This window comes from Providencia sp. PROV252 (assembly GCF_033676005.1).
In the GTDB taxonomy this organism is placed as follows: Bacteria; Pseudomonadota; Gammaproteobacteria; order Enterobacterales; family Enterobacteriaceae; genus Providencia; species Providencia vermicola.
Genome location: NZ_CP096294.1, coordinates 1,268,770 through 1,326,440 on the forward strand (window position 1 = coordinate 1,268,770; position 57,671 = coordinate 1,326,440).

Consider the following 57,671-nt stretch of genomic DNA (forward strand, 5'->3'; position numbering starts at 1 on the left):
ACCCACTTATGGCCATCTGAAATATAGGTGCTTGTTTCATTATTGCTTATCAATTCTATATCATCATTGACATGTATTTTGCTTTGCCAAAGTGCTAATGAACTGATTTTTATAACAGCACCATTATTTTCTTGACTGGCAGCTGGAATATAAAGGTTAGGGCTATGATAGCCATTTCCGCTATTGATATGAATATATTTATGTTTGTTTATCAATTTATTAAATTTTTCGATAGTGAATGTTTCACCATTATGTACTTGGTAATTAAAGAAATAAAAGGCGGAAAGGTCTAAGGGAACATCCTCCATTTTTTGAGTAATAGGGTTCCATTTTTGATATCCTGTTTTGGATTTAGCAGAGAAAACATAACTATTTTCAAGCCGTTTTTGGATAGCTACCAGTGAATTTGGTGTGTACATGGTGTATGAGTTATATCTATCATCATAAGGGGTTCCTCCTGACATCGCATCGGTGTTTAATTTGCCTTCTTTTGTCTGATTGGGAATGAAATAGTTATAATCAGCATCCCATAACCATGAAGAGTTTTTTTTGTCTGCTGGGGCATGTGTTCCCCCCTCAGTTCCCCCATAATAGTCGCCTAACCCAAAATTATGTCCTAGCTCATGACTAAGTTCGTTACCTCTTGAATTATACAGTGTAACTTTCCCTGCACCTCCTGACCAGCCATGCACTTGCTCACCATTTTCATATACCCCTATAGAATTATGTACAGTGACTTGGAAAGATGGAATAAACGAAAATTCTGCGGCAGTGCTATTAATACCATAGTTGGCTAAATTAATACCGTCAGAGATAAGGTCTTTTCCTATTTGATGGCGCATATTTCCACTGTGCCCACCACCATTTCCTGTCGCTTTTTCGGTGAAAACATCGCCATTAGGCATGACGACCTCAGTTAAGTGAACAGGCTCATACTGAGCAACAATCAGCTTTTCTGCAGGGATAGTTTGAAAATATTGGCGATGTAACTCTGGGTGAGATTGGAAATCAAACTCATTTCTTGGTGGTGTTAGCATACCGATATCAATTGTATTAATTAAAATTTTATTGGGAGCACCAATGGGAATATTGGATAAGACCCCTTTAGTATTTGAGGTATTAAAAATAAACTGAATACCTGGTTTTATGTGCTCTTGTGAAATACTCGCGGACCATGTGTTCTTCGTATAACTTAAGTTTGCAACGGGCTCAGGTGAAGCTTGTTCCGTAATCGGGAGCCATTTTTTGTTCGGGTCATAGACAAAGGTAATACTTTCCCCTTTGGTTAATTTGTACTGTTTATTACCATAGCGAATATAGCTATCAAGAGTTGCTTTCGAGTTAAACGTCATTTTTTTTTTATAAAAATGGTTGTTGGCTCTCAAAGTGAAAAATCTTGCCCAGTTTCCATCACTTGTTTCAATTTTTATTGAGTTATTTTCTTTAATTAACTTGCTTAAGTATCCATTTTCTTTTGCTATTTTAGATATTTCATCATTTTTATTGATGGTCAGGTCGTACCGCATAGGAGCACTAAGAGTGGATGTAAGCACAGAGTTTTTTTGTTTCATGAATAACTCTGACTTTTTAGGTTTTAAGGAATAATACTTGGCAATTAAAGCGTCACTTTTAGTTACCCAATGGCCATTTTCATCACAAATTAGTTTAATACTACTACCCTTATTTAATGTTATAGAATTTTTGCTATAGTATATTTTTATGTCTCTATTCATTCTGTTTTTGACTTTAATGTGCATATTTGCCAATTTTTTATTACTGGCTAATATCAAGGGAGTTATATTTGATTCATTATTAAATTCTAACTGTATATAATTTTTATTATTAAATTTTTTTTCTAGCGGGTTAAACATATTCACAAATTGAGCTGTTTCATTTTTAATCTTTAAATTTAAATTCCATGGGCTAGAAAAGTCTTTAGGTCGTATATTGGTCTTTTGAATAGCATCATTGGCGAGTTGGGGAAGCTCGGAAGGTGGGTGCATTTCCTGAGTGACTAACAGATTTTTGTCCTTATCATAAATACTGAATGTCATTTTTGAATCATAGTCCAAGTACATTTGGGGTTTGAACATGAGTAATGTTTTTCGTCCCGAAACTAGCCTTGGTTGGGTATCACCTTCAATTCGGTTAATTGCGGGGAACAGTGAGCTTTGAGCTAAATAAACAGTGCCTTTTAAGTCTCCTGTTGTATCACTTAACTCTTGGTTAGTTGTGGCATCAAAATATTTATTTTTATTATAAATATTCATATCAGGAATATCTTCATAGATGGCCTGAGGTGATGAGGACTCATTAGATAATGTCTCATTCATTATGATAGAGGAATACCTGATCTCATTAAGTTGGTGATGTTGAGTTTTAAAATCATTAAAATATTCAATGGAATAATTTTCTATTATGTTAGGTAAGTTAGTGAGGTTTTTAATCAACGATAAGGGGGAATAATCCATTAACATAATTTTCCTTTTTGTTCTCTTTACTAGTTTCATTATTTTAATTTAATTCATTTTCTTTTAAATTATAAGATTTGAAATTAGAAGTTTTTCTTAAAAATCAATGTGATTATGTTTATAATTAAATTATTAATTTTCAATTAAATGAAAATTAAATTATTCTATTTTTGATTAAAGTGATATTATTAAAGTTATTGGCTAAGACAGTACTATAGTGATTGATATGAGAAACCCATTATTAAATCAGCCTAGAGTGGCTAAAGGTGATGTATTTTGAGCGCGAATACATCACCATAGAAAGCGTTCTATGGTAATCATAAACAAATAAAATAGGTTTATTACCATGAATAAGAAACATTGGTCAAAATACCAATTACTTCACGAAGTTGTGCAAAATCCCAATATTCATATCAAAGGAAAACACAGTTATTACAGTGATTGCTACGATAATGGCTTTGAAGACTCCGTTGTGCGTTATTTACAAGGGGATGCGCAAAGTCGAGATTGGCAACTGGCATGGGATGTTGACCAACTGTATATCGGCGATTATGTCTGCATTGGCAGTGAAGCGGTGATTTTGATGGGGGGAAATCATACGCATCGAATGGACTGGTTTTGCTTGTACCCTTTCCTTGAATTTATTGAGGAAGCCTATGTTGGCAAAGGGGATACCATCATTGGTGACGGTGTGTGGATTGGCATGCGGGCGTTTATTATGCCTGGCGTCAAAATCGGTGAGGGGGCCGTCATTGCAACTAACAGTGTGGTGGTTAAGGATGTTGAACCTTATTGTATTGTGGGGGGAAACCCTGCGAAGCCTGTTAAATACCGGTTTTCACCTGAAGTGATTGCCGAGCTATTGGCGCTGAAAATCTATGATTGGCCAGAAGCAAAATTCACCGCATTAAAGCGTGTGATTTGTGGTTCTGATTTTCAGGTGCTAAAACAAGCCAGTATCGAATACGACCAACAACGTTATTCGTAATTGTTATAAGGGGGTTCTGCGGAATCCCCTTTTTACTATTAGACAGTTAGCTTTCTTCCGTGCGAATAAATTCAACCAATGTAGGCTGTGCAATGCGTTGGTAATCTTGAGTATTTAAAATAATTGATCGCTCTAACGTCCCTGCATTGAATGCCAGTTCATCAAAACGTGCAAACAATAACGGATCGGCAATAAGCCGTAAATTGGGGTGAAAGCTAAACGGGGGGATCGCACCAAATACACACTGAGTCAGCTCATCCACTTCTTTTGGGCTTGCCAGTGATGCACGAGTTCCACCAATGGCGATGGCTATTTTGCTTAAATCGGCTTGCTTGTCCGCAGGTAAAATGGCTAGAACATGTTGCTTCACCCCATTTCCTTTTACATGACAGACTAAACCCTTAGCACCTTGCCCTAATTGCGTTCCACGAATTTTTGCCACTTCCTCGGATTTCCCCGCGGTGGAGTGTTCCATCACACGGTATTTGGCATGATTGTCATCTAATAGCTGAGTTAATTGCCTAAAAATTACGTTCTCTGACACCGTTTTTTCCCTTTAAAACCCGATCAATATCAGGGAATGATAACAAGTTCATTGGGAGATACAACCGCAAAACGTAAGAGCCAATAACGGGGTAAATTTGGGAAATAGTATAAATTGCATATCAGATGCGGTTTTTACCTGTTTTGTCCATCCGTTCACGGATTTTATTATGGTATGTTCTGAAGTGTTTTTATTATCTAATAAATTCAATTAATTATAAATCACGATTACATGTTAGTAATGAGAATGTTTATTGTTAAGAGTTGAGCTTGATCATTTACGCTCTGTTTTATTCTCGGTAATATAATTTTTTATATAACGAAAATAGATAACATGAAACGTAAAACCCACTTATATGTCATCACGTCATTGATCGCAGGGATCGCGCCATCCATCGTTGCTGCTCAAGTTTCCGAACAAATCAGCAAACCGAAACAAGATAAAATGCTCGTCACGGCAGCACCGACAGATGTCACCGCTGAAGCCCAAGCTGGCGCAGGTTTCTTTACTTCTCAAATTGACCTTGGGCCATTAGGCGATGTGGAATGGATTGATACCCCTTATTCCACCACCACAATCAGTCGTGAAATGATAGATAACCAGCAAGCGAAAAGTGTCAGCGAGCTGCTGAAATACGCCCCAAGCGCACAGATGCAAGCACGCGGTGGGATGGATGTCGGCCGTCCTCAAAGCCGTGGTATGCAAGGTAGTGTTGTTGCCAATAGCCGTTTGGATGGACTCTATATGGTGTCGACAACGGCATTCCCTGTGGAAATGCTCGACCGCTTAGATGTCATTAACAGTTTAACAGGAGCACTGTATGGCCCAGCAAGCCCAGCAGGGCAGTTTAACTTCACCGCCAAACGCCCTGAAGATATTCAACGTTTATCATTAGGTTACCAAAGCCGTAATACTTACAGCGGGCACGTTGACCTTGGAGGGTATTTCGATACCGATAAACGCTTTGGTTACCGTTTGAATTTAATGGATGAAGAAGGGACGGGTAACTTAAAAGATAGCACCTTACGCCGCAAGCTGGCATCGGTTGCTTTTGATTGGAATATTCAACCAGGCACACAATTGCAACTGAACGCCAGTCACTACAATTTTGTGCAAAAAGGCTATGTTGGCAGTTTTAGTTATGGTCCTGACATTAAATTACCCAAAGCACCAAACCCACAAGATAAAAACTTAGCTCTGCATACTGCGGGAAATGATTTAACCACCGATACCGTTAGTACACGTTTAATTCATGATTTCAATGAAGACTGGAAATTGACAGCGGGTGTTGGCTTCCAACAAGCGGACAGGGCGATGCGCACAGTTTCAAGTCAAATTGTTGATAACCAAGGTGGGATAAAACGCTCATTGTCAGACTCCCCCGCATCAGGGCGTTTTCGCGTCCTGAGTAACTCAGCGGTACTTAATGGCCATGTGGACACGGGCTCAATTGGCCATGATTTATCATTCGCCACTAACGGCTATGTTTGGTCAATTTACAGTGCAAAAGATGGCAGCATTAAACGAGATTTAGGCTCAACCAATATGTTCAACCCTTCACCGATGGAAGAGCCATCTGATGGACGAATTCATACGGGGGGCTCTCGTTATAAAGCTAGCGAAAACCGCCAACAAAGTATCACGGTAGGTGACACCATTACCTTTGACTCGCAGTGGGCAGTGATGTTTTATTTGAGCCAAAGTTGGATTGAAAGCCAAAGCTTTGACAAACAACATCATAAAACTAGCCAAACTAATGATAACGGGCTAAGTCCACAGGCGGCGGTGATGTATAAAATTACCCCGCAAGTGATGACTTACGTGAGCTATGCGGATTCTCTGGAAGAGGGGGATACCGCGCCATTGAATCAAAACATTAAAAATGAAGGGCAAACGCTTGATGCCTATCGCAGTAAGCAATATGAAATTGGGATTAAAGCGGATGTGGCTGATTTAAACCTCGGCGCGGCACTGTTTCAGTTAGAGCGCCCATTTGCTTATGTCGATAATAATGATGTATTTCGCAAACAAGGGGAACAAGTCAACAGGGGGCTTGAACTCACGGCTACAGGCCATGTTTGGCAAGGGTTGAATGTTTATAGTGGTATTACTTTCTTAGACCCGAAATTGAAAGACACGAAAAAAATCGAAGCGCGTGATAAACGTGTTGTGGGGGTGCCTAAAGTTCAAGCGAATATGTTAGTGGAATATGCTCTGCCATCTATGCCTGAATTGGTGTATAGCGCCAATGTGCATTACACCGGTAAACGTGCCGCTAATGACACCAATACCAGTTGGGCGGGAAGTTACACGACATTGGATCTTGGCACTCGCTACAGCACAAAAATCAATCAAACCCCAACAACGGTTCGTTTATCGGTGAATAACGTCACTGACGAGCGTTACTGGGCATCCATTTTCCCATCAGGGATCAATGGTGAAGGCCGTGGTGGGAGTGCCTTCTTAGGTGCAGGCCGTGAAGTTCGTGCAACGGTTACGTTTGATTTCTAATGATAAAAGTTTAGGAGCTCGCCGTTTTATATCAAGGTAAAGCGGCGTGATAAATATGAGAAAAACTATTTTTCTGCAATCGGTCATTTTACTGTTTGGGCTGCTAATGGGCAGTGCAATACAGGCGAAGACAGATAACCCGCAATTACGCATCGCAACACCTTGGCCTGCACAAAATACCATTATTATGATGCTCGGTTATGGCGAGCAAATTGTCGGCACTTCGGTGATTGCGAAAAAAATTCCGTTGTTTCGCCAAATGCTGCCAAATATTGATGATGTCCCAGTGATCAGTATTAGCAACCAACTGAGCCCAGAACAGATCATTTCATTACGTACGGAATTACTGTTTGTCGCCAAAGGAATGGAGGTTCCACAGCGTGATTTATTAGAAAATGCAGGGGTAAAAGTGGTTGAATACCCCGCTAATTCTTTAAAATCGTTACAAGAAAGGGTACAGGCAACCGCAAAAGAGCTGGGCCCAGATGCACAAAGTAAAGCGATTGAATACCAACGTTATTTCGACCGTAATGTGGCATTGGTTAATGCACGGCTGGCGGACTTAACGGAAGCGGAAAAACGCACGGTTTACCACAGTATGGGGAGCACATTGTTTACCTCGGGGCGACCATCGTTAAATCAAGATTGGATGGATTTAGCTGGGGCAAAAAATGTGGCAGAAACATGGTTTGCAGATAAAAAAAATAACTCAGGTGAGGTATTACTGGAAACCATCATCGCAGCGAATCCAGATGTGATTGTGGCGATGAATAAGGAAGATGCCAAGATCATCAAATCATCTTCCCAATGGCAAGAGATGGACGCAGTTAAAAACCAGCAAGTGTATGTGAATCCAAAAGGCATGTTTTGGTGGTGTCGTGAAACGTCTGAAGAAGCGTTGCAGTTTTTATGGTTAGCTAAAACACTGTACCCAGAGCGTTTTGCGGATATCAATATGCAGCAAGAAACGGCGGATTTTTACCTGAAATTCTTTGGCATTTCACTGAGTGAGGTGCAAATCGATAATATTTTGCACCCATAAAATAACTCTGCCTGCTAAACAGGCAGTTTATCAACTACTGATGACGCTCTTTTAAGCGTTTGATAATCGTGCTTAAATCGAGGTCTTGGTCTTGCAGTAACACCATTAAATGGTACATCAAATCCGCAGCTTCATTTGTCAATTCAGCACGGTCATTAACAGTTGCGGCCAGTGCGGTTTCAACGCCTTCCTCACCCACTTTTTGTGCGATACGTTTTGTGCCGCTGGCATACAGGCGGGCGGTATAAGAGCTCTCTGGCGATGCCGTTTTACGCTCTTTTAATAGCGTTTCCAACTCAAACAAAAAGCCCCAGTCACTTTGTGCGGGTGCAAAACAGCTTTGTGTGCCGTTATGACATGTTGGGCCATCTGGCAGGGCGAGGGCTAATAAGGTGTCGCTATCGCAATCAGGGTAAATATCTAATAAATTCAAAAAATTATTGGAAGTTTCCCCTTTTGTCCACAAACGCTGTTTGGTTCTTGAATAAAAGGTCACTTTGCGGCTCTCTAAGGTGACTTGCAGTGCTTCAGGGTTCATGTACCCCAGCATCAACACATCCCCTGAAACCGCGTGTTGTACGATAACTGGCATCAGATTATCGACTTTTTGCCATGCTAGTTGGCTACATTGTTCTGTGGTTAACATACTCTAATTTGAACTCCATTTTCGGCTAGGTATTGTTTTAATTCACCGATATTAATAATTTGTTTGTGAAAGACGGAAGCGGCTAAGGCACCATCAACACCAGCATCAGCAAAGGCATCAAGGAAGTGAGCTTTTTCACCTGCGCCCCCTGAAGCAATTAACGGCACTTGGCAAACCTCACGCACTTTTTTCAGTTGTACCAAATCATACCCTTGGCGTACACCATCTTGGTTCATCATATTTAAGACGATTTCGCCCGCGCCGCGTTGCTGGGCTTCTTTGACCCAATCCAAGGTTTTCCAGCGGGTTTGTGTGGTACGTTTTTCATCCCCTGTAAATTGGTAAACTTGATATTCATTGGTACTGTCATCAAACCAAGTATCAATGCCCACCACGATACACTGAACACCAAAGCGGTCGGCTAAACGGGTGATTAACGTTGGGTCAGACAGTGCGGGGGAGTTAATCGAAATTTTGTCTGCGCCAAAAGATAAAATCTGCGCTGCATCTTCCACACTCTTAATACCGCCTGCCACACAGAACGGAATATCAATCACTTCTGCAACTTTAGCAACCCAGCTTTTATCGACAACGCGGCCATCAGATGATGCAGTAATATCATAAAAAACCAGCTCATCGGCACCTTCTTGTGCATAGCGCTGCGCTAATGGCACGATGTCGCCGATAATTTCGTGGTTACGAAATTGCACACCTTTAACGACTTGCCCGTCGCGAACATCCAAACACGGAATTATGCGTTTTGCCAACATTCGATTGCCTCCGCAACGGTAAATTTACCTTCGAGTAATGCTCTGCCCACAATAACCCCAGCAGCACCAGACGCTGGAATAGCCGCGATATCCGCTAAATTGCCAATGCCACCAGAGGCTTGAAAGGCAATATCAGGGAATTTCTGGCTGATTTCTTGGTACAGATTGACGTTTGAGCCAGCCAACGTGCCATCTTTTGAAATATCGGTACAAAGGACGTGTTTTAAGCCATAAGGGCGATAAATTTCAATAGCTTGCTCTAAGGTTAAATTAGAGTTTTCTTGCCAGCCGCTAATGGCGATTTCTTTCACACCTTCGGCATTGATCCGCACATCTAACGCCAACACAATTGCTTCACCGCCGTAGGTTTCAAACCAGGTTTTCACCAGTTCAGGCTTGGTGACAGCCGTTGAACCAATCACCACGCGAGTTGCACCCGCATCTAATAACGCTTTGACATCGTCTTCGGTACGAATACCGCCGCCTACTTGTACTGGGACACTCACACCCGCTAACAGTTTTTTCAGTAGCGGAATTTGGCGTTTTTGTGGGTCTTTTGCCCCCGTTAAATCCACAAGATGTAGGAGCTTCGCGCCTTCTTTTTCATATTGTTGTAAACGCGGGAGTGGGTCAGTGCCGTAATCCGTTTGCTTGGCGTAATCCCCCTGATGTAACCGCACCACGGTGCCATCAATTAAATCTAATGCAGGAATGATCATGGTTCTTACATCTCCAAAAAGTTTTGAATCAAGCGAGCGCCAGCGGCACCTGAACGTTCAGGGTGAAATTGCACACCGAAAAAGTTGTCGCGATTTACTGCACTGCTAAATGGGTTGCCATATTGGGTTTGCGCGATGGTATTTTCTGAAATTGGCATCGAATAGCTGTGCACAAAATAGAAATAAGCATCATCAGCAATCCCTTTGAATAACGGGTTCCCCGCGAGGGCTTTCACTTGGTTCCAGCCGCTGTGGGGAACGGGTAAGCCATTGGCATCCATTTTGCGCACAGGACTATCAATCAGACCAAGTAACGGAATTTCCGTTTGACCTTCTTCGCTGATGCTGCCGAGTAATTGCATGCCCAAACAAATCCCTAAAACAGGTTGAGTTAATGCTCTGATTAAGGGCACTAATTCACGCTCTACGAGTTTTTCCATCGCTGCGCTTGCAGTACCTACACCGGGTAAAAACACCTTATCGGCTTGTAAGATAGTGTTGGTATCACGGCTAACCACAGGGTGATAACCTAGGCGTTGCACCGCATAGGTTACCGACGCTAAATTTGCACAGCCAGTATCTAGGATGACAACGTTCATCAAAGAACCCCTTTTGAGCTTGGTAAAGTATCCCCTTCAACACGGATAGCTTGGCGCAATGTACGACCAAACACTTTAAATAAGCTTTCAGCTTTGTGGTGATCGTTTTTCCCTTTAGTTTTCAAGTGCAACGTACAACCCATCGCGTAAGATAACGAACTAAAGAAGTGCTCAATCATTTCGGTGCTTAAATCGCCCACGCGTTGGTATTTAAATTCAGCTTTATATTCAAGGTGAGGGCGCCCTGAAATATCTAGCGCACAGCGTGCTTGGCACTCATCCATCGGTAGTACAAAGCCAAAGCGTGCGATGCCGCGTTTGTCACCCAGCGCCACTTTCAATGCCTCGCCTAAAGCAAGGCCCGTGTCTTCGACGGTGTGGTGGTCATCGATAAATAAATCCCCTTTGACTTCAACATTTAAGCGGAAACCACCGTGGGTTGCGATTTGGTCTAGCATGTGGTCAAAGAAGCCAACACCAGTGTTAATTTTGCTGCCACCTTCTTGGTCTAACCAAACCTCCACCAGAATATTAGTTTCTTTGGTGACGCGCTCAACACGTGCATGGCGGTCGCGTTTGGTTAATTGGGCAGTGATGGTTTCCCAATCGAGGTCGGTCGCACTATAGCGTAACCCTTTGATCCCCATGTTTTTAGCTAGTTGAAGATCAGTTTCACGGTCGCCGATGACATAGCTATTGTCGCTGTCGAGCACATTGCTGTCTAAATAACGCTCAACTAATTGAAGTTTAGGTTTGCGACAAGCGCAGTTATCTTCAGGTTTGTGCGGGCAAATCAGGACTTCATCAAATTTTACACCTTGCGATTCAAAAACTTGCATCATCAAGTTGTGTGGTGGCTCAAAGTCTGCGGTTGGGAAGCTATCGGTACCTAAGCCATCTTGGTTGGTTATCATCACTAAACGGTAATTGGCTTTTTGCAGAGCAAGTAAACTTGGAATGACGGCCTTTTCAAAGGCAAGTTTACTTAAGCTATCCACTTGGAAATCAGTCGGTGGCTCGGTAATTAATGTTCCATCACGGTCGATAAATAAAATTTTCTGGCTCATGAGTCATTCCTAATTAGCAAAGTGCTTCAATAGCTTCAATAACACGGACATTTTCAATTTCTGTCCCGATAGTAATACGCAGGCAATTTTCCAGTCCTGGCTGCTTGCTTTGGTCACGTAGGATAATGCCTTGATCCCACAGGGCTTTAAACACTTTATTGCCGTCAGTAAAGCGCACCAAAATATAATTGGTTTCGCTTGGATAGACTTTCTCGACAACTGATAAATCACGCAGAGCTTCAGACAGGGCAATACGGTTTTCAGTTACGGTTGCTACACGGCTTTTCATGGTGGCGATGCCTTGTGCATCAAGTGCTTGCGCTGCAATCATCGCAACTGGGGTTGATAACGGATAAGGGGCGATAACTTTTAATAATATCTCAATCACTTCAGCTGATGCTAACGTGAAACCACAGCGCAATCCTGCTAATGCAAAGGCTTTTGATAACGTTCTTAAAATAACCAAATTAGGGTATTTTGCTAACCAGCTTGCGACGCTGTACTGCGGACAAAACTCAATATAGGCTTCATCAACCACTACCAGTGCACGGCCTGCCGCCATCTCTAACACTTCCTGCAAATCTTTATTATCGATGATATTGCCAGTTGGGTTATTTGGGCTACAAATATAAATAAGTTTAGTATTTGTGAGGTTTTCGCGAATAGAAGCCACATTTAATGACCAATCTGGCAGAGCCATAATTCTTTTCTGCTCGACGCCAAAGGTTTCTGCACTGACGCTGTACATGCCGTATGTCGGAGGACAGAACATCACAGCATCTTTGCCGGGTTCGCAAAATGCGCGGATCAGCAATTCAATGGATTCATCCGCACCACGGCACACTAAAACTTGCTCAGGGGTAATGCCTGCGTAGGCCGCATAGTTATTGATTACAGCCCCAGGTTGGCATTCAGGGTAACGGTTTAGGTTGCGCTCACTAAATTGGTAATCTGGTGCGATAGGATATTCGTTAGCGTTGAGCCAAACGTCCCCATTTCCCCCTAAACGGCGCGCAGACATATACGGGGTCATGGTTTTGACATTTTCACGCGCAAGGCTGGCAGCATTAAATTTTTGGCTCATGACTTACTCCTGATTTTGTTTTTTTAGTTCTGTGACACGTAAAGTCACCGCATTTTTGTGGGCAGTCAGTTGTTCCGCCTGCGCTAACGTTTCAATGGTGTTGGCTAAGCCTAATAAACCCTGTTTAGACAGTTTTTGCACGGTCATGCGCTTCATAAAATCTGCAAGGCCGAGGCTTGAATAGGTTGTTGTGTAACCATAGGTCGGTAAAACGTGGTTGGTGCCTGAAGCGTAATCCCCAGCAGACTCTGGTGACCAATCACCAACAAAAACAGACCCTGCACTGGTGATGTTCGCCACTAAATCATCGGCATCACGAGTTTGTAAAATCAAGTGTTCTGGCCCGTAACGGTTACTGATTTCCACACATTGTTTGATAGAGTCAGCAATAATGACGCGGCTGGCGTTCAGGGCTTCTCGCGCAATCGCAGCACGTGAAAGCTGGGCGAGCTGTTTTTCTGTTTCCGCTATCACGCGCTGGGCGAAGTTTTCATCATCGGTTAATAAAATGACTTGAGAATCTGGGCCATGCTCCGCTTGGGATAACAAATCAGAGGCGGTAAACGCTGGGTTTGCTTGGCTATCAGCAATCACTAACACTTCAGATGGGCCCGCTGGCATATCAATCGCTGCACCTTCGTGGCTTTGGCTGACTTGGCGTTTTGCTTCAGTCACATAAGCATTGCCTGGGCCAAAAATTTTATCGACTGCAGGGATGCTCTGTGTCCCAAAGGCCATCGCAGCAATCGCTTGCGCACCACCGACTTGGAAAATCTCTGTAATGCCACACAGTTTTGCCGCATACAGAATTTCATCGGCAATAGGGGGTGGGGAACATAAAATAATTTTGCGGCAACCCGCGATATTAGCGGGTGTGCCTAACATCATGACCGTTGATAATAACGGCGCTGAGCCACCTGGAATATACAAACCAACTGCATCAATCGGGCGTGTGACTTGCTGGCAAACAACACCCGCTTGGGTTTCTACCGTTATGGGGGTGGGGATCTGCGCTTCGTGAAAACGGCGAATATTACTAATGGCCGTTTTCATTGCTGTTTTAATCTCATCACCGAGGCGTGCTTCAGCTTCATCAACTGCATTTGGTGCAACACGTACGGTATCAATTTCGGTTTTATCAAAACGGCGGCTTAAGGCTTGGAGGGCGCTATCGCCCTCTCGACGAACTTGATTGATAATCTCACTGACTGCGGTGCTAATGCTACCAGAGGCAGCAATAGCAGGGCGCATCAGTAATGCACTTTGTTGTTGTTCGTTGCAATCTGCCCAGCGAATTGGCTGGTTGAATCCCATTTCCATGATGACTTACTCCATCATTTTTTCGATTGGCAGAACAAGAATTGAACTTGCACCTAATGCTTTTAGTTTTTCCATGGTTTCCCAGAATAAGGTTTCTGAGCTGACCATGTGCATAGCAACGCGGCTGTGGTCACCTGCTAGCGGCAGAATAGTTGGACGCTCAGCCCCTGGCAGTAGCGCGATGATATCATCCAGCGTTTCACTTGGTGCGTGCAGCATGATGTATTTAGATTCGCGAGCTTGGATAACGCCTTGAATACGGGTCATCATACGGTCAATAAGTTGTTGTTTGTCCGCAGACATTTCGCCATCACGTTGAATTAAACACGCTTTAGAGCGATAAATCACTTCCACTTCTTTCAGGCCATTGGCTTCTAAGGTTGCACCCGTAGAAACGAGGTCACAGATGGCATCGGCTAAGCCAGCACGAGGAGCAACTTCGACAGAACCGTTCAGTAAGCAAGATTTAAACTGAATGCCTTTTTGGTCGAAATAGCGTTTTAGCAAGTGTGGGTAAGAGGTGGCAACGCGTGAGCCATTTAAGCATTCTGCCCCTGTATAGTTAAAATCTAATGGTGCAGCTAAAGAGAGGCGGCACCCACCGAAATCCAAGCGGCGCAATGTTTTGTACTGAGGGTCTTCCCCTTGTGCGCGGCGATTTAATAACTCTTCTTCAAGGACGTTTTCACCGATAATGCCTAAGTCCACTACACCGTCCATAACCAGCCCTGGAATATCGTCATCACGCACACGAAGTAAATCAATAGGCATATTTTCTGCATAAGCAATCAAACGTTGTTGTTGTAAATTGATTTTGATCCCGCAGCGAGCCAATAACTCTCTTGATTCTTCGCTTAAACGACCTGACTTTTGAATAGCAATACGTAAACGTGATTTATCCAACATAACCTTACCCCATATTCCTTTAGTAACTTTTTGTTTTAATATAAAAAAACCCTCGGAAGATTATCTTCCGAGGGTTCTCTCATTTGCATTTCAGCCACCGGAAGATTCGTTGATCGTCTTCCAGCACACATCGCCCGAAAGACTAATCAGGATGATGGTGATGATGATGGTTGCGTGAAATACGATTCATGATGTCTTCCGTTCTCTTATTTAACTGAATGACTAAACATTCACTGTGCTAACTAAATACTCATTGGTATCCAACCTATCCGATTTCCCCCTATGAATGCAACCTTTTTTTAAAAAATAACCAATAATAATTCGTTGGGCAGGTTTTATAGTGATTAATCCCCCCGAAAATCCATTCGGAAGTTTTATGGTTTTCAGCTAATCTAAGAAAAAACTCAGTGCCTTAGCAGATTTGGAGTCGAAGCATGAAAAAAGTCACAATTATTGGATTGGGTTGGCTGGGGTTACCATTAGCACAGGCTTTACTTTCCAAAGGTATCCAAGTGGTGGGAACCAAAACAACGCCAGATGGTATTGAGGCCGCTCGAAGCGTGGGGATTGAGTGTTACTCATTAAAACTGACGCCTGGGCTAGAATGTGACGCTGATGATTTAACGCAATTGATGGAAGGTAGTGATGCGCTAGCCATTTTGTTGCCACCCTCTAAAGTGAATGTGGAACATTATGTGTCAGCGATTGAAACGCTGGTAAATAGTGCGATTACCTTTAAGGTGCCCAAAGTGATTTTTACCTCTTCGACGGCGGTGTATGGTGAGCAAAATGGTGAAATGACGGAAGGTTCTCCGTTAGAAGGCGTAACGGCTTCCGCACAGGCGTTGATTGATACCGAAAACTGGTTACATCAATTGCCAAATATCTCGGTGGATATACTGCGTTTAGCGGGGTTAGTGGGGGAAAAACGTCATGCAGGGCGTTTTTTAGCCGGCAAAACAGGGGTTAAAGGTGCCATGCAGCCTGTGAATATGGTGCATCAAGATGATGTTATTGAAGCGATTCTTGCATTACTTAACCAATTAGAGGGCGGACATCTTTATAATTTGTGCGCACCTATTCACCCAACGCGACGAGCGTTTTATACCCAAGCGGCGAAATCATTGGGGCTCGTTCCTCCTGAATTTATTGACTCAGTGAATGAAGCGGAAGGAAAGTGGATTAACGGCAATCGAATTTGCCAAGAAATCGGGTTCGAATACCAATATCCAAACCCGAATAGCATGTTGATGACTATTTAATTGGGATCATCACAATTTTTTGGAACGCAGGGCGTGTGGTGAGCTGTTGGTACCAGCGCTCTAAGTTTTTAAACTCAGGGCGTTCGGTGACAATTTCGTGCCATGGGTAAAATAATGGTGCAATGGAAATATCGGCAATACCGAATTTATCACCGCTAAAATACGCCTGATGGGCTAAGGCATCATCAGCAATTTGCAGTAATTTGTTGATATTGGCATAAATGATTTTTGCTTGTTCTGGGTCTCTATCGGCTTCTGGGACACGGACGATTTTGTTCATCATCTGTTTAATGTGATCAAACAAATTCGCGTTGCTCCAATCCATCCATTTATCGGCTGCTGCTCTTTCTTGTACATCCTTAGCCAGTAATAAGTGAGAGTGATCAAACTTTTCCGTAAGGTAACGTAAAATTGCATTTGATTCCCACAGAGCAAAGTCATCATCCTGTAGAGTTGGGATTGTGCTGTTTGGATTCATTTTTTTGTATTCAGGTGTATCAAGCCCACCAAATGGGCCACCCACATCTTTTTGATTATAAGCCACATTTAATTCTTCTAAGCACCAAAGTACTTTTTTGACATTGGAAGAATTGGCACGTCCCCAGACAGTTAACATTGCAGTCTCCTAATTGATTTTTGTCATTAGCCATATCATTAACCATAGTTAAGATAGATTAAATTCGCTTTCAGGCAAATCTTTATTTCCTATAGGTGGTCTTAGTGGAAATAAAGCCTTATATTATGATGAGTTAGCAATTTTTATCACGGCGAAGGGTTCATCGTTTAGTGATGGTGAGTAAGAAGATAGTCATTTTAAATATTTAGCATTAAGTGAAGGAATAACCGATGAGTAAAAAAATGTTGTCCCTAAAAACCCGCCGCGCTGGTATTGGGTTGAGTCTTTTGATGGCCGTTAGCACCAGTGGTTATGCGGCCGAGACACCGGTTGCTCCTCAAATCGATGCCAAAGCATATGTCCTGATGGACTACAACAGCGGGAAGATTTTAGCATCAGGAAACCCTGATGAGCGTTTAGACCCAGCCAGTTTAACCAAGATCATGACAAGTTATGTGGTGGGGCAGGCAGTGAAGGCGGGGAAAATAACCACGCAAGATATGGTAACAGTCGGGGAGGATGCATGGGCGACAGGGAATCCTGTTCTGAAAGGCTCTTCGTTGATGTTTTTGAAGCCAAAAGACCGTGTTTCGGTATTGGATTTGAACAAAGGGATTGTTATTCAATCAGGTAATGATGCCAGTATTGCTCTTGCGGACTACGTTGCAGGGAGCCAAGATTCGTTTGTGAGTTTGATGAACCAATATGTTCAACAAATTGGTTTGAAGAACACACATTTTAAAACCGTCCATGGGCTCGATTCTGAAGGGCAATTTAGTACGGCTCGCGACATGGCGTTATTAACACAAGCGATGATCCGCGATGTGCCTGATGAATATGCGCTGCATAAAGAAAAAGAATTTACCTTCAACAAAATTCGCCAGCCTAACCGTAACCGTTTGTTATGGAATCAAAATTTAAAAGTGGATGGTGTGAAAACGGGGCACACGAGCGGTGCTGGCCATAATTTAGTGGCGTCAGCAACAGAAGGGGATATGCGTTTGATTTCGGTTGTGCTTGGCGCGCCAAGTGACCGTGTACGTTTTACCGAAAGTGAAAAGTTACTGACTTGGGGTTTCCGTTTTTTCGAAACAGTCACACCAATTAAAGCAGATGCGACATTGAAAAAGCAGCGTGTCTGGTTTGGAGATAGCTCTGAAGTGGCATTAGGCGTGGCGGATGATGTGTCTGTGACTATCCCTAAAGGTCAGTTGAAAAATCTGAAAGTCGATATTCAGATGACCAATGATTCGTTAGAAGCGCCATTAGCGAAAAATCAAGCCGTTGGGACGATTAACTTTATTCTTAATGATGAAGTGATTGAGCAGCACCCACTTGTGGCAAAATCAGCGGTTGAAGAAGCGGGATTCTTTGGGCGTATTTGGGATTATATTATGAAAACCATTAGTGGCTGGTGGAGTGCAATTTTTGGTTAATTAATCCGCCATGTTTGAATTACGAAAACGCCTGCAACTGCAGGCGTGAGGTTGTTGACACAGCAGGATAAAAGCGTGGTTTTTCCTGCTTTGTGTTATCAGCCGAAAATCAATAAATTGATTTTCCTAATTTATTTTCAAAACCTATCCAACCTGCCGTCAAACCTTATCGGTTTGTCTGCAGTCTGACGCCTGCAACTGCAGGCGTTTTTTATCAGTTAGTGAATAAATTATTCACAGTGCGCGAGTTTAATTGCTAAACCGCCTTGGGAGGTTTCGCGATATTTAGCGTTAATGTCTTTACCCGTTTCATACATCGTCTCAATGACTTTATCGAGACAAACACGTGGATCACTGACGCGGCGTAATGCCATACGTGCGGCGTTAACGGCTTTAACAGAGGCAATTGCGTTACGTTCAATACAAGGCACTTGAACTTGGCCGCCAACAGGGTCGCAAGTAAGGCCGAGGTTATGCTCCATCGCAATCTCCGCGGCGATGCACACTTGCTCAGGGCTACCGCCCATTAATTCAGCAAGCCCAGCGGCCGCCATTGAACAGGCAACGCCCACTTCACCTTGACAACCGACTTCCGCCCCTGAAATGGAGGCATTCATTTTGTATAATGCACCAATCACACCAGAAACTAGGAAATAGCGGGTATAGGAGTTCTCATTCACAGGGCGAATGAATTTATCATAATAGGCGAGTACCGCAGGAACGATACCACAAGCCCCATTTGTTGGTGCTGTCACTACACGTCCACCCGCAGCGTTCTCTTCATTGACCGCAAGGGCGTACATATTGATCCAATCAATAACTGCCATTGGATCCATGTTGGTGCTATCCGTGGTGACAAGTTGGCGGCGTAACGCGGCTGCACGACGCGGAACACGTAGTGGACCAGGTAATAGGCCTTCCGTAGTGACCCCACGTTCAATGCCTGCTTTCATCACATCCCAAACGGAGGAAAGATATTGTTGGATTTCATCTTTGCTGCGTAATGCTAATTCATTTTGCATGACGAGCGCAGAAAGTGATAACCCCGTTTCTTTGCAATGCTTTTGTAAATCAGCTGCATATTTAAAAGGATAAGGGACTTGAACGGCATTTTCGTCGATTTTACCGAAATGTTCTTCATCAACAATAAATCCGCCGCCAATTGAGTAATAATTTTTGGTATACAGAACGTTATCACCCGCAAATGCGGTGATTGTCATGCCATTTTCATGGAGTGGTAAATTTGTGCTGTGAAAATTCATGCCGCCATCGACAGGGAAATCGACTTCATGTTGCCCTTGAGCAAGTAAAAGTTTACCTGTTTGTTCGACGTTGCGCATAAATGCAGGAATAGCGTCAATATCAATGGTATCGGGTAAGTTACCCGCAAGACCCATGATGATAGCCATATCGGTAGCATGGCCTTTACCTGTCAGGGACAGCGAGCCGTAAACGTCAACGGCTATGCGCGTTGTGTTAGCCAGTAAATTTTGCGCGATAAGGTCATCAACGAATTGTTTGCCCGCTTTCATTGGGCCGACGGTGTGAGAACTTGAAGGGCCGATACCGATTTTGAAGATATCAAATACACTAATCATATTCAGTGCTTCCTTTTGTAGAAAGTCATTGAAATCAGGTAGCTATCATTATTAATAGCTACCTGGGGCTTCAATTAGAAGAATAACTTATATGTCGCCGCAGAGATAGCGACCAGACCCATAATTACGATAAATACATTGCTGATTTTGCCTGAGTATTTACGCATTGCAGGGACTTTACTGATGGCATACATTGGCATCAAGAACAGTAAGATAGCAATAACAGGGCCACCAAGACTTTCGATGATATCCAGAACACCTGGGTTTAATGTCGCAACAATCCAAGTGGTTACTAACATAAAGATAGCGGTGCCGCGGTTTAATTTGCGAATATCGACAGTTTTGCCTTTTGCACGGTATGCACGTTCAACTAAACCATTGAAACCTTCACGAGCACCTAAATAGTGGCCTAAGAATGATTTGATAATAGCAATAAATGCGATGATTGCTGCTGCATATTTGATGAATGGCTGATCAAAATAGCCAGACAGATAGTCAAGGATACTGATGTTTTGTGCTTTTGCTTGCGCAAGGTCAGCTGAAGATAACGTAAACACACAGCTAATCACAAAGAACATGACTGTCAGAACCATCAGGATGTGTGCTGATGCTAAAATACGTGAACATTTTTGTTCTGCTTCATCGCCGTATTCTTCACGTTTTGCGACAGAGAATGCAGAGATAATTGGTGAGTGGTTAAAGGCGAATACCATGACGGGGATGGTTAACCAAATGGTGATCCAAATGCTTTGACCTCCAGTATTTTTGGTAGCTTCTGCGATGCCTTCGAAGGTTAAGGTATTCAGTACATCACCAGACCAGTGCGGGATCATATATAAAGAGAATGCAACCAGCACTGCAATGAATGGGAACACCAGCATACTCATGACTTTAACGATGTATTTTTCACCGAAAGCAACGATAGCCATAACGCCCCCGACCAGAATTAAGGCCAGTAACCAACGTGGTGGTGCACCAACACCTAATAATTCGGTTAAGAATTTATTGACGTTATTGGTGATAGAAACACCATAAACGAGCAGAATAGGATAAATAGCAAAGAAATACAGCAGAGTGATCCAGTTACCCGCGGTACGCCCAAAGTGTTCTTCAACAACTTCAGTGATATCGCCATCTTTTTTAGAACCAGAAAGAACGAAACGTGTTAAGCCACGATGAGCAAAAAATGTCATAGGGAAGGCTAGAACAAGCATCAATAGAACAGGAAGTAATCCGCTCATACCCGCATTAATAGGCAAAAACAGAACACCAGCACCGATAGCTGTACCATATAAACCCAGCATCCATACTGTGTCAGTTTTACGCCAAGCTTTACTGCTCCCTGTTTGCGAGGCTGTTTTGTCGATGGAACCAACTTTAGTTGCATCCATAATAGTCTCCAAAAATAAAAGTCAAAAAATTCATTTTAAGTAACAGCCAAAGGCGTTACTGGGTTTTAATCTTTTGGTACGAATAATCTCTTAATAAAAAGGGCTTTCTTTTACGTAACAATCTGATTGGAAATAAAACTAAAATTTGGACTAAATTCATTTTCAATCAGTTTTGTAATTTTATCAGTTATTTTTAAGTCTGGTTTTTGAGGGTGTGAATTTATATTTTACCAGAACAAAATGCCGTGATCATCATCTCAAAAGAGAAATATCCCCTGAGATTGCGTAGAAACATCAGATTTTATAAAATTGTTAATGAAATTTAACTTAAGATTATTTATTGTCATGTTTTTCCTGTTTGGAAAATTCAATTCATTAAAATAAACAAGGGTAGAATAATATTCTGTGAGAAAAATATTATTATATTAATGAATATTTTTGTGTTGTTTGATTTGTAATCTATATTAATCTAATTATTGAGCTGTACTGTGATACTGCTACATAGGATGTATGAATGAGTTTGTTTAACTTATTGATAATCAACTGTTAATTTTAAATTTCAATAATGATTTAGTGAGTGATTAATTAGGCCATTTCGCCCTGATTTTAGGGGCACATATTAATTAATTTTTGTTTTTTTAGATAGTATTTAGTGCACTTTTTTTGCGTCGAAAAAAATAATTAAAAAAGGTAACAAAATATTTGTTACAGAGTTGTTTATTAATTAATTTGATAATTTAAAATTAATTTTATATAACGATAAAAAAATAAAGAGAAAGTTTGATTTGGCGCAATTTTTTAAAAGTGGAAAAGTACTGATGTTTATTGCCACCAGTACTTAAAAAGAAATGATTAAGGTTGGAACCAACCTTTGCGAATGAATGAACCAAAGATGAGATGATAGAGTTGGGTGATTGGTGCTTGGATTTTACTAATGCCAAGTGACCACAAAATTTGAGCTAAACCACAGGCAACGATAGCAAGGATAAATGCGCCTGCCATATCTAAAGGCCAGTGAACACCAAGGTAAATTCGTGACCAAGCAATCACAATGGCAGGGATCATCATCACAAGGCCAACCCAAGTCCGTAGCCAGAATAAGAAAGCAAATGCAAAGGTAAATACGATAGTGCCGTGGTTACTTGGGAATGATGGTGTTGCGTCGTGATCAGAAAAATTAGTGCCGATCCCCATCACAAATGGGCGGTCATGGGGGGCAAAATAGCCAATTAGCCATGAAATAGTAAGCCCTAACACAATGGCAATCGCCGCTTTACAGGCAAAAGCGCGTTGGCGAGTCATGTTTGGCTGGGCACCCCAAAACCAACAAGCAACTGTAAATATTGGGAAAATAAGAACTAAGCGCTTAGCAATTACATTCGCCATCGCAATCGTTCCGCTTGCAGTTTCAGGTGCGGCATTGATCAAGTTAAACAGATCAAGATTGAGTTGTTCCAGCACAGTTTCGTACCTCAGACAGAGAGTGGGTCAGTAAGACAAAGAAAAACAGAGCTTAAAGTCTCAAGCTTCACAGGTAAAGTCCCTTTGTCTTATTATTGATACTATTACGCGACAAATTTACGTGTGGTTTAAGAATTACTCAATAATTATTTCACTCATCTAAAGTTCGATTTGGCGAAAGAAGGGAAAACAAATGTGGTGGCAAAAACAGATACAGCTGAATGCGCGGGAAAGAGGATTTCATTTAGTCACTGAGGAGATTTTAAGGCAAGTTCCTGAGCTCAGTTCGCTTCGTATTGGGATGATGAATATATTCATTCAACATACCTCTGCCTCATTAACGATTAATGAAAATGCGGATTATACCGTGCGAGAAGACTTTGAGAGCTTCTTCAATAAGGCAGTTCCTGAAAATGAACCTTATTATAAGCATGACTATGAGGGCAGTGATGATATGCCAGCGCACCTGAAAAGTAGCTTACTGGGTGCGAGTTTAACAATCCCAGTGACAAACGGTCGTTTAAATATGGGGACGTGGCAAGGGATTTATTTATGTGAACATCGAAATTTTGGCACAAAGCGCAAAGTAATCATTACATTGCAAGGTGAGGTCGATGGCTAGAAATAGGCAATAAAAAACCCGATAGCATTAAAACAGAGAGTTGGCTATCGGGCTCCTCAATATGGGGACATCAAAGAAAAGCAGTGGCATAAATTAAGACTCCATCTAAAAAGGAAAGTTCTCTTGTTGATGAAAAAAAATGCAATTTAGGGTGGGATTTGACTTAAATAGCACAAAAAGAACAAGCAAAACATATTTCAGCCTAAGTATTGAGATGTTTTGCTTGTTAATAATCGAAAATTAGAGGGGGTAACTATTTGTAAAGATTTAAATTTTCTTTTGCGTAAGCTTCAAAATCAGTGCAACCACCGATGTGCTTCTCATCAATGAAAATTTGTGGGACAGTTTCCACAGGTTTACCAACAGTTTTAGACAAATCTTCTTTTGAAATACCTTCTGCTTGGATATCGACATAGCGGTAGTCAAAATCTTCACGTTCGTTTTTCAGTTTTTCTGCCAGTTCTTTCGCACGAACACAGTATGGGCAGCCAGGGCGACCAAAAATAACAGTATACATAGTATCTCCTTTTTATCTCAAACTCAGATTCGAGTCACAATGCTCAATACTATGCCTATATAAATTATGAAATAAAAGTCGAATTTTCCTTTTATAGCTATAGGTATGTCATATAATTCGTGAAGTAAAATGCCAAATCACAGTGAAATGGGGGTTGAATGAACAATAAACCACAATCAAAGAGAACCATGCGTTCATTGGCAGACATGCCAAAACCTATCTTAGTCTTAGAAGGTGTTGGGATAATCCTCTTGATTTTAATCTTACTCACGCTGAATGATTATATTGTTTTGCCTGAGCCACTTATGCACCAAGGGGCGATAGTGACCATTATTATGGTTGCGATTGGGTGTTTGGTCCCTGCAATGATTAATATTGTGTGGCGAGCTATTCATGGGTTAACTTTTTTAGGTATAGATAATAAGCAGTCAGAAAACCCGAGGAATAAAAAAAATAATATTCAAAATGATAAACAGGATGAAAAGCCCGAATAGCCGTGGTTTTGCTGGCATTTTTCTTGGTGATGTGTGAAAATTACCCGCTTTGCGCTGGGGATATCATTCTCTAGCAAACTGTTTTTGCATTATTATTTTTGAGTTGAAGAAGGTTACTGCCCATGGATTCTATTCGTTACCCTGACATTGCACAATTACGTGAATGGTTAGAACAACTCAAAACGTCTTATTTCGAGTGCGACTCTTGTGCTGCGCTGCATTTACCTCATATGCAAAATATTGAGGGAATTTTTGATGCAAAACTCGATATCGTCAATAATGTGTTGGTATTGTCCGCATTAGCGGAGCTAAAACCCACCGCGATAATTACATTAGTTGCTAATATTAGCCAAATTAACGCGAGTTCATTGACGGCAAAAGTTTTTCTCGAAATAAATGATGAAAACCTGCCAAAGTTAGTGGTTAGCCAGTCATTTTCATTAGAGGCTGGGATGACCTATCGCCAATTCTGCCATTTCCTTCAGCAAGCAGAAGACCAAATTTCAGCGATTGTCTTTGAGATCTTTAGTAATAATTTACTGTATGCAGCTCAAGATGAGTTTAGTGAAGAAGAGGATAATGGCGAGGATGAATCCGAACTTACCCCAGATGATAAACCCGCTATTATTATTCATTAAGTTTTAATTATGCATTGTGAAAAATATATTGCGGGTGAATGCCGTTCTTGCCAATGGTTAGAATTCTCACCTGAGCAACAAATCACCCAAAAGCAGCAGCAACTTTCCGCGTTATTGCCGACAATCGACCCTGCTATTTTTGCCCCACCCGTGACAGGGCCTCAAACAGGTTTTCGTAATAAAGCCAAAATGGTGGTGAGTGGAAGTGTAGAAAGGCCGATTTTTGGTATTATTGGGAAAGATGGCGCAGGTGTCGACTTAACTGGCTGCCCATTATATCCCACTGCATTTTCTGAAGTTTTCAGCGTACTCACACCGTTTATTGCAAAGGCAGGGCTCACACCTTATAACATTGAACGCAGGCGTGGTGAGCTTAAGCACGTGTTGCTAACACAAAGTTGGCACACAGGGCAGTTTATGCTGCGTTTTGTGCTACGCTCAGAGAAAAAACTGGAACAGCTCAAGAATGCTTTACCTTGGTTGCAAGCGCAATTACCACAACTTGGGGTGATCACAGCAAATATTCAGCCAGTGCATATGGCAATACTTGAAGGCGATGAGGAGATTTTCTTAACGGAGCAACATACGCTGCGTGAAGAGTTTAACCAAGTGCCTTTATTTATTCGCCCACAAAGTTTTTTCCAAACGAATCCTGTTGTCGCAGCTAAATTATACCAAACAGCAAGGGCGTGGGTTAACGCATTAGATATTCATAGTATGTGGGATCTGTTTTGTGGTGTAGGTGGCTTTGGATTGCACTGCGCTGAAAAAGATACGCGTTTAACAGGCATTGAAATCAGCGCCCCTGCCATTGCTAGCGCACAACAATCAGCAGATGAAATTGGATTAAAAAATGTTGAGTTTAAAGCCCTTGATTCAACGCATTTTGCCACCGCACATCAAGATATCCCTCAGCTTATTTTAGTTAATCCGCCACGAAGAGGAATTGGTAAGGCATTATGTGATTACCTTTCTCATATGCAGCCAAAATATATCCTTTATTCAAGCTGCAATGCACAGACTATGGCGCAAGATTTACAATTGCTGTCGGGTTATCAAGTGTGTAGGGTGCAGCTGTTTGATTTATTTCCACACACGGCTCATTTTGAAGTACTGACATTGCTAAAGCGAAAGAATAATTAAAAACGAATTTATGAAAAAAAGCTTGGTGTTTAGCCAAGCTTTTTCTTTAACGTATTGAATTAAGTATTAATTTCGGTGTTCGAAAGCAAGTGCTTTGCGTTCGATTAAACGCATTAGAATGGTTAAGATAGCATTAACCACTAAATAAATAATCCCAGCCGCAACAAACGCCATCACATCCCATGTCTGACCAAATACTTGGCTACTGTAACCCATGATGTCTAACATGGTGATCGTACTGGCCAGAGAGGTACTTTTAAACACTAACACCACTTCATTGGAATAAGAGGATAAAGAGCGTTTAAAGGCGTAAGGCAGGATAATGCGCATAGTTTGCACTTTACTCATCCCCAATGCTTGGCATGACTGCCATTGCCCTGATGGAATCGCTTTTACGGCACCGTGGAACAGTAAAGTTGAATAAGCGGCACTGTTTAACGCTAATGCAATCATTGCACAGAACCAAGGTGTTGAAATTAGCTCCCAAAATAGAGGATAGTTTTGCAACGATTTAAACTGGCTCGGGCCATTATAGATTAGGAAAAACTGCACTAATAATGGCGTTCCTGTAAAGATGGTGATATACACCTTCACAATTTGCGAAATGACTTTGGTTTTCAGGGATAAAATTAACGTAAATAATCCCGCTAACAGAAAAGCCACAAGTAACGCACTGAACGTCAGCGATAAACTGGTTGGTAGCCCTGGTAGAATTTTTAGGATCATGTCAATCATTTGGATTCACCTCGTTCAAAGCGCGTAGTTCGCAATTCAATACGCTTTAATACCTGTTGGCTAATCAATGTAATGACAAGGTAAATCAGACCGACGATAACGTACCAAGTAAAAGGTTCGCCAGTACGGTTAACAATAGTTTTTGTCTGTAACATCAAATCGTTCACGCTGATTAAAGACACTAACGCGGTATCTTTTAGCAGAACTAACCATTGGTTCCCTAACCCTGGCAGGGCATGGCGCCACATTTGCGGCATAATAAAACGAAAGAAAATCGTGCGTTTTTTGAGGCCGAGTGCAAAACCTGCTTCCCACTGGCCATAAGGCACTGCTTTGAGTGCGCCTCTTAACGTTTGTGAAGCATAAGAGGCATACAATAGGGCGAGGGCAATGACACCACAAACGAACGGCGTGTAGTCAAATTCGCCGCTATCGGCAAAGAAGATGCTAGGATCAATTTGCACTGTGGTTTGCCAAAAACCGAGGTTAATATCAAACCCATCCCCGAGTAGGTTGATAAGCTGTAATGTCCCAAAATAGACGAATAGGACGACCAGCAGTTCAGGTAACCCACGGATTAGCGTCACCCAGCACGTGCCTAAAAAGGCAATTGGCTTAAAGCGGACAGACTCCCATGCGGTAAATAGCATGGCAAGAATTAAACCCAAGATTAGGGCAGAAACAGCAAGGCCGACGGTGATACCGGCGGCACTTGTTAAAAATAGAAGGTTGTTCATTAATTATATCGATTACTGTTGAAACCATTTTTTGTGGATAGCATCATAAGTGCCGTCAGCTTTAACTTCTGCTAAGGCTTTATTCATTTTATCCAACAACTCTTTATTTCCTTTACGCACTGCGATACCTAAACCGATACCGAAGTATTGTGGATCGGTAACTTTCTCACCCACAGCGGCTAAGTTTTCGTTGCCTTTGGTTTTTAACCATTCGTCAGCAACGGCAGTGTCACCGAATACAGCATCAATACGGCCATTTTGCAGGTCTAAAACCGCAGATTGGTAGTTATCATAAGGCACAGTGGTCATGCCTTTATGTTGTTCCATGATATATTTTTGGTGTGTGGTTCCGTTTTGGACGCCGATTCTTTTGTCTTTCAGCTGGTCAACGGAGCTAATTTTTTCTTTCACTGCAATAAATTCTGCAGAGTTAGGGTAATAAGTTTCGGTGAAGTCTACTTGTTGTTGACGCTCAGGGGTAATGTCGATACCTGCCATTAATGCTTCAAAACGACGAAATTTCAGGCTGGGAATTAAGCTATCGAAAGATTGGTGAGTAAATGTACAGGTCGCATTCATTTTTTCACACATCGCATTAGCTAAATCAACGTCAAAACCGACGATTTGATTGTTTTTATCAAACATTTCAAACGGCGCGTAAGTTGCTTCAGTTGCAAAACGAATGGTTTCTTTTTCCGCAGCAGTTGCCGATAGGGCTACAGCGCCCAGCAGCGCAGCTAATATAATTTTTTTCATTGCTTAATCCTATATCTATTAATGTGACAGATAATTTGCAAAGGCGTCAGTTTGAGGTGCTGAGAAACGACTAGCATCTCCCTGTTCTACGATATGGCCGTTTTCCATATACACCACACGGCTAGCGGTTTTGCGAGCAATCTCCACTTCGTGAGTGACGATCACTTGCGTAATACCTGTCGCAGACAATTCACGAATAATATCGACAACTTGAGCCGTAATTTCTGGGTCAAGCGCTGCGGTTGGTTCATCAAATAATAGAACCTTAGGTTCCATCATGAGTGCCCGTGCAATCGCCACACGTTGTTGTTGACCACCTGATAAATGCAGTGGATAACGGTCTGCAAATTGAGATAAACGTAAACGGTCTAAAAGCTTAGCGGCTTTTGCATGTGCTTCTTGCTTCGATAATTTTAATACACGGCATGGGGCTTCAATTAAGTTGTCCATCACACTAAGATGCGGCCATAAATTATATTGTTGGAATACCATGCCAACATTTTGGCGTAAGTCACGAATAGACTTTGCATCTGGTGTCGATGAAAAATCAAATTGCTGCCCAGCAATATTCAAATGACCTGAACGTGGCATCTCTAATAAATTGAGAACACGTAATAGCGAACTTTTACCTGCACCACTTGGCCCGAGTAATACCATAGTCTCACCAGCAGAGCACTCTAGATTGATATCAAAGAGTGCCTGATGGGAACCATAGAAACAGTTGATGTTTTTTAATTGAATGCTCATGCTTACCAATAATATCCTTTTTAACTACCAGCGATATTAATCCTGTAAGCATATTTATGCAATAATTTCTGCATAAAAAATTGGTTTTTACACTGAAATTAGTCAGATTTTTCGGTTGGATGATCTGTTTGCTGTTGTTTGGCGAGTTGTTTATCTCGTTCAAACGCGAGGTCGCTAATGCGTTTTGCCATTCCTTTAAAGATAAAAAGATGGGCTGGCATCATAGCAAACCAATAGAGTAGACCGCAAAAACCCGCAGGGTGCCACCAAGCGCGCACATCTATAGAGCGTCGGCTGCCGCTATCGTGGATAGTAAAGGTTAAACGCCCCAGCCCAGGGGCTTTCATACCAAACAGTAAACTGAGTTGTTTGTTCGGCTCAAGGTTAATCACTCGCCAGCCATCAACTTCATCGCCAAGTTGCAAGTATTCTCTGTCGGGGCGACCATATTTGACTTTATTCAACATCATGTCATCCATGATGGCACGGGTTTTCCATAGGCCATTGGCGTAGAAATAACCATCTTTGCCCCCAATTTGTTGTATGGTATGCCATAGCGATTCTGAGCTCGCTGTTGTGCCAAGGGTTGAACCCGCTTGTTTGGGATAATAGCCATAGCCTGGGCGCCAGCGTTTTCTTACTTCAGGGTCATAACCCCAATCAGCATTGTCTATCGCATCTGCTTCCTCAGCTAATGTGGTTCTTACTGCATCATCAAAGGAAATTAGCGTTTGTGGAATAAGTTCTCGTAGTGCTTTATCGTTAGCGGGAAGGTCGTGTTGTAGTCCTTGAATTAGCTCTTTTGCAATAGTCGGTGGCACCGAGGTAATCAAGCTAATAAAATGCACCGAAATCATGCTAATAGGAATAGGAATCGGGATCAGCAAGCGGCGTTTACCACTAACTTTGATAAATCGTTTGAATAGTTCTTGATAGCTAATAAACTCAGGACCGCCTGCATCAAATATGCGGTTTTCATTTGTTGGTGTTTTGGCGAGCTGAGTTAAGTAATATAGGATATTCGACAATGCAATAGGCGATGATTTAGAGCGTACCCAGCGCGGAGGCGTTAGAATCGCTAAGTTGTACACCATATCCCGCATAATTTCGAAGGCTGCAGAACCAGACCCAACAATAATTGAAGAGCGAATCTCAGTAACAGGAATATTGCTTTCACGCAGGATGTCCCCCGTTAAGCGCCTGGCTATCAGGTGCGGGGAATAGGTGTGGCCATGTTGTAATGCGCTGAGATAAATAACGTGTTTAACATCTGAACCTTCGAGAGCTTGTTGAACATTACGCGCAGCGCTACGCTCACGCTCAATAAGATTAGCTTGGTCAGCCATGCTGTGCACAAGGAAATAGACAATATCGATTTCCTTCATGACATCTTTTAAAGTCTCAGGATCATGTAAGTCAACAAAGATACAGCGAGTATCTTGCCAGCCTTGAGAAAGCATCCAATCAACACGACGTGCAGCCGCAGTAACGTCATAACCTTGTTCAATCAGTTGGGGGATAAGATTCTGCCCAATATAGCCGCTAGCGCCCAACACTAAAACACGTTGTTTTTCTGTCATGTTAATTTCCTGTTTCACGCAAATTAACGGCTATTGTGACTGAAATTTTACCTATGTAAAGAAGGCCATAAGAATTGGCGTAATAAGACTCAGTACGAAGCCATGAACAATCGCGGCAGGCACAATCGAAACACCGCCACTGCGTTGCAAAACAGGAAGGGTGAAGTCCATGGATGTTGAGCCACAAATGCCCAATGCCGTTGAACGGTAGCGATTGATAATGATAGGGATCAACATGATTGCGGCTAGCTCGCGGGCTAGGTCATTAAAAAAGGCGGCGCTCCCCATCACAGGGCCATAGGCATCAGTTAACACGATCCCTGTGAGTGAATACCAACCAAAGCCCGATGCGAGAGCTAGCCCCATTTTAACGGGTAAGCCCAGTAATAATGCCGCCAGCGCTCCTCCCGCTAATGCACTGATTCCCATCACAAAGGCAATGGTTGTCCCGCGGCGATTAATTAAAATTTGTTTAATGCTCATTCCGCTGTTGCGTAATTGAATGCCGACTAATAATAGCAGGAGCATTAGAGCAATTTGGCTACCCTTATCCGCATAATGCAGAAAATCAAAACCCGTTAAGCCCACTATAAAGCCTAAAAGCAGGACGCCACACAATTGTAGAGATTCAAGCACCATTTTAATGCGTGACGGCGGTTTTTCTTGCTTATGTTGTGGAATTTTCCACGGATCTAACTTATCGAGTAATAACAGTGAGATAATATTAAGTGAAAAAATACAAGCAAAGAAGGTAATGGCGTAAATGAGAATAGAAAAGAGGTGTTCACTTAAGTTTTCAAGCAGTGCGAGGGTGATCCCCATTAAAAATAAAATCACATACACCATTGAATTTAATGATTGATGCACACGGTGAAGAATTTGTTTGTTTTTAATAGGAATAAGATAACCGAGAGTTAACGGTAGAAGAATAATTAAGAGTCCTGAATACATCGCCGCATCCTTAGTGGTTATCCCATCAATATAATCAATGAGTTATATTTGTTTTTTTATTTTCGTTATGTGAAATTTAACTCGCCGTGCTAATGCATTTTTTTTCGATAAAATTTTATTATTGGTGACTGAGTGAAAAATAGGTCAAAAATACTAAAAAAGAAAGTTTTACTATTTTATAACACTGCTATTGCTAGCTCAACTCAGTTGGCAATTTTGTCACAAAGATTTTTTATTTTGCAGACATACTTATAGTAAAACCATGGGTTAATCGATAAGCTCTAAATGTGCGTTTTGTCAGCACAATTATTGATAATCTGAATGCAAATTGACGAGTTCAGAGTATATTAAAGAAAATATGACAAGGAGTGAGATATGTATCTGGAACGTGTTGAGATATACGGATTTAGAGGGATCAACCGCCTTTCCTTAGAACTCAATAACAGTACTGTTTTGATCGGGGAAAACTCATGGGGTAAATCCAGTCTTCTTGATGCGCTCGATTTGCTTCTCTCACCAGAACATCAAGATTACCAATTTAATCTGCACGATTTTCATCACCCCACAGGGGACAACGCTTCCCGTTATCGGTCATTGCAAATTGTTTTAAAATTTTGTGAAAGGCATAAAGGCCGCCACCAATCTTATCGTTTTCATAATCTTAGCTCAGTTTGGGTTGATAATGGTGATGATCTAAAACATATTTTTTATCGAGTGAGTGCTGAGCTGCGAGATGACAATACGATTGCGGTGGATAAAAGCTTTTTAAATTCAGGGGGAAATAAGCTTTCTCTGGACAATGTGGGTAAGTATATCAAAGAGATTATTCGATTATACCCTGTTATTCGCCTGCGTGATGCGCGTTTTTTACAAACCCTCAACCCTGAAACCATCGTCGTTGGTGAAAAAGAGTTTCGTGATGCATTTAATATACGTATCAAAGAATTAACCAGTGCTCTAGTGAATAATCCAGAACGTTTAAGTGATGATGAATTAAGTGACGGTGTAGACGCCATGCAGCAGTTATTAAGTCACTATTTTTCAGGGCAAAGTGCCCATATGATCAAGCTTAATGACAATATGGTGAATATTGAGCCGCGCAAGCAAGGCTGGAAAGCGTTGGATAACATCAGCCGTTTGATTGCAAAACCTAATCAACGAAATATTCGTTTGATTATCTTGGGGATGTTTTCTTCTTTATTACAATCCAAAGGCAATATTCATTTGGATAAACACGCCCGCCCGCTCATTATTGTTGAAGACCCCGAAACTCGCCTGCATCCGATTATGCTGTCGATTGCATGGGGATTACTAAGCTTGTTTGCGCTGCAACGGATTACCACGACAAATTCAGGGGAGTTACTTTCTCAAGCTCCTCTTGAAGACTTATGTCGTTTAGTACGTGATACTAATAAAGTTTCTGCTTATCGTTTAACGCCAAATGATCTCAGTACAGAAGAATTGCGAAAAATTTCGTTTCATATACGTTTTAATCGACCATCATCATTATTTGCACGTTGTTGGTTATTAGTTGAAGGCGAAACAGAGATTTGGCTAATGAGTGAATTTGCTCGCCAATGTCACTACTATTTTGAAACCGAAGGAATTAAAGTTATTGCGTTTGCACAAAGTGGCTTGAAACCACTATTAAAATTTGCCAATAAAATGGGAATTGAATGGCATGTTTTAACCGATGGCGACGAGGCAGGGCGTAAATATGCTGCAACTGCGACCCACTATGCGAATAAGATCAATTCACCCGATAGGGATCGCTTAACCATGCTCACTGCGCCAGATATGGAACATTTCCTATATCGTGAGGGGTTTAAAAGCCTTTATCATGAAATTGCTGACATACCAGAAAATGCACGGGTGTCGACACGCCGTGTGATTATTAAAGCAATTTCCCGAACGTCAAAGCCTGACTTAGCGTTGGCTACGGTGAACCGTTCCGCGGAACTGGGCCCTGATAGCATTCCATTACAGCTAAAAAGTATGTTTTCTCGGGTAGCATGGTTAGCGAGGGGGAAAGCGTATTGATAACGAAAGTGAATATATTGTTGATTGAATATTTATAGATAGCGGGTGTTTATCTATAGTATGTTTAATTAAACGATAACTTAAGTGATATAGCATAGTATTTAGAAGGGGGCGTCGCCCTCTTTTTAATGATAGGAAGTGAAGAGTGATGAAGGTAAAACCGAAAAAAAAGTGGCCGATTTATTTGGTGATCCTGATTGTTGTCGTTGGCGCTGCTGCCTTTCTCTTTAAAGGTGAGAAAGAAGAGGTTTTCCAAACCGTTGACGTGACGCGTGGTGACTTAGATAAACAAGTTCTCGCGACGGGCAAGTTAGATGCTGTACGTAAAGTTGATGTGGGTGCTCAGGTTAGCGGGCAGTTACAAACCTTATATGTTAAAGAGGGTGACTACGTTAAAAAAGGCGATTTACTGGCGGTTATCGACCCGAAAAAAGCACAAAATGATGTCACTGAGTCTGAAGCGACCACACGTGAACTTGAGGCTAATTTATCGTTAGCACAAGCAGAATTGAAACTGGCGCAACTGACTTACCAACGCCACTTGAGCTTAGCCAAATTGCAGGCTGTCGCGCAACAAGAACTGGACAAAGCCAGAACTGATGTGGATGTAAAAAAAGCACAGGTAGCGACTTATCAAGCTCAAATTAAACGCAACCAGGCCACACTAGATACGGCAAAAACCAACTTAAAATATACGCAAATCACCGCGCCGATGGACGGCATTGTCACGTTTATCAAAACGTTACAAGGGCAAACCGTGATTGCAGCGCAAGAAGCACCAACGATTTTAACATTAGCAGATTTAGACACTATGTTGGTTAAGGCCGAAGTGTCTGAAGCGGACGTGATTTATTTAGAACCAGGCCAAGAGGCTTCATTTACGGTACTCGGTGCGCCAGACAAAAAATTCTCAGGTCAATTGAAAGATATCTTGCCAACCCCTGAGAAAATCAATGATGCTATTTTCTATTATGCGCGCTTTGAAGTCCCTAATCCTCAGCATCTCCTAAAATTACAGATGACTGCACAGGTCAAAATCGATCTCGATTCACGTAAAGATGTGCTGATATTACCCCTTTCTGCGTTAGGGGATGAAGTTTCACCGCAGGTTTATGATGTGGAAGTGCTAGAAGGGCAAAAAGCAGAGAAAAAACAGATTGAAATTGGTAGTCGCAATGATGTGTCAGTCGAAGTGGTTAAAGGACTGAATGAAGGTGATAAAGTGATTATTGGGCACAGTGGTTCGGAGAGTTAAGATGGCCACACTCATTGAGCTCCAGGGGATCACTCGCCGTTATGGTGAAGGTGAAAATGAGGTTACTGTCTTAAAAAACGTTTCTTTGCAAATAAATGCAGGTGAAATGGTTGCGATTATCGGTGCTTCAGGTTCAGGTAAATCCACTTTGATGAATATCATTGGTTGCCTCGATAAGCCATCATCTGGAGAGTACCATATTGATGGGCAAAATATGGCGTTGCTAGACAACGACCAACTCGCAGAGCTTCGCCGTGAACACTTTGGTTTTATTTTCCAACGCTACCACTTATTAAACCACCTTAGTGCTGAGCAAAACGTTGAAATCCCCGCAGTATATGCAGGTTCTGGAAAAGCGGAGCGGCGCGAACGTGCGACGCAATTACTTCAGCGCTTAGGGCTTGGCGAGCGGGTTAATTACCGGCCGAGCCAATTGTCTGGTGGGCAACAGCAACGAGTCAGTATTGCGCGTGCATTAATGAATGGAGGGCAAGTTATTCTTGCCGATGAGCCTACGGGGGCCTTAGATAGCCATTCAGGTGAAGAGGTGATGAAGATCCTCAAAGACCTTTGTGCTCAAGGCCATACGGTGATTATCGTTACTCACGATCCATCCGTTGCACAACAAGCTGAACGTATTGTCGAAATCAAAGATGGCGAAATTATTCGAGATTCAGGTTCAAAAAACAGTAAATTAGCCAAACCGTTATCAAAAGCCCCTACAAGGAAACTATCCCTTGGGCAGATTTATGGTCGATTTAGCGAAGCATTGTTGATGGCTTGGCGTGCCATGGTGGTCAATAAAATGCGTACCTTGTTGACCATGCTAGGGATTATTATCGGGATTGCTTCAGTGGTTTCTATTATGGTCATCGGCGATGCTGCCCAAGGTATGGTACTTAATGATATCAAGTCGATTGGTACCAATACGATTTCGATTTACCCTGGCACTGATTTTGGAAGTGATGATGCACAAAATCGACAATCTTTAAAAGCCTCGGATATTGATGCTCTTGCTAAGCAGCCTTATGTTCACGCGATTTCAGGCCAGCTAAATGGTTCTGCACGTTTAAGGAAAGGGAATTTAGATGCATCTGCACAGTTAACAGGAATTGGCCGCGATTATTTTAATGTGTATGCTTCAAAATTTTCAGAGGGCATGAATTTTACGCAAGACATGGCGGATAGGCGTGCTCAAGTGGTCATTATTGATGAGAACACGAAACGGCGTTTTTTCCCAAAACAAGCTAATGTAGTAGGGGAAACCTTGCTCATCGGTAATATGCCAGCGACAGTAATTGGGGTGTTGGAAGACCAGAAATCAGTATTTGGCTCCAGTAAATCGTTGTCTGTTTGGCTCCCTGATACCACGATGAACAGCAAGATTTTAAATCGACCTTATTATGACAGCATTACGGTGCGCGTTAAGGATGGGTATGACGCCAAAAACGTCGAGCAGCAACTGACGCGTTTATTAACGTTACGCCACGGTAAAAAAGATGTTTTCACCTATAACCTTGATACTTTTGTAAAAACAGCGGAAAAAACCACCCAAACCATGCAACTGTTTTTAACCTTAGTGGCGGTGATTTCGCTGGTGGTCGGGGGGATTGGTGTGATGAATATCATGTTGGTGTCGGTGACAGAAAGAACTCGCGAAATTGGTATTCGTATGGCAGTTGGTGCGAGAACCAGTGATGTAATGCAGCAGTTCCTCATTGAGGCGGTATTGGTGTGTTTAATGGGGGGCTTGATGGGAATTGCACTTTCTTATGGGATCAGCTTACTGGCACAAATGGCGCTACCTGGTTGGACGTTCGCATTTGACCCTGTCGCGCTTATTAGTGCGTTTGTCTGCTCAACCGCGATTGGAGTTATTTTCGGCTTCTTGCCCGCACGCAGCGCCGCACGTTTAAACCCAATTGATGCATTAGCAAGAGAGTGATTTGTTAATATGTATTTTCCTTTGTAGCTCAGTGACTACAAAGGAAAATAAAGTAAGGTTAACGAAGCCGATAAAATATTTTCCCTAAAGAATTTATACAAATTTTTGCTGACGTTAATAAAGGAACTTTATTTATCGAGTTAGTGATTAACGCTATAGTTGAATGAATGTCACACAAGGTAGAATAAATGGTAAAAGTATCCCCCTCCTTTTTTAGTTTCATTGTCAGTTTATTATTACCTTGAGAATACTCATCGAAAGTGAGTTTGGTACTTTTATCTAATTCGATACTTACTTTACTCTCAGTAAGCTGTTTTTTGATTTCAGATTGTAGCTCTGCATTGTTGATTTTCGGTAATTTCATTTTTTTTGAGTGTGTTCGTGTTTTTTGTAGTTTCCGTATATAACCAATAGTTACATCAGTTTTTGTTTTTTGTGTAGAAGCAATAGGAAGTGTAAATTTGAGGCTTATAATTTGTTTTAAAAAATCAATAAATTCATTTATATTAGATGATTGTATTAACCCATAATTTGGTTCAAAAAAACTAAAAAGGTATCTTTGTTTTTGTGGGTAATATTTCCCGCAAATTGCCATTGCATGATTATTTGAACTGTAAATTATAGCAACATCTTGTTTTTTAATGTTTTTTTTCAGTAATTAGTTTCTCTAACTGTTTAAAGGAGACACTCTCCCAACTAGGTTCTACATTAATAGAGGACAAAGGAGAACAACGATTATCAATTGTCAATCCTGAATTTAAGTTAAATAGTGCTGTCTCACTTGCATAATGTAACATGCAATATGCATATATCTCTTTAATAAAGGACTGCATTTCATTTAGAGTGATATCTTTATCTTTTTTAATCTTATCATATAGGCTTTGTTCTGCTTTATATTTCCTTGGAGTAGGTGTTTCATTACCAAATCTTATTTTGTTATATAGGTCATAGGTGATGTCTTTTTCTATTTTAATATTAGGATTAAAACAGGGTTCTATATTCTTAGAATATATATTTTTGTTATTTTCTTCTAAGCATTGAATGATATATTCAATGTTTGTTATTCCCTTAGGTTTTGGTACTGTGTTAATGGTATAATAATTATTATATAGGTCATTATAGCCGTTATATTGGTATTGATTTATCTGTACATCAAAAATATCAGTACAACGTTCAGCTAACAAATTTGAAATGCATTTTAAGTAAGCTTCTTCTACACATTTGTTGACTTCTTTATAAGCGGATGTTGATGGTATAAAGGGATTTAAGCAATTTTTGAGCTGGTGTAAAGATTCAGCCCCCAGTCCGTCCATCTCATAAGCCGCGAATATGTGTGATAAACCTTGGCAAGCACCATTTTTACATGCATATGTAATATTGGAGATGCTTTTGAGTTGTTGGGCAAGTTTGCTTATTAGGGGGTCATTCTTAAATACATAGTTCAATAGGTCATTCTGACAAAATTTAATAGGGTAGTTTATTTCAGCTGGCATGTTATGTTTCCGATGTTAACTATTTATAGCAGCCTACCAACTCAACTATCCCCATTTCTTTCATAAATCATTTATTCCTACTAAAGCTAAATTTTTTTTCTAATCGTATAACTTCGGACTAGGACACTCCAAATTGGAGTGATTGCTGCTAGCTAGAGGGAAATTACTGCTAAAGAATAGTCCTATTTTATGGAACTGAGTTCCTCACTCCAATTCTGCTAATTAAACACGTAATTTTTAACCTATTCATTTATCGATAAAATTTTTTATTAGTGTGGTATTTCCTCGCTCCGTGAAATATTCCATAATAAAAAAGTTATCTGAAAAGATAAATTCTGCTTGCGATTCGATATCGATCATGGATATTATTTGCATGTAGAATAAATGAAACCTAGTTCCATATAATGGAACAAACAATTAAAGCCAGTAAAAACTAAGCAAAGACAACCACACAGCAGGTGCAAAATGGCGAATAAAGCAGGTGAAGATTATTCTTTGGCTCGAGTACCCCAAAGTGCTCGTAGACCGTTCTATGAAGTGTTAATTCTACGAATTGGCGCACTCGCTTGTGTTTCACAAGTGATGTTAGGTGCAGCCCTCGGTTACGGGTTAACTTTTTGGCAGGCGTTTTGGGCGACCATCCTTGGCTCTGTAATTTTACAGGTAGTCAGTTGGGGGCTTGGAGCAGCTGCATGCCGCGAAGGAATGTCAATCAGTCTACTGTCAAGGTGGTCTGGTTTTGGAAAGTTAGGTTCAGCTCTTATTGGTGGCGCGATTGCCATCTCCTTGATGGGCTGGTTTGGCGTCCAAAATGGTTTCTTTGCGGATGGAATGTATAAAGCGACTAATGTGCTAACACCAGGGACTTGGTCACTTATTACAGGTATTGCGGTGACGATTATTACGGTATATGGGTATCGATTTTTATCTATTACCGCCAATATTTCAACGCCGCTCTTTTTATTCGCGTTAGGCTGGGCAACGTATAATTTATTATCAGGTCAGGATCTTGGTGCGCTTATCAATGATACTGCCCCTGCTGGGCCTTTAATGACAATGCCTGCGGCAATTACTATGGTTGCAGGTGGTTTTATTATTTCAGCGGTTACCACACCAGATATTAGCCGCTTTATGAAAAAACCGAAGGATGTATTTTGGATGACGTTAATCGGTACATTTTTTGGTGAACTTTTAGTTAATATGATAGCGGTGCTGATGGCTCTGGCATTACGTACCAGCCAAGTATTTGACTTGATGATGGCATTAACGGGCTTATTAGGTGCATCGATTGTTATCTTTGCCACTATAAAAATGAATGACATCAACCTGTATTCATCATCACTCGGGTTTTCAACGCTGCTTAACGCTATCTTTAATAAGCGTTTTGACCGTCGCTATTTAACATGGGTAATTGGTGTTTTCGGTACGATTGCCTCCATGTTAGGTATTTTAGACAATTTTATTAGTTTCTTGATTTACTTAGGCATTGCTATCCCACCAGTCGCTGGGATCATGGTTGTTGACTATTACATCTTAAAACGCGATCGCAAAGAGCTTGATATCACCCGCGAACAAGGTGTGCTGCCATCTAGCTGTGAAGCTTATAACCCTGTGACACTCGTTGTGTGGTTGTTAGCTGTTATTGTGGGGTGGGGAACGTCAGAATTAGGTCCATTCCATGCCGATTATGGCATTCCTGCACTTAACTCTTTAATTACAGGTGCGCTGGCTTATTGGATTGGCATGCGCTGGCAAGCGAAAGCAAAAGGTGTCGATACGGTGCATTTTCGCAAAGTGGCTCACTTAGATTAAGGAAAGTGCGATGTCAGGTAGCAAGGTCAAAGTTGCCCTTGCTCAGTTTGATTCTGAACTGGGGAATAAACAGGGTAACTTGCAGCGTATGGCGCTGTTATGTGAACAAGCGGCAGAGTCTGGGGCGAAACTGATTTGTTTTCCAGAGCTTGCCACAACAGGTTATCGCGGTGATTTGCTAAATACGAAGCTGTGGGATCTCAGCGATTCTACTGGAAGCGAAACATATCGTTTATTTAGCGAGCTTGCGACACGCTTGAATATCACTATCGTGAGTGGTTTTGTGGAACGAGGTGACTACCTTGGGGATATCTATAACGCGGTTGGCGTGTGGAACCCAGGGTGTGAAGGTATCAGCGGTGTGTTTCGTAAAGTACATGCTTTTGGTATTGAGAAACAATGGTTTAGTCGTGGTGATAGCTTCCCTGTATTTGATACGCCAATTGGCAAAATTGGCATCATGATTTGCTATGACATGGGGTTTCCTGAGGTTGCGCGTATTTTGACCCTTCATGGCGCAGAGCTGCTAATCGCACCTTCTGCTTGGTGTGTACAAGATAAAGACATGTGGGACATTAATACGGCATCCCGTTCTTTGGAAAATGGTGCACATTTACTGGCCGTTAACCGTTGGGGTCATGAAGGGGATTTACACTTATTTGGTGGTAGCAAAGTGTTAGGCCCTCGTGGGCAAGTGCTTTGTGAAGCCACATGTGATGGTGAAGCGTTGTTAATTGGCGAAATTGATTTTGTTTTACAAGCCCATACACGTTTAACCATTCCATATTTACGTGATAGAAAGCCTCAAGATTATGGCATTCTTACTCAAGGTTTTGATTCATGAGCATTTTAAATAGCGTCGTTGATGTTTATCAATTATTTCTACGCTCAGGTAATGAGCTTACCGTTACGACGTTAGTCAATGAATTAGGCATGCCGAAAAGTTCTGCTTCTCGCTTACTAAAGCAAATGTCAGAACTGGGGCTGTTAGAAAAGAAGAATAATGCTCCCATTTATCGGCCAGGGTTATTAATCATGGAGTTGGCTCACCGTGCGCGTGGGATGAACCCATTGATAGATATGACGTTAGAAGCCCTTGATGAGTTGACGAAAGATACTGGGTTTACCAGCTATGTTTCGGCGCTCGATGATGAAATGGTAAGGGTTGTCCATGCACGCTTTGGTAATAGCATGTTGCAGGTGATCACACAGCCTGGTACACGTTTGCCAATTCTTGGAACTTCAACGGGGCGGGCTCTGTTAGCGCGCTTACCGTTGCAGGAAAGAGCAAACATTATCGGCCGAGAAGATAAAGAATTACAAGTGAAGTTAACAGAACAGATGAATCTGATCAATGAACGTGGTTGGGAATTTTCAATTAACGAGTCTGTTGCAGGTGTTGCCTCGGTTTCGAGTACCGTGTTTGATCCATCGCTGAACACGTTATATGCATTATGTCTAAGTTTGCCAGAAACCCAAATGAATGAACAGGTTATGGCGCAACTTTCAACTAACCTATGCCGTAAGGCCTCTTACCTTGGTTGTATGGTTGGAGATCCTTATTGGTTACAAAGAAGTACCAGCAAATAGCGTTATGTCATGTAGTAAAAGTAAGTAGTAAAAGTAAGTAGCACACCATAAGTAGTTTATATTATTAGTATTTTATTTTAAGTGCGTGAATACGCCTTCATCAGGAAAAATAAGGCTTTTTTAACAGTTAAGCCTTAACTTGGGTGAAATGAAATTAAGTCATATTTTGTGTGAGCTAATTTCAAAGTAGCCCTACAATCAAATAAAAATTATTAAAATTCAAGGAAGTACAATGAGTCTAAAGCAAACCCTTTGTGCGTATGAGCTAATCGATTGCGCGAACGTTAAGGGGGAAGATGTTGTTGCATTGTTCAAGACTTTCCCAGCAATTGAAGTTTCTTCTAAAACGGTCAAAGACCTGAAAGGTCAAAGTGATTTTGTCCGTATTCTTATTCCAGGCACCCAAGGTAAATCTCAAGGTCATCAAGCACCTACATTAGGCATTATTGGCCGTTTAGGGGGGATTGGTGCAAGGCCGTCACGTATTGGGGTAGTTTCAGATGCCGATGGGGCGATTGCGGCCATTGCAACAGCATTGAAATTAGCAAAAATGCATGAAAAAGGCGATAAATTGGTAGGTGATGTGGTGATTACAACTCATATTTGCCCTAATGCGCCGACTCGCCCTCATACCCCAGTTGATTTTATGGACTCTCCTTTAGAAGATGTCACGATGAACCAACATGAAGCGATCCCTGAAGCGGATGCTATTTTGTCGGTAGATACCACCAAAGGTAATAACCTGTTGAATCATAAAGGTTATGCATTATCACCAACGGTTAAAAATGGGTACATTTTACCTGTTTCTAATGATTTACTCCGCTTAATGGAGTGGAGCAGTGGGCAGCGTGCGGTGACATTTCCTTTATCCATTCAGGATATTACACCGTATGGTAATGGCCTTCATCATATCAATAGTATTATGCAACCCGCTGTATCTACCTCAGCCCCTGTTGTTGGTGTGGCGATCTGTTCTGAAACCGTGGTACCTGGTTGCTCTACGGGAGCAAGTCATGAGATTGATATTGCTGCTGCGGTGAAATTTATGATTGAGGTGGCGAAAGCCTTTACGCAAAAACAGTGTGATTTTTATGATGCAGAACAGTATGCATTATTGATGTCGCTGTATGGTGATATGTCACATTTACAAACTTCGGGCCGTTGAGCTTATAAAATAGTCACAGTTAATTATTAACAGCATCAATAATATAATTGAAATAATTAACTGTGCTCTATATGCGTCAGGGCAAAATTGATTCTGATGTGCCTTCTGTGGTTTCTTCTATTTCAATGGGGATGATAACATCCGCATGATTACCTTTTGGTCCAATTGTCACGCTAAATTGCACTTTTTGACCTGCTTTTAGTGTCCTGTAACCGTCCATTCTGATGCAGGAATAATGAGCAAAAATATCCTCTCCGCCATCAGCCGGGCAAATAAAACCAAAGCCTTTTGCGTTATTGAACCACTTAACGATACCCGTCTCCATATTTTATCCTTTCGGTTTGCTAGTTGTGTTTTGCAGATATGTATAAAATACACACAGAAACTAAGTAAATATACGCTAAAAACTGTTCGTAAAACATACTGTAGTGGATTGCATTCTAAGGTCAAGAGGGGAGTTTCAGGAATTATGGTAAAGTGGTAAGAATTCGATAAGCGCCAAATGTTATTTTCTGTGATATTTGATATAGCTCACAGATTGCTAAAGATAAGCGATGAGGTTAGTGGCATGATACACTGCAAATGAAAGGCTTGTTTAAGAAAAGCCATGAAAGAATGTAATGGTATAGTTTTATAACGCTATCATGTGGATTGATAGAAATCGTTGATAATAAAGACTATGCTTAATTTGAAGTTAAACACTGAGCAAGAAAGTAATGAGCGATTTTCTGGGCACATTTAAAACAGACGTCATATTCAAAGACGAAGTGGAACAAACCCTACAGCCACCGTCGATGTATAAGGTATTATTAAATAATGATGATTACACTCCGATGGATTTTGTTGTCGAAGTGTTACAAAAATACTTTTCTTTTGATGAAGAACGCGCTACACAGATAATGTTAGATGTGCATATTCAGGGAAAGGGAATTTGTGGGGTTTTTACCGCAGAGGTTGCAGAAACAAAAGCGGCGCAGGTCAATACATTTGCCCGTGAACATGAGTATCCTTTGCTTTGTACTATAGAGAAAGTCTGATCTGGTTTAATATCAATTTTGGGAGGTGCTTATGCTCAATCAAGAACTGGAGCTTAGTTTAAACGTAGCTTTTACGAAAGCGAAAGACAGTCGCCACGAATTTATGACTGTTGAGCACCTATTGCTGGCGTTACTGAGTAATATCTCGGCACGCGAAGCTTTAGAAGCTTGTAAGGTTGATCTTGTCGCTTTACGTCAAGAACTGGAACACTTCATCGCGCAAACTACACCCTTGTTACCCGAAAATGATAACAGAGACACCCAACCGACGCTCAGTTTTCAGCGTGTGTTACAAAGGGCGGTATTTCATGTGCAGTCATCGGGTCGTAGCGAAGTTAGCGGGGCAAATGTGCTTGTCGCGATTTTCAGTGAGCAAGAATCTCAAGCTGCGTACTTATTGCGTAAGCACGATGTTAGCCGCTTAGATGTGGTCAACTATATTTCTCATGGTACGGTAAAAGGTGAAGAATCGTCATCGTCAGATAACGATATGTCCAATAATAGTGCACCGAATGAAGAGCCACCGGTCTCAGAAGACCATATGGACAACTTTACGACCAATCTGAACCAACAGGCCAAAAAAGGGAATATCGACCCGCTGGTGGGCCGTCAGGCTGAATTAGAGCGAACGATCCAAGTCTTGTGTCGCCGCCGCAAAAACAACCCGTTGTTAGTGGGGGAGTCTGGTGTTGGGAAAACGGCCATAGCGGAAGGCCTTGCATGGCGTATCGAACAGGACGATGTGCCTGATGTCATGAAAGGTTGCACGATTTACTCCTTAGATATCGGTTCATTGTTAGCGGGAACGAAATACCGTGGGGATTTTGAAAAACGCTTCAAAGCCTTGCTCAAAATGTTGGAAAAAGACCCCAAAAGCATACTGTTTATCGATGAGATCCACACTATTATTGGTGCTGGGGCTGCATCAGGTGGGCAAGTGGATGCTGCTAACTTAATTAAGCCACTACTTTCGGGTGGGCGTATTCGCGTGATTGGTTCAACCACCTATCAAGAATTTGGTAGTGTGTTTGAAAAAGACAGGGCGCTAGCTCGTCGTTTCCAAAAAATTGATATTGTTGAACCGACACCAGAAGAAACCATTCGTATTATTAATGGGTTAAAACCGAAATACGAAGCACATCACGATGTGCGTTACACTGCGAAAGCCATCCAGGCAGCGGTAGATTTATCGATTAAATATATCACCGACAGGCATTTACCAGATAAAGCCATAGACGTGATTGATGAAGCTGGCGCGCGTACACGTTTAGTTGCACCAAGCAAACGCAAAAAAACGATTGGTGTTCCTGAGATCGAAACTGTCGTTGCACGTATTGCGCGAATTCCAGAAAAAACAGTTTCATCGAGCGATAAAGACAAACTCAAAACCCTTGATTCACGCTTGAAGATGTTAGTATTTGGGCAAGATAAAGCGATTGAGGCGTTGTCTGAAGCGATCAAAATGAATCGCGCAGGGTTAGGGTTAGAAAATAAACCTGTCGGCTCCTTCTTGTTTGCAGGGCCTACAGGGGTAGGTAAAACGGAAGTCACGGTTCAATTAGCCAAAGCGCTGGATATTAAATTATTGCGTTTTGATATGTCTGAATACATGGAACGTCATACCGTCAGCCGTTTAATTGGTGCGCCTCCAGGCTATGTAGGCTTTGATCAAGGTGGCTTACTGACTGATGCGGTGATCAAGCATCCACACTCTGTGGTGTTATTGGATGAGATTGAAAAAGCGCATCCAGATGTATTCAACATTTTATTGCAAGTGATGGACCACGGCACACTTACCGATAACAACGGCCGTAAAGCGGATTTCCGTAACGTGATTGTCGTCATGACCACAAACGCAGGGGTTCAAGAAACGCAGCGCCGCTCGATTGGTTTCGCAGAGCAGGATAACAGCACGGATGCGATGTCGGAAATCAAGCGTGCTTTCTCGCCTGAGTTCCGTAACCGTCTTGATGGTATTATCTGGTTCAATTCACTGACGCCAGAAATTATCACCCTGGTTGTTGATAAATTCATTGTTGAGTTACAAGCGCAGTTGGATGAGAAAGGCGTGTCAATTGAGGTGAGTGCGGCAGCACGTCATTGGTTATGTGAAAAAGGCTATGATAAAGCAATGGGTGCCCGACCTATGGCGCGCGCAATTCAGGAGAACCTGAAGAAACCATTAGCAAATGAATTGCTATTTGGTTCACTAACCAACGGCGGCTCTGTGAGTATCGGGCTTGATGAAAAAAGTAACACACTGACATACAGCTTCAGTAGCGTGCACAAGGCCTCTCCGGAGGATGCGGTATTCTGACATAATTAACCACAGGTGTCTCATGCACCTGTGGTAATGTCAGGCCTTGCCTGAAGAGGTAATCAACGGCTACGGAAAATGATTCGGCCTTTGCTCAGGTCATAAGGGGTTAACTCTACAGTTACCTTGTCGCCTGTCAGGATGCGGATATAGTTTTTACGCATTTTACCAGAAATATGAGCAGTCACCACGTGACCGTTTTCCAGTTCAACACGGAACATTGTATTTGGCAGGGTATCTAAAACTGTGCCCTGCATTTCAATATTGTCTTCTTTGGCCATCTAATCCTCTAAGTTTAATAACCGTGATTTTTAACGGGCAAGATAATGCCCAAAAACCCGCACTAAGTAAAGAAGTGTCGCATTTTAACGCGATCTTTATGCTTATGTGAAGGAATAAAATTAATAATAAACCAACGTTCACTAATTGAAAATTGGCGGTAATTCAATCGATTGCGGTATCCAGCAGGCGGGGTCTATCCCTTTGTCACGCCACCGATAAAGAATATGTAAAAAATCCCTACGGGATATTTCTTTTGCGCCAAGTGAGGCGGTGTGGTGGTTAAGTACCTGACAATCAAAAAGCTGCCCATTATAGCGCAAAAAATGAAAATAGAATGTAATAAAAGCAAATTTGGATGCATCATTCATTCTACTGAACATGGATTCCCCACAAAATAGATGGCCCATATTCACACCGTATAGGCCGCCAACCAGTTTGTCGTCATACCAAGCTTCAATAGAATGAGCCATCCCTTCGTGGTGTAACTCAAGGTAACCTGCTTGCACTTCAGGTAAGATCCACGTTCCTTCTTCACGCACAGAACACGCTTCAATAACATCCTTGAAAGCGTGGTTAACCGTAATACGATAAATCTGCTTTTTTAACACTTTTTTCATTGAGCGGCTGATGTGTAAATCGCCCATCAATAATACCGCTCTTGGGTCTGGTGACCACCATAAAGGCATCTCACTTGGATTGAACCATGGGAAGATACCATCATAATACGCTGCTTGCAGCCTTTTTGATGAAAGATCGCCTCCAATAGCTAATAAACCATTGGGTTCCCGCATCGCTTCCGAGACGGGAGGGAACAAATATGAGTCATCATCGAGTTGGTACATATTGCGCCTCAGTGTGTTTTCTGAGCCCAATGGCGCTGGCGGAATTGGTAGTATTGACCTTGCCTATCTAACAACGCTTGATGGGTGCCTTGCTCGACAATTTTACCACTATCCATTACGCAGATGTTATCCATTTCTTCTAAGCCTTGCATGCGGTGGGTGATCACAATCAAGGTTTTGTCAGCACATTTTTCTTTTAGTAACGCTAAGATTTGCTGTTCAGTTTGTGCGTCTAAGCCTTCTGTTGGTTCATCCATCAACACTAGCGGTGTGTTGTGCAACAATGCACGGGCAATGCCTAAGCGGCGCTGTTCACCACCAGATAATTGGCGACCACCTTCCCCCATCCACGCATTGAGTTTCAACTCATTTTCGAGCAAATTGCCTAAGCCGACTTGTTGTAAAACTGCATTCAATTCAGCATCGGTAGCTTGCTCATTCGCTAATAATAAATTATTACGCAGAGTATCACTAAACACATGCACACGTTGCGGTACAACCGACATGATGCTACGGAGTGATTTTTCACTAAATGCATTAATTGGCTGACCATTTAATGTAATTGTACCGCTATCGACATCCCATGCACGGGTTAATAATTGTAAGAGTGTTGATTTACCACAGCCTGTTTTCCCAAGTAGGGCGAGGTGTTGGCCTTTAGCTAAGCGCAATGACACGTTATCGAGGACGGCAAATGGCTGTTCAGGGTAGGTGAACGAGATATTATCGACAGTCAGGCTTTCTAGTGTTGTGATTGAAGGGCTTTCGCTTGGGAACGTCACTTCAGGTTTTGCTGTCATTAATTGGGAAACCCGTGTTGCAGAAGCAATTACTTGCCCCATATGCTGAAAGGCGACGGCGACAGGCCCTAAGGCTTCGAAGGCGGCTAACGCACAGAACACAAATAGCGCAATCAATGCACCAGGTTTAGTATCTCCACCGACGTGCTCAGCGGCCATCCACAGCAGTAAGGTAGCAGTGATCCCCGATGCGAATAAAATAATAGCTTGGGATAACCCTGTTAGTGCAGCTTGTTGCTGCTGGCGAGCTTGCCAGCAGTTTTCAATTGCCCAAAGGTTTTGGCGAAAACGTGTGGTTGCACCAAATAAGGTTAACTCCGCTTGCCCTTGCAGGGCTGAAGTTAAGATAGTGCGATAGTCACCGCGTAGCTCTGTGAGTTCGCGACCAATAGGCTTACCTGCATGGTAAAAAACAAATGGCATTGTGAACAATAAGAACAACATGACGCCACCTAGTGTCCAAGCAAGGCGTGGGTCAAGGTAGCTTAAACCGAAAATCAAGACAAATGTGACAAAAAATGCCGTGATAATCGGCGATAATACACGTAAATAGAGGTGATCAAGGGTTTCGACATCAGCCACTAAGCGGTTTAATAGCTCCCCTTGGCGAAAACGGCTAATGCCCCCCGGAGAAAGGGGTAACACTTTACTAAAGGCAAAAACACGTAAGTGAGCAAGGACTTTGAATGTTGCATCATGGCTGACTAAGCGCTCGCCATAGCGTCCTGCAGTACGGAATATTGCCGCACCACGTACGCCAGCTGCGGGCAGCATATAGTTGAAATAATATAAGCCAGGGAAGCCCGCAATCGCGGTGCCAGCTAAGAACCAACCTGAGAGGGTTAATAGCCCAATACTGGCAAGCAATGTCACGATGGCGAGTATGATCCCAAGCGTTATTAAAAACCAATGGCGGCGGTAGAGGGCTAAGAAAGGATATAAAATTTTCATTATCAGAGCTCCTCACTGCGATGGGCTAATAACTGGGCAAAAGCGCCTTCAGACTGACTAAGTTGAGAGTAATTCCCTTGCTGAATGATTTGGCCGTTTGCCATCACCCAAATTTGGTCGTAATCCAAGGTTTCTTCCAGTAAATGAGTGACAAGCAAAGTGGTTTGCTGCTCAGATAGCTGGTTCAGTGTGTGCATGACACGTTGCTCACTGTGCGAATCAAGGCTTGCTGCAGGTTCATCAAGCAGTAGTAATCGTGAGGGTTTTAATAAAATCCGAGCGACAGCAACACGTTGTGCTTGGCCCACTGAAAGCCGCGCGGCGTAATCACCAAGGCGAGTATTTAAGCCATTGGGTAAGTGAGGTAAAAACTCGGAAACATATGCTTTATCAATAGCGTGTTGAATTTCTGCCTCAGATGCATTTGGTTTACCTAAACAAATATTTTCAATGAGTGTTTGTTCGGGTAAATGTGGGTTTTGCCCAACCCAGCCGAGCAATTCACGCCATTTTTCAGGGCACAACTCACGCAGTTCAATATCATTAACTGTCACTGAACCGTGGTAAGGCAAAAAGCCAAGTAATAAGTTGAGTAATGAGCTTTTACCTGCACCACTTTGCCCAACCAGTGCGATACGCTGTTGTGGCTCGATGGTGAAATTTAACGGGCCAGCAAGGCGTACACCGTCGTGGGATAAAATTTCGAGCTGGCTGGCTTGAATGCGAATAGGGCCATCAGATAACGTTTTTATACCTTGTTGCGGCTTTTCTTCCCCTTCACTATTTAGCAGTGCCTCTAAGGTTTCAGCAGCACCTACTGCTTGAGCTTTAGCATGGTAATAAGTGCCTAAGTCACGCAGTGGTTGGAAAAATTCGGGGGAAAGGATCAGAGCAAGGAAGCCTGCAAACAACGTGACAGGTAAGCCATAGCTACCAAAGTTCATTTCACCCAAATACGAAAAACCGAAGTACACGGCAACCACAGCAATAGAAATTGAGGCGAAAAACTCTAATACGCCAGAAGATAAAAATGCCATACGCAACACTTCCATCGTTCTGGAACGGAAATCTTCAGTGGATTCACGAATTTGCTGAACTTCTGCTTTTTCACGGAAGAACAGGCGAAGGGTATCGAGCCCTCGGAGTCTGTCTAAGAAGCTGCCACTTAAACGGCCAAGTGCGATAAAATTGCGGCGGTTCGCATCAGCGGCGCCTAAGCCAACTAACGCCATAAAAATAGGGATTAAGGGGGCAGTGACAAACAGGATCATCGCGGCTGCCCAATTGAATGGGAAAATGGCGATAAGGATCATGATGGGCACAATCCCTGCTAAATACATTTGAGGAAGATAGCGTGAATAGTAATCTTGCATATCTTCAATTTGCTCAAGGATAATGGTTGCCCAGCTTCCTGCGGGTTTACCTTTAACCCAAACAGGGCCGAGTTCTTGGAGTTTATCTAATACGCGAGTGCGAATTTCTTGGCGCACAACTTGGCCACAACGAAAACCAACCCGTTCTCGAATGTAAGTCACAATGGCACGTAAAACAAATACGCCAATCAGAAGGCAAAATGGGGTCAATAGCTGTTCTCGCGGGGTGCCATCCATAATCAGTGCTTGTAGGATGACGGCTAAGAACCAAGCTTGAGCTATGATCAACAATCCACTGACCATGCCTAACAGCATGGAGATCCGCAACCAACGCTTAGCAGGTGCACTGTGTTGTTTTAACCAACGTACCAATTCAGTCTGTCTTGATTTATCCATAATGATTTAGTTAGCAGGTGTCGTTTTAATGTCATTGAGTATAGTTAGGTTATGAAAACCTAACAGCGTTTTGTCGTTCACTGTGAGTCAAATAACATCAGGGCGGAAAATAATGATCAAACAACGCATTTAATAAAAATAGTGAGAGCGGTGTTTTTGATCTCGACCTGTAATTCGATTATTTACGCTACATCATAACAGCTTAAGTGGCAGATGTTGCATAATAAAAGTCGGTTATTTAATGTGGAAAGTGCTTTGTTATCAAATTGTTCTGTAAAGGTAAACTGAATATTTCAACTTAAAAAAGCATAAAAGTGATGGAATGCTACTGTATTTTTACGTAATGAGAAGACGGCTTAACACAAAATTGTTAAGCCGTTGGCATTTTTATGGAAATTTAAGGTGTGGGAGTTATATTTAGCCACTCTTTCGGTTTTAAGGTAAATTGTCCGTTAAGCAAATTATCCCAAGCTTTATCTTTTTTCTGCACGGTATTGAATGAATGGCTTTGTGTATCGACAACTTCCCAGCTTTGTTCTATTTCCTGCCAAATATTGCAATCAATAGTTGAGCTAGTCGGGTAGGAATAACACATAACCACATCATCTTTCCCATCTTGATTCACATCTGCCATAAAACCTAAGCATGAATAAGGTTCATGTTTTGATGTGCAATACCACGCACTGCTGAGGTTATCACCCAAATCAAACCAGTTATCTGGCAACGTAGGGCTGTTTTTCGCTTGTATGAGTACCTCTTTGAGTGGTTTTTGTTGCTCTTCAGCATAAGGGCTGGTTTGGAATTGTTTTTGGTACTCAGGATTGCTATTTAGTTGTTCAAACGCGAGCTTACCTTCAGCACCTAATTGCTTTAAGTCATAAGCGAGCGAGCTATTCACTTTGATTTTGCCGTTATTCACGCCCGCTACAATGCTATTGATGGTTATGGTTTTGAAATTGGCGATAGGGCTATTGATCACGAAAATAATGGCGATAAGGGAGAGAATACCGACTTTATTAATCGTGCCGAGTGAGGTCATCCACAATGTTTTTTTGCGAATGATTGCAAGGCTATAGGCTAAAACAACCAAAGCTAAAAATAGCGCGACGGTAAAAGCATATAACCGCTCGATGCTCCAACTGTATTGATTCACCCGCACAAGAATGCCGTACAGTGAAAGCCCAGAAAAAGCATTGAGCAAGATAATATTTATTAAAACAAAGGCATTCAGCCCTTTACGGAATTGGTATTGTGTACTGCCATCCCCATAGACAAAATTAATAAAAATGAGATTAAGGATCACAAACCACAGCATTACGGCAGAGCCTAAGCCTGCGGAGTCCAACCCAGAAAAATAGGAAATAACAAAGCCACCTAAGAAAATGACCGCAACGACGTTTAATAATGGCAGGAAGAAACGGGCAATAAAGCTCACGAAGTTACTGAGTTGAATATCAACAGTTGCACGTAAAAATGTTAAGCCAATATTAAAACCAAGGGTAAAACAGACCCAATAAATGACTTCATTATCAAGAATGTCACTTAAAAAGTGCAAATTAACAATGCCAAACAAAAAGCTGGCTAATTTCACAATTAAGGTCAAGAGCCCACCAATTGCCGAGGCTAATACACCTAAGAAGGTATTTTTAATATATAGCCCCATTAAGCAACCGTAATTGATTTTCCATGACTGTGTTGCTTGCAGTAATTGCATCCACGGGAGCATGAAAAATAACAGAACAGTCAGCGTAAGGAATGCAATAAAGGGGTTGGCATCAGAAGGGGTTTCAAAGTCTTGACTATGCCAAAAGTTAACCCAACAAGTTAAAGCAATAGTTAAAGCGATACTAAGATAGAAAACCACAGATTTGGCGTTAGTGATTAAGTAGCTAACCACTGATGGCACGAATATCGCCAGTAACATGGGTAGGAATACCGTAGTTGCATCTAACTGGCTGTCAGAGCGAATAGAGTAATCCGTTGTTGCGGCAATGACGATGCCCTGAATGATGGCGAGTATGATAACAATAAAATACGAATAGCCACGAACGATATCACGCCCTGATGGTTGCTCCATATCAATACCTATAAAGTTAAGATCATGTAAAAACAGTATAGGCAGTGCAGGAGAAGGGCAATATAAACTTGCTCTTAAAAATAGATGTAAAAAACAACCATTAAGATGAGTAGGAGTAATGCATAAAAAAGGCTTCAACCAAGTTAAGGTAGAAGCCTAAACTATAAATAAGTTGCTAATTATTTAGATGCTAAGCCATCGAGGTAACGTTCCGCATCTAATGCCGCCATACAGCCAGTACCTGCCGAGGTAATGGCTTGGCGATATATGTGGTCCATGACATCACCTGCGGCGAATACGCCTTCTACAGAGGTTTGTGTGGCATTACCTTGGGTACCTGATTGTACTTTGATATAGCCATTATCTAAATCGAGCTGACCATCAAAAATAGCGGTATTTGGGCTATGGCCAATCGCGATAAAGGCGCCCATTACTGGGATATCTTCAGTGGTATGCGTTTTCGTACATTCAAGGCGCACACCTGTCACACCCATATCATCACCTAACACTTCATTTAAGGTGCGATCCGTATGCAGTACGATATTGCCGTTTTCGACTTTATCCATTAAACGGTTGATCAGAATTTTTTCTGCGCGAAAGCTATCACGGCGGTGAATTAAATGTACCTCGGAGGCGATATTGGATAAATACAGGGCTTCTTCAACCGCTGTATTACCACCCCCAACGACAGCAACTTTTTGATTGCGATAGAAAAAACCATCACATGTTGCACATGCAGAAACACCGCGACCTTTAAACGCTTCTTCAGAAGGTAAACCAATATAACGTGCAGATGCCCCCGTTGCGATGATTAGCGCATCACAGGTATATTCGTTTTCATCACCAAATAAGCGGAATGGACGTTGTTTTAAATCCACTTTATTGATGTGATCAGAGATAATTTCGGTTTCAAATTTAGCAGCGTGTTCATGCATACGGTCCATGAGGCCTGGACCCGTTAGGCCTTCAGGGTCACCAGGCCAGTTTTCGACTTCCGTTGTGGTCGTCAATTGACCGCCTTTTTCCACCCCAGTAATCAGTGCAGGACTTAAATTTGCGCGAGCTGCATATACAGCTGCTGTATAACCTGCGGGGCCTGAACCTAAAATGATTAACTTGCGATGTGTGGTTGTGCTCATGAATTCCTCTTTTAATCTCAAAAAAAGCATGCTTAGGATTGTAGGAGAAATAGGAAGGTAACAAAAGTGATTTAAGTGCGACTTAGTTTTATGCCACTTATTTCTCTGATAGGCAAGACTCGCCAAATGTAAAAAAATGTGACAAAAAGGTAGGGGAGTCACGCTTCATGATTTTTAGGAATTATCTTGAATTAGCGCTGCGAAACGTTTTACTGGAAAAAAAAGCGAAATCTTGTACTGATTTTTATTCATTTGCTTTGACAATCGGCTGCGCATTTGCGAAAACATCTATGTAAGAGTTAATTATCTAGCAGGTCAATGGAAATGGCGCATTTTTGTTCTTGCTGGAAAATTAGCTTTACACTACTTACAAACTTAAAAAATGAGTCACGATTGTGAATGATCATTACATTCACACGAACTTCAGCACTATAAATAGAATTTGCCCTGAACACGAATTCCTAATAAAAAAGGTAGTTGGCAAGGGGCTCATTTTATAGATGTAGAAAATAACAATTAGAGAAAGAGAGATAAAGAGATGATTGACAATAAAAAGCGTCCTGGCAAAGACCTTGACCGTATCGACAGGAATATATTAAACGAACTACAAAAAGACGGGCGCATTTCTAACGTAGAATTATCCAAGCGTGTTGGTTTATCCCCAACACCTTGTTTAGAGCGTGTACGCCGTCTTGAAAGACAAGGTTTTATTTCAGGCTATACAGCCTTGTTGAACCCGCATTACTTAGATGCATCCCTATTAGTGTTTGTTGAAATTACATTAAACCGTGGTGCGCCAGACGTGTTCGAACAGTTTAATACTGCAGTTCAAAAGCTTGAAGAAATTCAAGAATGTCACTTAGTTTCAGGTGACTTTGACTACTTGTTGAAAACGCGTGTGCCTGATATGTCCGCATATCGTAAGCTACTAGGGGAAACGCTGTTACGTTTACCAGGTGTAAACGACACACGTACCTACGTAGTGATGGAAGAAGTTAAACAAAGCAACCGTTTAGTGATTAAAACTCGCTAATCAAGGCTTTTTTGACCTCACTTCAGCACAGCATTATTGGCTTTGTTGTCGCACTGCAGTTTCAACGCTGAGTTTACTCAGCGTTGTTCCGTTTTAGCACCCTAATAATTTCTTCAATTTTTCTTTTTAAATCGGTAAGTTAACAGCTACTAGTGCCTTTCTTACGTTCTTTTACGAAACTCCCTTGTTTATCGATAAGTTTTATTATCAATTTATTGATTTTAAAGCTATAAATAATTAGGAGTTTTGACGATAAATAGAAATTGAATCCAAATACATTAGATGAAATACTGAGTTACTATATATTAATCGGGCATTTATTTGTCTTAGAGCCAGCAAAACAGGCATTTTAGGGCGATTAATGTTAGAATAATCAGAGTCAGTGAAGAACATCAGTCAGTAAAGAAACAATAATGAGCCAAGAATACACAGAAGATAAATACATCAAATTTAAAAAACTCAGTAGCGGAAGACGGCTATTAGAGGTGATTTTGCTCGCGATTTGCTTAAGTGCCGTTTTTCTTATGGTCGCGTTATTAAGTTTTAGTCCTTCAGACCCGAGTTGGTCACAAACAACGTGGAACGCCCCTGTGAAAAACTTGGGGGGAAGTGTGGGGTCGTGGAGCGCTGATATTTTGTTTTCTGCTTTTGGCATTTTGGCTTTTGCTATTCCACCACTGTTGTTATTGGGTTGTTGGGCTATTTATCATTATGAAAGCCAGCGTCGCTACATAGATTTTTTCTCGCTTTCTTTACGCCTTATCGGTGGCCTTGCATTGATCCTTTCTTCCTGTGGATTAGCCGCCTTGAATTTTGATGATTTACCCAACTTTGCTTCTGGTGGCGTGATTGGTAGTGTATTTAGCAGTGCCATTATGCCTTGGTTTAATTCATTAGGTGCCACATTGGCACTGTTGTTCTTATGGGCGATTAGCTTCACGTTGTTTACAGGTTGGTCATGGTTGACAATTGCAGAAAAAATTGGAGCGGCTGTCCTGCTTCCAATTACGTTATTAACCAACCGTGCGAGAGGCGATGACCTGGATGATTATGAAGTAGAGGAAACTGAAGATGCGCTACAACGAGCGCAAGAGGCTGAGCACTTAGCGAATGATAATGAACAATTACTCGATTCCGATGATGTGCTGTTTTCAGCGCCAACTGTTGCTGAGTTAGTTACTGAAAATACGTCGCAGCCAGAGTCCATTGAGGTGCAAAGTCGTATTGAGGCTCAGCCAGAAACCTCTACGGTAGTTGAGTCAGATGCTTTACCCTCTTTCTCAGCGGTAGATGAACCGAATACATACCACTTTGAGGTTCCTGATGATTACCAGCCACAAGCCAGTGGGCGTTTTGATAACTTAGCGGAGCCTGTTGTTTCTCAATCAGATCATGTTCCTGCAGCGCCATCTGCATTTAGTTCTGTCAATGATCATGAGTTAAAATATCAAGAAAAACAAATAGTTGATAATGAATTCAACACATCAGCGATGCCTGTAGAACCCGCATCACAAAATACATTCGCCGCTCAAGTCCCCTCAGAATTATTTACACCTGCGCCAGTTGTTACCGATGTCCCTGTTAGTTCTTCCGTTACTGAGCGGGTTGCTGATGCGAGTGCTTTAGCTGCAGCGGGTATTTCTATTGCTGCGCTTGAGCGCCACGCACAAGTTAAGCAAAATATGGAGCCTGAACTGCCAAGGCCTAATCCTGTTCGTTTGCCGACACGCCGCGAGTTATATGGAATTCGGATCCCATCCCAGCGTGATGCAGAGTTACAACGTCGCCAAGAAGAAGCCTCTAAACGCGAAGAAATTTATCAGCAGTGGTCAACAAATGACGTTGAAGATGCGCAAAATAGTGACGATTCGCAACAAGATGAATTACTACGCGCTCAATTCTTAGAGCAGCAACGTGAGCGCTATGGTGAAGTGGATAGCACGGACTATGAGCCGCCTGTTACGCAAACCGCGCCAACAGAGTTCCCCGACGTGCAGCATGTGGAGCAAGCAGAACAATCGCCAGCCAACACATGGACGCAGCCAACCATTGAGCATCGTTGGCCATCTTCATCTGATTTATCCGCCAATACGCATAAATTTGCTGAACCTGAAGTGGCATCTATTATTCCTAGTGATGCTTTTGAAAGCCAATTTGATGATGAGCAAAAAGACGTCGAACCGAAGATTGATTTACGAAGAGAATTCTCGGTATTGGATAGCTTTTCTCCTGTAGATGATTTAGTGGATGACGAGCCTGCTGATCCACTCTTTATGCCAACATTTACCGCTATTGAATCGCCAATAGTTCCACCAAATAATTCGCATTCAGGGCTTGGCAATAGCCAACCTGCAACACACACTTTTGCACAGCCACAGCAGCCACAGCAGCCACAGCAGCCACAGCAGCCACAGCAGCCACAGCAGCCACAGCAGCCACAGCAGCCACAGCAGCCACAGCAGCCACAGCAGCCACAGCAGCCACAGCAGCCACAGCAGCCACAGCAGCCACAGCAAGATAGCTTATTCCACCCGTTCTTGGTGCGTAATGATCAACCACTACCAAAACCAACAACGCCGATGCCTTCTCTTGATTTATTGGCAAGTCCACCAGAGCAAGAAGAGCCAGTGGATATGTTTAAATTAGAGCAAACGGCAAGGCTGATTGAAGCACGGTTAAATGATTACCGAGTGAAAGCGGAGGTTGTCGGTTTTTCTCCTGGGCCAGTTATCACCCGCTTTGAGCTTGATTTAGCGCCTGGTGTTAAAGCTGC

The 57,671-nt window shown here is 42.1% G+C and carries 50 protein-coding genes and 1 other annotated feature (2 of these 51 only partly in view); of the genes, 20 read left to right on the forward strand and 30 right to left on the reverse strand.

The features are described from left to right. A protein-coding gene (locus M1F05_RS05580; RefSeq protein WP_206085402.1) for a M66 family metalloprotease crosses the window boundary here: on the reverse strand, positions 1–2,477 show its 5' portion. The gene continues 394 nt to the left of window position 1, outside the view; the window shows 2,477 of its 2,871 coding nt (coding positions 1–2,477); it begins with the start codon at positions 2,475–2,477; its stop codon lies beyond the left edge, outside the window. Positions 2,478–2,817: 340 nt separating this feature from the next. Here M1F05_RS05580 and M1F05_RS05585 point away from each other — a divergent pair, with 340 nt between their 5' ends. Further along, positions 2,818–3,459 carry a CatB-related O-acetyltransferase gene (locus tag M1F05_RS05585; protein WP_206085403.1) on the forward strand — a complete coding sequence of 214 codons (642 nt, stop codon included), beginning with the start codon at positions 2,818–2,820 and terminating at the stop codon, positions 3,457–3,459. A gap of 46 nt (positions 3,460–3,505) precedes the next feature. On the opposite strand, the gene M1F05_RS05590 is transcribed toward M1F05_RS05585, so the two are convergent. Further along, positions 3,506–4,003, reverse strand: coding sequence for a YbaK/prolyl-tRNA synthetase associated domain-containing protein (locus tag M1F05_RS05590; RefSeq protein ID WP_206085404.1), 498 nt, complete (start codon positions 4,001–4,003; stop codon positions 3,506–3,508). Positions 4,004–4,336: 333 nt separating this feature from the next. Between M1F05_RS05590 and M1F05_RS05595 the strand changes: the two genes are divergently transcribed. Then, a complete protein-coding gene (locus M1F05_RS05595) occupies positions 4,337–6,514 on the forward strand; it encodes a TonB-dependent siderophore receptor (RefSeq protein WP_206085405.1) in 2,178 nt (725 codons plus the stop codon). 55 nt (positions 6,515–6,569) lie between these two features. After that, complete coding sequence (locus M1F05_RS05600; protein ID WP_206085406.1) at positions 6,570–7,556, forward strand: ABC transporter substrate-binding protein; 987 nt, start codon at positions 6,570–6,572, stop codon at positions 7,554–7,556. Positions 7,557–7,590: 34 nt separating this feature from the next. Here M1F05_RS05600 and hisIE read toward each other — a convergent pair whose 3' ends face one another. Genes hisIE through hisG form a run of 8 tightly spaced genes read right to left on the reverse strand, consistent with a single transcriptional unit; the run spans position 7,591 to position 14,667 of the window. Next, entirely contained in the window at positions 7,591–8,202 is a 612-nt protein-coding gene (hisIE, locus tag M1F05_RS05605; protein WP_206085407.1) for a bifunctional phosphoribosyl-AMP cyclohydrolase/phosphoribosyl-ATP diphosphatase HisIE, read from the reverse strand. Further along, positions 8,196–8,972 (reverse strand): imidazole glycerol phosphate synthase subunit HisF, encoded by a 777-nt coding sequence (hisF, locus tag M1F05_RS05610; RefSeq protein ID WP_206085408.1) that lies wholly within the window; start codon positions 8,970–8,972, stop codon positions 8,196–8,198. The genes hisIE and hisF overlap by 7 nt, the downstream gene beginning before the upstream one ends. After that, positions 8,954–9,691: a 1-(5-phosphoribosyl)-5-[(5-phosphoribosylamino)methylideneamino]imidazole-4-carboxamide isomerase gene (hisA, locus tag M1F05_RS05615; protein ID WP_206085409.1), complete on the reverse strand. Its 738-nt coding sequence runs from the start codon at positions 9,689–9,691 to the stop codon at positions 8,954–8,956. The genes hisF and hisA overlap by 19 nt, the downstream gene beginning before the upstream one ends. Positions 9,692–9,696: 5 nt before the next feature. Beyond that, on the reverse strand, positions 9,697–10,290 hold the full coding sequence (hisH, locus tag M1F05_RS05620; RefSeq protein ID WP_206085410.1) for an imidazole glycerol phosphate synthase subunit HisH: 594 nt from the start codon (positions 10,288–10,290) through the stop codon (positions 9,697–9,699). After that, positions 10,290–11,357 carry a bifunctional histidinol-phosphatase/imidazoleglycerol-phosphate dehydratase HisB gene (gene hisB, locus M1F05_RS05625; RefSeq protein WP_206085411.1) on the reverse strand — a complete coding sequence of 356 codons (1,068 nt, stop codon included), beginning with the start codon at positions 11,355–11,357 and terminating at the stop codon, positions 10,290–10,292. The genes hisH and hisB overlap by 1 nt, the downstream gene beginning before the upstream one ends. Before the next feature lie 13 nt (positions 11,358–11,370). Beyond that, complete coding sequence (gene hisC, locus M1F05_RS05630; RefSeq protein WP_206085412.1) at positions 11,371–12,441, reverse strand: histidinol-phosphate transaminase; 1,071 nt, start codon at positions 12,439–12,441, stop codon at positions 11,371–11,373. A 3-nt stretch (positions 12,442–12,444) separates the two neighbouring features. Beyond that, complete coding sequence (gene hisD, locus M1F05_RS05635) at positions 12,445–13,761, reverse strand: histidinol dehydrogenase (protein WP_206085413.1); 1,317 nt, start codon at positions 13,759–13,761, stop codon at positions 12,445–12,447. Between the two features lie 6 nt (positions 13,762–13,767). Next, positions 13,768–14,667, reverse strand: coding sequence for an ATP phosphoribosyltransferase (hisG, locus tag M1F05_RS05640; protein ID WP_206085414.1), 900 nt, complete (start codon positions 14,665–14,667; stop codon positions 13,768–13,770). A 40-nt stretch (positions 14,668–14,707) separates the two neighbouring features. Beyond that, positions 14,708–14,834: a sequence feature (His leader region), on the reverse strand. A gap of 267 nt (positions 14,835–15,101) precedes the next feature. On the opposite strand from hisG, the gene M1F05_RS05645 reads away from it, so the two are divergent. Next, positions 15,102–15,929 (forward strand): SDR family oxidoreductase, encoded by an 828-nt coding sequence (locus M1F05_RS05645; RefSeq protein WP_206085415.1) that lies wholly within the window; start codon positions 15,102–15,104, stop codon positions 15,927–15,929. Here the strand turns inward: M1F05_RS05645 and M1F05_RS05650 are convergent. Next, on the reverse strand, positions 15,922–16,545 hold the full coding sequence (locus M1F05_RS05650; RefSeq protein ID WP_206085416.1) for a glutathione S-transferase family protein: 624 nt from the start codon (positions 16,543–16,545) through the stop codon (positions 15,922–15,924). The genes M1F05_RS05645 and M1F05_RS05650 overlap by 8 nt on opposite strands. Positions 16,546–16,775: 230 nt before the next feature. Between M1F05_RS05650 and M1F05_RS05655 the strand changes: the two genes are divergently transcribed. Then, the gene (locus tag M1F05_RS05655; RefSeq protein ID WP_206085417.1) at positions 16,776–17,981 is read left to right on the forward strand and encodes a serine hydrolase; all 1,206 of its coding nucleotides are present in this window, start codon (positions 16,776–16,778) and stop codon (positions 17,979–17,981) included. Positions 17,982–18,211: 230 nt separating this feature from the next. On the opposite strand, the gene M1F05_RS05660 is transcribed toward M1F05_RS05655, so the two are convergent. The 3 genes from M1F05_RS05660 to ybjG all read right to left on the reverse strand — a co-directional run bounded on the left by M1F05_RS05660 (position 18,212) and on the right by ybjG (position 22,431). Continuing rightward, positions 18,212–19,579, reverse strand: a complete 1,368-nt coding sequence (locus tag M1F05_RS05660; RefSeq protein ID WP_206085418.1) for an L-serine ammonia-lyase — start codon at positions 19,577–19,579, stop codon at positions 18,212–18,214. Between the two features lie 74 nt (positions 19,580–19,653). Next, positions 19,654–20,970: a serine/threonine transporter gene (locus M1F05_RS05665; protein ID WP_206085419.1), complete on the reverse strand. Its 1,317-nt coding sequence runs from the start codon at positions 20,968–20,970 to the stop codon at positions 19,654–19,656. Between the two features lie 852 nt (positions 20,971–21,822). Continuing rightward, a complete protein-coding gene (gene ybjG / locus M1F05_RS05670) occupies positions 21,823–22,431 on the reverse strand; it encodes an undecaprenyl-diphosphate phosphatase (RefSeq protein ID WP_206085420.1) in 609 nt (202 codons plus the stop codon). 193 nt (positions 22,432–22,624) lie between these two features. Between ybjG and M1F05_RS05675 the strand changes: the two genes are divergently transcribed. Then, entirely contained in the window at positions 22,625–23,053 is a 429-nt protein-coding gene (locus tag M1F05_RS05675) for a secondary thiamine-phosphate synthase enzyme YjbQ (protein ID WP_206085421.1), read from the forward strand. A 253-nt stretch (positions 23,054–23,306) separates the two neighbouring features. Here the strand turns inward: M1F05_RS05675 and M1F05_RS05680 are convergent, their stop codons facing one another. Continuing rightward, on the reverse strand, positions 23,307–23,570 hold the full coding sequence (locus M1F05_RS05680; RefSeq protein ID WP_047756603.1) for a GrxA family glutaredoxin: 264 nt from the start codon (positions 23,568–23,570) through the stop codon (positions 23,307–23,309). Positions 23,571–23,728: 158 nt separating this feature from the next. Between M1F05_RS05680 and M1F05_RS05685 the strand changes: the two genes are divergently transcribed. The 3 genes from M1F05_RS05685 to rlmC all read left to right on the forward strand — a co-directional run bounded on the left by M1F05_RS05685 (position 23,729) and on the right by rlmC (position 25,845). Further along, positions 23,729–24,064, forward strand: coding sequence for a YbjC family protein (locus tag M1F05_RS05685; RefSeq protein ID WP_206085422.1), 336 nt, complete (start codon positions 23,729–23,731; stop codon positions 24,062–24,064). Positions 24,065–24,186: 122 nt separating this feature from the next. Beyond that, positions 24,187–24,702: a YbjN domain-containing protein gene (locus tag M1F05_RS05690; protein ID WP_206085423.1), complete on the forward strand. Its 516-nt coding sequence runs from the start codon at positions 24,187–24,189 to the stop codon at positions 24,700–24,702. A gap of 9 nt (positions 24,703–24,711) precedes the next feature. Continuing rightward, positions 24,712–25,845, forward strand: coding sequence for a 23S rRNA (uracil(747)-C(5))-methyltransferase RlmC (rlmC, locus tag M1F05_RS05695; protein ID WP_206085424.1), 1,134 nt, complete (start codon positions 24,712–24,714; stop codon positions 25,843–25,845). Positions 25,846–25,911: 66 nt separating this feature from the next. On the opposite strand, the gene artM is transcribed toward rlmC, so the two are convergent. From artM to M1F05_RS05725, 6 genes are all read right to left on the reverse strand, one after another. Next, positions 25,912–26,580 (reverse strand): arginine ABC transporter permease ArtM, encoded by a 669-nt coding sequence (artM, locus tag M1F05_RS05700; protein WP_206085425.1) that lies wholly within the window; start codon positions 26,578–26,580, stop codon positions 25,912–25,914. Then, complete coding sequence (gene artQ, locus M1F05_RS05705) at positions 26,577–27,317, reverse strand: arginine ABC transporter permease ArtQ (protein WP_047756239.1); 741 nt, start codon at positions 27,315–27,317, stop codon at positions 26,577–26,579. The genes artM and artQ overlap by 4 nt, the downstream gene beginning before the upstream one ends. Before the next feature lie 12 nt (positions 27,318–27,329). Continuing rightward, a complete protein-coding gene (gene artJ / locus M1F05_RS05710) occupies positions 27,330–28,073 on the reverse strand; it encodes an arginine ABC transporter substrate-binding protein (protein WP_206085426.1) in 744 nt (247 codons plus the stop codon). A gap of 18 nt (positions 28,074–28,091) precedes the next feature. Further along, positions 28,092–28,820: an arginine ABC transporter ATP-binding protein ArtP gene (gene artP / locus M1F05_RS05715; protein WP_206085427.1), complete on the reverse strand. Its 729-nt coding sequence runs from the start codon at positions 28,818–28,820 to the stop codon at positions 28,092–28,094. Between the two features lie 98 nt (positions 28,821–28,918). Next, on the reverse strand, positions 28,919–30,400 hold the full coding sequence (locus M1F05_RS05720; protein ID WP_206085428.1) for a DUF2867 domain-containing protein: 1,482 nt from the start codon (positions 30,398–30,400) through the stop codon (positions 28,919–28,921). Positions 30,401–30,451: 51 nt separating this feature from the next. After that, positions 30,452–31,351, reverse strand: a complete 900-nt coding sequence (locus M1F05_RS05725) for a lysine exporter LysO family protein (protein ID WP_206085429.1) — start codon at positions 31,349–31,351, stop codon at positions 30,452–30,454. Between the two features lie 375 nt (positions 31,352–31,726). Between M1F05_RS05725 and M1F05_RS05730 the strand changes: the two genes are divergently transcribed. From M1F05_RS05730 to macB, 3 genes are all read left to right on the forward strand, one after another. Then, entirely contained in the window at positions 31,727–33,391 is a 1,665-nt protein-coding gene (locus tag M1F05_RS05730; RefSeq protein ID WP_206085430.1) for an ATP-dependent nuclease, read from the forward strand. 148 nt (positions 33,392–33,539) lie between these two features. Continuing rightward, positions 33,540–34,646: a macrolide transporter subunit MacA gene (gene macA, locus M1F05_RS05735; RefSeq protein ID WP_206085480.1), complete on the forward strand. Its 1,107-nt coding sequence runs from the start codon at positions 33,540–33,542 to the stop codon at positions 34,644–34,646. A gap of 1 nt (position 34,647) precedes the next feature. Continuing rightward, positions 34,648–36,591: a macrolide ABC transporter ATP-binding protein/permease MacB gene (gene macB, locus M1F05_RS05740; RefSeq protein WP_206085431.1), complete on the forward strand. Its 1,944-nt coding sequence runs from the start codon at positions 34,648–34,650 to the stop codon at positions 36,589–36,591. Between the two features lie 58 nt (positions 36,592–36,649). On the opposite strand, the gene M1F05_RS05745 is transcribed toward macB, so the two are convergent. Continuing rightward, positions 36,650–37,186: a hypothetical protein gene (locus tag M1F05_RS05745; RefSeq protein WP_206085432.1), complete on the reverse strand. Its 537-nt coding sequence runs from the start codon at positions 37,184–37,186 to the stop codon at positions 36,650–36,652. A 43-nt stretch (positions 37,187–37,229) separates the two neighbouring features. Beyond that, positions 37,230–38,084 (reverse strand): hypothetical protein, encoded by an 855-nt coding sequence (locus tag M1F05_RS05750; RefSeq protein ID WP_206085433.1) that lies wholly within the window; start codon positions 38,082–38,084, stop codon positions 37,230–37,232. A gap of 465 nt (positions 38,085–38,549) precedes the next feature. Between M1F05_RS05750 and M1F05_RS05755 the strand changes: the two genes are divergently transcribed. From M1F05_RS05755 to M1F05_RS05770, 4 genes are all read left to right on the forward strand, one after another. Continuing rightward, positions 38,550–39,896: a purine-cytosine permease family protein gene (locus tag M1F05_RS05755; protein WP_206085434.1), complete on the forward strand. Its 1,347-nt coding sequence runs from the start codon at positions 38,550–38,552 to the stop codon at positions 39,894–39,896. Between the two features lie 10 nt (positions 39,897–39,906). Further along, positions 39,907–40,740, forward strand: coding sequence for a nitrilase-related carbon-nitrogen hydrolase (locus M1F05_RS05760; protein ID WP_206085435.1), 834 nt, complete (start codon positions 39,907–39,909; stop codon positions 40,738–40,740). After that, the gene (locus M1F05_RS05765; protein ID WP_206085436.1) at positions 40,737–41,486 is read left to right on the forward strand and encodes an IclR family transcriptional regulator; all 750 of its coding nucleotides are present in this window, start codon (positions 40,737–40,739) and stop codon (positions 41,484–41,486) included. Before M1F05_RS05760 ends, M1F05_RS05765 begins: the two co-directional genes overlap by 4 nt. A gap of 232 nt (positions 41,487–41,718) precedes the next feature. Continuing rightward, positions 41,719–42,651 carry a DUF1177 domain-containing protein gene (locus tag M1F05_RS05770; protein WP_206085437.1) on the forward strand — a complete coding sequence of 311 codons (933 nt, stop codon included), beginning with the start codon at positions 41,719–41,721 and terminating at the stop codon, positions 42,649–42,651. Between the two features lie 76 nt (positions 42,652–42,727). Here the strand turns inward: M1F05_RS05770 and cspD are convergent, their stop codons facing one another. After that, positions 42,728–42,976, reverse strand: a complete 249-nt coding sequence (gene cspD / locus M1F05_RS05775; protein ID WP_206085438.1) for a cold shock domain-containing protein CspD — start codon at positions 42,974–42,976, stop codon at positions 42,728–42,730. A gap of 391 nt (positions 42,977–43,367) precedes the next feature. Between cspD and clpS the strand changes: the two genes are divergently transcribed. Both clpS and clpA read left to right on the forward strand, forming a co-directional pair. Then, the gene (clpS, locus tag M1F05_RS05780) at positions 43,368–43,688 is read left to right on the forward strand and encodes an ATP-dependent Clp protease adapter ClpS (RefSeq protein ID WP_206085439.1); all 321 of its coding nucleotides are present in this window, start codon (positions 43,368–43,370) and stop codon (positions 43,686–43,688) included. 31 nt (positions 43,689–43,719) lie between these two features. Continuing rightward, complete coding sequence (gene clpA, locus M1F05_RS05785; RefSeq protein ID WP_206085440.1) at positions 43,720–46,005, forward strand: ATP-dependent Clp protease ATP-binding subunit ClpA; 2,286 nt, start codon at positions 43,720–43,722, stop codon at positions 46,003–46,005. Between the two features lie 62 nt (positions 46,006–46,067). On the opposite strand, the gene infA is transcribed toward clpA, so the two are convergent. The 6 genes from infA to trxB form a co-directional block, all read right to left on the reverse strand. Then, entirely contained in the window at positions 46,068–46,286 is a 219-nt protein-coding gene (infA, locus tag M1F05_RS05790) for a translation initiation factor IF-1 (protein WP_004244560.1), read from the reverse strand. 141 nt (positions 46,287–46,427) lie between these two features. Then, on the reverse strand, positions 46,428–47,129 hold the full coding sequence (gene aat, locus M1F05_RS05795) for a leucyl/phenylalanyl-tRNA--protein transferase (protein WP_206085441.1): 702 nt from the start codon (positions 47,127–47,129) through the stop codon (positions 46,428–46,430). Positions 47,130–47,137: 8 nt separating this feature from the next. After that, on the reverse strand, positions 47,138–48,880 hold the full coding sequence (cydC, locus tag M1F05_RS05800; protein ID WP_206085442.1) for a heme ABC transporter ATP-binding protein/permease CydC: 1,743 nt from the start codon (positions 48,878–48,880) through the stop codon (positions 47,138–47,140). A gap of 2 nt (positions 48,881–48,882) precedes the next feature. Then, positions 48,883–50,649 carry a heme ABC transporter permease/ATP-binding protein CydD gene (gene cydD / locus M1F05_RS05805; protein WP_206085443.1) on the reverse strand — a complete coding sequence of 589 codons (1,767 nt, stop codon included), beginning with the start codon at positions 50,647–50,649 and terminating at the stop codon, positions 48,883–48,885. 397 nt (positions 50,650–51,046) lie between these two features. Next, complete coding sequence (locus M1F05_RS05810) at positions 51,047–52,726, reverse strand: DUF4153 domain-containing protein (RefSeq protein WP_206085444.1); 1,680 nt, start codon at positions 52,724–52,726, stop codon at positions 51,047–51,049. Positions 52,727–52,905: 179 nt separating this feature from the next. After that, the gene (trxB, locus tag M1F05_RS05815; protein ID WP_206085445.1) at positions 52,906–53,865 is read right to left on the reverse strand and encodes a thioredoxin-disulfide reductase; all 960 of its coding nucleotides are present in this window, start codon (positions 53,863–53,865) and stop codon (positions 52,906–52,908) included. A gap of 538 nt (positions 53,866–54,403) precedes the next feature. Between trxB and lrp the strand changes: the two genes are divergently transcribed. Continuing rightward, positions 54,404–54,898 carry a leucine-responsive transcriptional regulator Lrp gene (gene lrp, locus M1F05_RS05820; RefSeq protein ID WP_004918089.1) on the forward strand — a complete coding sequence of 165 codons (495 nt, stop codon included), beginning with the start codon at positions 54,404–54,406 and terminating at the stop codon, positions 54,896–54,898. A gap of 413 nt (positions 54,899–55,311) precedes the next feature. Then, a protein-coding gene (locus M1F05_RS05825; RefSeq protein ID WP_318825978.1) for a DNA translocase FtsK 4TM domain-containing protein crosses the window boundary here: on the forward strand, positions 55,312–57,671 show its 5' portion. The gene runs 1,282 nt beyond the window's last position; only the first 2,360 of its 3,642 coding nucleotides appear in the window; its start codon is at positions 55,312–55,314; the stop codon falls past the right edge of the window.

Bases quoted from the DNA above. Each gene is read 5' to 3' on its own strand.
- M1F05_RS05585 (WP_206085403.1), top strand. From the start codon at position 2,818: ATGAATAAGAAACATTGGTCAAAATACCAATTACTTCACGAAGTTGTG.
- M1F05_RS05595 (WP_206085405.1), top strand. From the start codon at position 4,337: ATGAAACGTAAAACCCACTTATATGTCATCACGTCATTGATCGCAGGG.
- M1F05_RS05600 (WP_206085406.1), top strand. From the start codon at position 6,570: ATGAGAAAAACTATTTTTCTGCAATCGGTCATTTTACTGTTTGGGCTG.
- hisIE (WP_206085407.1), bottom strand. From the start codon at position 8,202: ATGTTAACCACAGAACAATGTAGCCAACTAGCATGGCAAAAAGTCGAT.
- hisF (WP_206085408.1), bottom strand. From the start codon at position 8,972: ATGTTGGCAAAACGCATAATTCCGTGTTTGGATGTTCGCGACGGGCAA.
- hisA (WP_206085409.1), bottom strand. From the start codon at position 9,691: ATGATCATTCCTGCATTAGATTTAATTGATGGCACCGTGGTGCGGTTA.
- hisH (WP_206085410.1), bottom strand. From the start codon at position 10,290: ATGAACGTTGTCATCCTAGATACTGGCTGTGCAAATTTAGCGTCGGTA.
- hisB (WP_206085411.1), bottom strand. From the start codon at position 11,357: ATGAGCCAGAAAATTTTATTTATCGACCGTGATGGAACATTAATTACC.
- hisC (WP_206085412.1), bottom strand. From the start codon at position 12,441: ATGAGCCAAAAATTTAATGCTGCCAGCCTTGCGCGTGAAAATGTCAAA.
- hisD (WP_206085413.1), bottom strand. From the start codon at position 13,761: ATGGAAATGGGATTCAACCAGCCAATTCGCTGGGCAGATTGCAACGAA.
- hisG (WP_206085414.1), bottom strand. From the start codon at position 14,667: ATGTTGGATAAATCACGTTTACGTATTGCTATTCAAAAGTCAGGTCGT.
- M1F05_RS05645 (WP_206085415.1), top strand. From the start codon at position 15,102: ATGAAAAAAGTCACAATTATTGGATTGGGTTGGCTGGGGTTACCATTA.
- M1F05_RS05650 (WP_206085416.1), bottom strand. From the start codon at position 16,545: ATGTTAACTGTCTGGGGACGTGCCAATTCTTCCAATGTCAAAAAAGTA.
- M1F05_RS05655 (WP_206085417.1), top strand. From the start codon at position 16,776: ATGAGTAAAAAAATGTTGTCCCTAAAAACCCGCCGCGCTGGTATTGGG.
- M1F05_RS05660 (WP_206085418.1), bottom strand. From the start codon at position 19,579: ATGATTAGTGTATTTGATATCTTCAAAATCGGTATCGGCCCTTCAAGT.
- M1F05_RS05665 (WP_206085419.1), bottom strand. From the start codon at position 20,970: ATGGATGCAACTAAAGTTGGTTCCATCGACAAAACAGCCTCGCAAACA.
- M1F05_RS05675 (WP_206085421.1), top strand. From the start codon at position 22,625: ATGTGGTGGCAAAAACAGATACAGCTGAATGCGCGGGAAAGAGGATTT.
- M1F05_RS05680 (WP_047756603.1), bottom strand. From the start codon at position 23,570: ATGTATACTGTTATTTTTGGTCGCCCTGGCTGCCCATACTGTGTTCGT.
- M1F05_RS05685 (WP_206085422.1), top strand. From the start codon at position 23,729: ATGAACAATAAACCACAATCAAAGAGAACCATGCGTTCATTGGCAGAC.
- M1F05_RS05690 (WP_206085423.1), top strand. From the start codon at position 24,187: ATGGATTCTATTCGTTACCCTGACATTGCACAATTACGTGAATGGTTA.
- rlmC (WP_206085424.1), top strand. From the start codon at position 24,712: ATGCATTGTGAAAAATATATTGCGGGTGAATGCCGTTCTTGCCAATGG.
- artM (WP_206085425.1), bottom strand. From the start codon at position 26,580: ATGATTGACATGATCCTAAAAATTCTACCAGGGCTACCAACCAGTTTA.
- artQ (WP_047756239.1), bottom strand. From the start codon at position 27,317: ATGAACAACCTTCTATTTTTAACAAGTGCCGCCGGTATCACCGTCGGC.
- artJ (WP_206085426.1), bottom strand. From the start codon at position 28,073: ATGAAAAAAATTATATTAGCTGCGCTGCTGGGCGCTGTAGCCCTATCG.
- artP (WP_206085427.1), bottom strand. From the start codon at position 28,820: ATGAGCATTCAATTAAAAAACATCAACTGTTTCTATGGTTCCCATCAG.
- M1F05_RS05720 (WP_206085428.1), bottom strand. From the start codon at position 30,400: ATGACAGAAAAACAACGTGTTTTAGTGTTGGGCGCTAGCGGCTATATT.
- M1F05_RS05725 (WP_206085429.1), bottom strand. From the start codon at position 31,351: ATGTATTCAGGACTCTTAATTATTCTTCTACCGTTAACTCTCGGTTAT.
- M1F05_RS05730 (WP_206085430.1), top strand. From the start codon at position 31,727: ATGTATCTGGAACGTGTTGAGATATACGGATTTAGAGGGATCAACCGC.
- macA (WP_206085480.1), top strand. From the start codon at position 33,540: ATGAAGGTAAAACCGAAAAAAAAGTGGCCGATTTATTTGGTGATCCTG.
- macB (WP_206085431.1), top strand. From the start codon at position 34,648: ATGGCCACACTCATTGAGCTCCAGGGGATCACTCGCCGTTATGGTGAA.
- M1F05_RS05745 (WP_206085432.1), bottom strand. From the start codon at position 37,186: ATGGCAATTTGCGGGAAATATTACCCACAAAAACAAAGATACCTTTTT.
- M1F05_RS05750 (WP_206085433.1), bottom strand. From the start codon at position 38,084: ATGCCAGCTGAAATAAACTACCCTATTAAATTTTGTCAGAATGACCTA.
- M1F05_RS05755 (WP_206085434.1), top strand. From the start codon at position 38,550: ATGGCGAATAAAGCAGGTGAAGATTATTCTTTGGCTCGAGTACCCCAA.
- M1F05_RS05760 (WP_206085435.1), top strand. From the start codon at position 39,907: ATGTCAGGTAGCAAGGTCAAAGTTGCCCTTGCTCAGTTTGATTCTGAA.
- M1F05_RS05765 (WP_206085436.1), top strand. From the start codon at position 40,737: ATGAGCATTTTAAATAGCGTCGTTGATGTTTATCAATTATTTCTACGC.
- M1F05_RS05770 (WP_206085437.1), top strand. From the start codon at position 41,719: ATGAGTCTAAAGCAAACCCTTTGTGCGTATGAGCTAATCGATTGCGCG.
- cspD (WP_206085438.1), bottom strand. From the start codon at position 42,976: ATGGAGACGGGTATCGTTAAGTGGTTCAATAACGCAAAAGGCTTTGGT.
- clpS (WP_206085439.1), top strand. From the start codon at position 43,368: ATGAGCGATTTTCTGGGCACATTTAAAACAGACGTCATATTCAAAGAC.
- clpA (WP_206085440.1), top strand. From the start codon at position 43,720: ATGCTCAATCAAGAACTGGAGCTTAGTTTAAACGTAGCTTTTACGAAA.
- infA (WP_004244560.1), bottom strand. From the start codon at position 46,286: ATGGCCAAAGAAGACAATATTGAAATGCAGGGCACAGTTTTAGATACC.
- aat (WP_206085441.1), bottom strand. From the start codon at position 47,129: ATGTACCAACTCGATGATGACTCATATTTGTTCCCTCCCGTCTCGGAA.
- cydC (WP_206085442.1), bottom strand. From the start codon at position 48,880: ATGAAAATTTTATATCCTTTCTTAGCCCTCTACCGCCGCCATTGGTTT.
- cydD (WP_206085443.1), bottom strand. From the start codon at position 50,649: ATGGATAAATCAAGACAGACTGAATTGGTACGTTGGTTAAAACAACAC.
- M1F05_RS05810 (WP_206085444.1), bottom strand. From the start codon at position 52,726: ATGGAGCAACCATCAGGGCGTGATATCGTTCGTGGCTATTCGTATTTT.
- trxB (WP_206085445.1), bottom strand. From the start codon at position 53,865: ATGAGCACAACCACACATCGCAAGTTAATCATTTTAGGTTCAGGCCCC.
- lrp (WP_004918089.1), top strand. From the start codon at position 54,404: ATGATTGACAATAAAAAGCGTCCTGGCAAAGACCTTGACCGTATCGAC.